This window comes from Rhizobacter sp. P2_D12 (genome assembly GCF_056404395.1).
This window is the reverse complement of record NZ_JBFUEB010000006.1, coordinates 56,959-99,655: the sequence shown is the minus strand read 5'-3', so window position 1 is coordinate 99,655 and position 42,697 is coordinate 56,959. Positions and strand designations below refer to the sequence as shown.

Below are 42,697 nucleotides of genomic sequence, written 5' to 3'. Positions count from 1 at the left end.
GTACGTCGACTACGTGCGGGTCTACACGCAGGGCAGCTCGACCACCACCACGGCCTCGTGGACCAGCAACAACATCGCGGGCAACGTGATCCGCCATGCGTCCAGCCGCGGCCGCATCGACCCGGCGGGCAGCGTCTCGCCGTTCGCGGACGGCAACTGGACGATGGTGCCGGGCCTGGCCGGCGGCGGCGTGTCGTTCCAGTCGCAGAACTTCCCGAACAATTACCTGCGGCACCGCAACGGCGAGGTGTGGCTGGACGCGAACGACGGCTCGACGCTGTTCCGCCAGGACGCGACCTTCAACCAGCGCACGGGCCTGGCGAACGGCGGCGCGACGTCGTTCGAATCGTGGAACTTCCCGGGTCGCTACCTGCGGCACCGCAACTCGCTGCTGTACGTGGAGAGCATCTTCAGCGACCTGGACCGCCAGGACGCGACCTTCGCGCGTTCGCCGCTGCTGTCGGGTGCGGCCAGCGCGATCACGCTGGAGGCCGAGAACTACGCGGTGATGCAGGGCATGACGGCCGAGGCCTGCACCGAGGGCGGCCAGAACCTGGGTTACATCGACGCCAACGACTGGGTGGTGTGGGACCTGAACCTGCCGGCCAGCGGGACCTACACGGTGCAGTACCGCGTGGCCAGCCAGAGCGGCGGCGGATCGCTGCAGCTCGAAAGCGCGGGTGGGGCGCCGGTGTACGGCAGCCTGGGCGTGCCGTCGACCGGCGGCTGGCAGAACTGGACCACGATCTCGCACCAGGTGCAGTTGAGCGCCGGGCAGCAGCAGATCGCCGTGAAGGCGCTGTCGGGCGGGTGGAACCTGAACTGGGTCCGGATCAGCCGCTGATCTGGACGCGCGACCGCGTTCGTTGTAAACAGGCCGGCCCTTGACTTCAGAGGAGACGCAGCATGGACCGGTTCACGGGGGGATGCCTGTGCGGCGACGTCCGCATCGTGGCATCGGGGCGGCCCTACCGGGTCGGCCTTTGCCATTGCCTCGACTGCCGCAAGCACCACGGGGCACTGTTCCATGCGTCCGCGATCTTCCCGCAGGACGCGGTGGCGATCGAGGGCGAGACACGCGACTACGCGGGTCGGTTCTTCTGCCCGCGCTGCGGCTCATCGGTCTTCGCACGCAGCGCCGACGAGGTCGAGGTGAACCTGGGATCGCTGGACGCCCCGGACCAGCTGGTGCCGACCTACGAGAGCTGGATCGTCCGCCGGGAGTCCTGGCTGCCGGCGTTCCCGCTCTCAAGGCGGTATGAGCACGATCGAGACGCCTCGGGTCGGTTCGAGGTGTAGAGGGCGCGTCTGGTCCCGTTGATTTCACGCCTTGTGGCCCTTTGACGGTACCCGAGGCCGTGCCACTCTCGCCTCCCGCTGCATTCATTTTCGACAGGGAGAAAAACTCGCCATGGGCAACGAGAAGATGGTCGATGTCAACGGTGTGCAGATCTGCACCGAAGCGTTCGGGGACCCTGCGCATCCTGCCGTGCTGCTGATTGCCGGCGCCGCCAGTTCGATGGACTGGTGGGAAGACGCCTTCTGCGCGCGGCTCGCGTCGCAGCAGCGCCACGTGGTTCGCTACGACCTGCGCGACACGGGCCGCTCGTCGGCATGCGAGGCAGGCCGGCCCGACTACACCGGCTTCGATCTCGTGAAGGATGCGGTGGGCGTGCTCGACGCACTGGGCCTGCCGCGCGCCCACGTCGCGGGCATCTCGATGGGTGGCGGCCTGGCCCAGCTGCTGGCCCTGGAGTTTCCGGCCCGCGTCGCATCGCTGGCCCTGTTCTCGACCAGCCCCGGCGGCACCTCGCGAAACGGCGACCTGCCGCCGATGCTCGACCGCATGAAGGCGGTGTTCGAGCACCCGGCCGAGCCGCCGGACTGGTCCGATCGCGAAGCCGTGATCCGCTACATCGTCGACAGCACGAAACCGTTTGGCGGCACCTGCACCGCCAGCGACGCGGCACTGCGCGCGGTGGCCGCCCGCGTCGTCGACCGCACGAGCGACATCGCGGCCAGCCTGTCGAACCACTGGCTGCTCGAGCCGGGCCACGGGCCGTGGCGCGCCCGGCTGGGGACGCTTCGCGTGCCCACGCTCGTCATCCACGGCACCGAAGACCCGTTGTTCCCGGTGGAGCACGGCGTGGCCTTGTCGAAGGAGATCCCCGGCGCGACGCTGCTGCTGCTCGAAGGGGTGGGCCACGAGATGCCGCCCGCACCGGTGTGGGACCGTGTCATCTCGGCGCTGGTGCGGCACACCGCCGAACCGACGGACACCCGGGAGCCGCCGCGATGACCGGCACGCCGCGCGCCCGGGCGCTGTGTTTCGCCGACCACTACGATGCCGAGCTGCGCCTGCACAACGAGCGGCTGCGGGCTGCCACGGGCATCGTCCCCACCGACCAGGTGCTGGACATCGGCTGCGGCGGCGGGCAGACCACCTGCGACGCGGCGCGGGCCGCCCACGCGGGCAGTGCGCTCGGGGTCGACATCTCCGATGCGATGCTCGAGCGCGCACGCCGCCGCACGGCGCAGGAAGGCCTGTCCAACGTGGCCTACGAGCTGGGCGACGCGCAGGTCCACCGGTTCCGGCCCGCCCATTTCGACGTCGTCATCAGCCGCTTCGGCACGATGTTCTTCGGCGATCCGGACGCCGCCTTCGCCAACATCGCGCGCGCGGCGCGGCCCGGGGCGCGCCTCGTGATGATGGTGTGGCAGGGCGCCGACCGCAACGAGTGGACGGGCGCGATCCACCGCGCGCTGTCGGGCAGCACGGCCCCGGCGTACCCGCCGGGCGGCGAGCCGCCGGCCTTTTCGCTGGGCGACCCGTCCAGGGTCGAGGCCCTCCTCGGCGCCGCCGGGTTCACCGGGGTCGGCCTGGCCGAGGTGCGGGAACCCGTCTACTACGGCCCGGACGTCGCCAGCGCCTTCGAACTCGTCTGCGACCTCAAGACGGCGAAGGACCTGCTTGCGAAGCACGAGCCCGCCGCGGCGCAGCGTGCGCTGGCGAGGTTGCGCGAGATGCTCGCGGCGCACCTCACGCGCGACGGCGTTCTCTTCGACTCGCGCGCATGGATCGTCAGCGCGCGGCGCGCGGCGGCGTAGCGCGGCCGCTGGCCTTCGCCGGCGACGGCCTGCTCGTTCACGCCGGGTTCATGGCGGCGAAGGTGGCCTCGTAGCGGCCATCGCGCTCGGACCAGCGGCGAGCGAAATCCCGCTCGAGCAGAACCTCGCCGCGCGGGGTGTCGCCGGCCTCCAGCAGCCGGAGCACCTCGGCCACGTAGTCGGGCAGGGGCATGGCACGTGGATCGCAGGCTTGCCGGGCTCCGGTGAGTTCGGTCTGCACGTAGGGCGGAGACAGTTCCAGGACTTCCACCGGAATGGAACGCAGCTGGTGCCTCATCGACTGCAGCCAGGAATGCAGGAAAGCCTTGCTGGCGCAGTAGGTCGGGAAATCAGCGCGCGGCACGAAGGCGAGGGCGGAGCTGGTGGCCAGCAGGGTCGCATGCGGCTTGCCCTTGATCAGCGGAAGCACGGCCGCAGCGATGCGTATCACGCCGAGGATGTTCGTTTGCACGATGGCTTCCGCGTCATCGGCACGCCAGGCATCGCACGCCATGTCTTCGGCGCGCGAAATGCCGGCGTTGGCAAACATCACGTTCAGTGCGGGAAAGCGGTTGTGCAGCTCGAGGGACAGCCGCGACAACGAGGCCGCGTCGTTGACGTCGAGTTGCAGGCCCGCGAGGCCTGGCCTGGCGCTCGTGATGTCGTCGAGCAGGGCTTGGCGGCGGCCGGTGACGATGACGCGGTTGCCCAGGTCGTGCAGGGCCTCGGCCAGTGCGCGGCCGATGCCGCTGGTGCCGCCAGTGACGAGGATGGTGTTGCCGGTGATTTTCATGAAGGGTGCAGGAAGGCGGAAGACAGGACCCTGTGGTCATCGAAGGGTGCGGCTGGCGCTCAGCGTTCTCGTCGTCGAAAGTCCGACACCATCAGCCACAGTGCCGAGACGAGGAAATAGAACGCGCCGAATGCGGCATACGGAGCGATGTCGGCCATGCTGGGCACCTTGGGCTCGTTCGCCTGCTTCAGGAAGAACGCGCCCGCGAGCGCGGACTGCGCCCCGCTCAGGATCATCGCCCACTGCGCTCCGTGGCTCTTCCAGCGTCGCACGCCCGTGGCGAGCTGGAAGATGCCTGAGAGCACCGCCCAGACGCCGAACACGCCGAGCACCGCATTCATGCCCATGCCGAGCGCGATCGCCACGGCCACTGTGGCCAGGCCGCTCACGACCACGTTCAGCAGTTGGGTGGGGTTGTGCCTCAGCCCGCCGTTGCGCTGCGCGTCCACCAGGTTGGCCGCGGCGTCCCAGGCGGGATAGCCGACGAGCAGGACGGCTGCGATCGACGGAACGCTGCGGCCGATCGTGAACGCGGCGATGACCCACGCGACCGAGAACGCCGCTCGCGTGAGGTAGTAAGGCTTCAGCCAATGGTTCCCCTGTGCGGGAATCGGATCGGTCATGTGTTTCTCCTGTGGTGTTCGAATGCCGGCATGCCGATTCACATCGGCGGGACGACGCCGTTCTTCCCGACGATCAGTCGTGCGGCGGAAAGGCTGCCATTCGCGTCCTTCTCGGCGGGGATGAAGACGACGGCTCCGGGCTTGACGTCCCCGGGCGTGGCCGGTGCGAGGGTGACGACCGGCGTGCCCTGCGGGATGGAGATCTTTTTCTCCTGGCCGTGGTAGTTCAGCGTGACGGTGCTGCCATGGACCGACGTGACGGCATCGGCCACGGTGGCGTTGGTCATCGTGCTGTCGGGCTTCAAGTCCCAGCCGAAGCGCCCTTCGCCCATGCCCTTCATCTGGGGCGGCAGGATCAGCACTTCCAATGCGCCATCGCCACCTTCCGATTTCGGCACGGAGGCGATGCCCACGTAGTCCCCGGCCTTGATGTCGCCGATGCCGGCGTTGGCGACGGCCGAGACCATCCAGCCGGTCTTGAGCGTCACCGTCACAGCCTCGCCTTCACGGGACTTCACCTGAAGCTGGTCGCCGGTCAGCGCGACGACCGTGCCGCGCACGCGCACCGGTTCGACCGGACCGGCGGCGCATGCCGACGAGAGCACGTTGGCGGCGAGCAGTGCGCCGGTCGCTCCGATGGCGAGAAGCTTGGAAAACTGGGGAAAGGGCATTGAGATCTCCGATGCGACACGAGGTCGCGAGGTCAGGGCGCATGGGTCATGAGAGGCTCGAAAGCTGCGCCGCCGTGGCTTTCGAGAGGAGGCTATCTACCAGTTGGTAGAACGTTCAGGCAAATGAGGGCCCAAGAGGACGCCGGCTGAGCGCCGACTAGGCGGCAGGAAGCAACAGCGCCACGCCGCGTTGGACGATCGTGGCGAACACCTCGGGATCGCCATGCACGCGGGCGGCCAGCATGCCGCCGTGGACCGTCGCCATCAGGGCCATCGCCTCGGATTCGGCAGCCCCGCGCAGGCGGAAGCTTCCCTTCGCGGCGCCCACCGTGAGAAGCGATGCCAGCCAGGCCGCCAGGTCGCTGAAATGCCCGCGCACCTCGGTTGCCACTTCATCCGGAATGGCCGACAACTCCGAAGCGAGCATCGCGCAGATGCAGAACGGTGCCGCGCCGTCGCGGATGCAGGTTTCCCAGTACCCGGTGTAGGCACGCAGCCGTGCGAGCGGGTCGGCGATGTGCTGCTCGATCGCTGCCAGGCCGCCCCGGCTTTCCTCGCGGTACAGCTTCACGACGGTCCGGACCAGTTCCGCCTTGCTGGGAAAGTGATGGTGGATGCTGGCCTTGCTGATGTGCACGGCCTCCGAGATGTCGGCGTAGCTGAAGCCGTTGTATCCGCCTGCAGCCAACAGGTTTCGGGTGCAGGCAACGATCTCGGCGGCTTTGGGGGAGAGGTCCGTCTGTTCCATGCGAACAGTCTACCATCTAGTTGGATGACGCGTTTGACGGGCAGTTCATCCCGCCGCAGAGTGTTGACGCATCGCATATGCCTGACTAAAGTCAGATATATGGATGCGGATGTGATCGCCCGAGTGCGCAGGTTCAACCGTGCCGTCACCGTCGAGGTGGGCGCGCTCGACACCTCCTTCCTCGGTCGCGGCCGGCCTCTCGGTGCCGCGCGCGTGCTGAATTCGATCGGGCGGGGGATCGCGGACGTGGGCCGCCTGCGCGAGTCGCTGGGCCTCGACTCCGGCCTGACCAGCCGGCTGCTGCGTGGGTTGGAGGAGGAGGGCCTGGTCGAGACCGTCGCCCATCCCGACGATGCGCGACGCCGGGTCGTGCGTCTCACGCGCACGGGCCAGCGGGAGTTCCGGGCCTACGAGAAGCTGTCCGATGACCAGGCCGGCGCGATCCTGGCGCGCCATCCGCATCCTGAAACGCTGCTGGCAGCAATGGACCTGATCGCCTGCGCACTGCTGCGCGACCGCACCGTCGTCGAGGAAGCCCATCCGAAGGGCGAGCCCGCCCGGGCCTGCCTGAAGGCCTATTACGACGAACTCGCGCGGCGCTTCGCATCCGGATTCGACGTCGCGCGCTCGCGCGACCCGGATGCCGCCGACATGATCCCGCCGCGCGGCACCTTCCTGCTCGCCTGGTCGGACGGGCTTCCCGTGGGCTGCGTGGGCCTCAAGGGCGATGGCCGCGACCTGGCGGAGGTCAAGCGGCTGTGGGTGGCCCCGGCAGCGCGTGGCCAAGGGCTGGCGCGCCGCCTCATGGCCGCCATTGAAGACGCCGCGCGCGAACTGGGCATCCGCGTGCTCCGCCTCGACACGAACAGCGCCCTGCCCGAAGCCATCGAGCTCTATCGGAAGACGGGCTGGGTCGACATCCCGCGCTTCAATGACGATCCCTATCCGGACGCCTTCTTCGAGAAGCGGCTGCAGGCCGGTTAACGCTGCACAGCGCCTGGATCCCGGGCGATCTGCCGCGGTGTCTGCCCGAGGAAACGCTTCAGCGAATGCGTCAGGTGGGCCTGGTCGGTGAATTCGAGCTCGGCCGCAACCTGCGACGGCGCCTGGCCCAGGCGCAGCAACCGGGCGGCCTCGTGGGCCCGGGCGATCTGCTGGAACGCCTTGAGGCCGAGGCCGGTGACCTCCGCGAAGTGGCGTTGGATGCTGCGCTCGTCGAGCCGCTGGCGCACGCCCTGCAGCGCTCGCGAGACGACCGGGTCACGCTCCAGCAGGCCCTTGCGCGACAGCGCGGACACGAACTGCTCGACGTTGTCGAAACTGGGCACCTCGAAGCGGTCCGGGCCGATCCAGAAGCTGCGATCGTCTTCGACCGGGCAAGCCACGCCCTGGTTGAACGTCAATCGCCCCGGCAGGCGGGGCATGTAGACCTCGGGCTTGAAGGCGATCGTCAGCATCTCGTCGCCGGCCTGGCTGTCCACCGCGAGAGGCGCCGCGATCTGTCCGGTCTGGATCACCATCAGCCGGCCGCCGCCGCGGCGCACGAACAGCAGGTCCCAGGAGCCGTCGGGCAGGGCCACCTCGCGTGCATCGCCGGCGTAGCGGGCCTGGCGGACCTTCGCCACCAGGGGCGAGTCCGCCGCACGCTCTTCTTCAGCGATCGTTCCTTCCGAAAGGGGCATCTTGCGCTTGCAGTCCGACGAAGAAGCGGCGCAGGTCTTCGATGACGAGTTGCGGATCGGTCTCGTTGGCGAAGTGGCCGCCGCGCGGCATCTCGGACCACTGTAGCACCCGGGTGTGGGAGCGGGCCACGAAGCTGCGGACCGAGCGGAAGTCGTTCGGGAACACGGCCACGGCGGTCGGCGTGGGGTTGGGCAGCTCGCGGTAGCCGGCGCCGCTGGCGGCATTGGCCAGGTAGAACTCGGCGGCCTGGCCGCCGGTGCCGGTGAACCAGTACAGCGACACGTGCGTCAGGAAGCGGTCGCGGTCGACCTCGGCGATGCGCTCGCCTTCGAAGCCGAAGAACAGCTCGGCGTTCCACGAGAGCAGGGCGGCCGGGGAATCGACCAGCCCATAGGCCAGCGTGCCGGGGCGCTTGGACTGGATGTCGACGTAGCCGGCGTACTTGCGGAAGTACTCCAGGCTCTTGAACCCTTCCATCTCGAACGCGGACAGGCCCTCCATCTCGCCGGGGCTGCCTTGGGGGAAGGCGAAGACCTGCTGCACGTGCACGCCGGCCAGGCCCTCGGGCGCGAGGATGCCCAGCTCGCGCGCCACCAGCGCGCCCACGTCGCCGCCTTGCGCGCCATAGCGGGTGTAGCCCAGGCGCTTCATCAACGTGTCCCAGGCCGCTGCGGTGCGGGCCGCATCCCAGCCGGTGGCGGCCAGTGGCGACGACAACCCCATGCCCGGCACCGACGGAATCACCAGGTCGAACGCGACCGAAGCGTCGAGGCCATGGCTGCGCGGATCGGTGAGCGGCCCGATCAGGTCCAGGTACTCGGCCGGGGAACTGGGCCAGCCGTGCGTCAGGATCAAGGGGAAGGCGTTGGGTTCCTTCGACTTGATGTGCATGAAGTGGATGGCCTGGCCGTCGATCTCGGTCATGAACTGCGGATGGCGGTTCAACCGGGCCTCCTGGGCGCGCCAGTCGAACCCATCGGCCCAGTAGGCGGCCAGCTCGCGCACCAGCGCGAGCGACTGCCCATGGCCGAAGCCCGGGTCCACCGGCTGCGGCCAGCGGGTGGCGGCGAGGCGGCGCTGCAGGTCGAGGATCTGTGCTTGTGCGATCTCGATGCGGAACGGGCGGATCGTCGTGTTCATCGTGGCTCCTTGCGGTGATCAGTGGTGAGGGCTCCACTGTCGGGCAAGGGCGCTTTGCGATCTTGTAGAAAACCGACGTCCTGCAAATTGCCATCCTGGTTCAGCGCATCAGCAGCCCGGGTGGTCGGGATCAGCATTCTGCTGATTGAAGTTCCGCGGCCGATGTGGGCTACTGGAGCCATCCGACGATGGAGTTCCAGGTCCACTGACCGGTCATCACATGCAGCACGCAGACAAGACGTCGAAGCCGGTGGCTGACGCACCGAAAGGGCCAGCCGCCGCCCACTCCGGGCTGGACAACGGGCTGCAGGCCGCCATTGACAGGTCGCCGCGCATGTTGGTGCAGCGCCGTGCTCTCGACGCCGCATTCGGCAGTGCGATCCAGCGCGAGACCCGCGGGTTGGAAGACGAGCCACCGCTGCAGGCGCGCGTCAACGAGACCGGCATGCCCGACCCGTTGAAAGCCGGCATCGAGTCCCTCTCAGGCATGGACATGTCCGACGTCCGCGTTCACCGCAACTCCGGCATGCCTGCGCAGTTGAATGCCTTGGCCTATGCCCAGGGCCATCACATCCATCTCGGGCCCGGGCAGGAGCAGCACCTGCCGCATGAGGCCTGGCATGTGGTTCAACAGAAGCAAGGCAGAGTCGGCGCCACGGTCCAGGCCATGGGCGTGTCGCTCAACGATGACGAGGCCCTGGAGCGCGAAGCCGACGTGATGGGCTCGAAATCAGTCCAGATGATGCATGGCGATCACGTTGCGGCGGCGCCGGCGGCGGGCAGGGCGGTGCCGTCGACGGCGGGCCAGGGGCCGATCCAGCGGTACACCACCAAGCCGAACGGGCTGAGCGTCGCGGGTGAACTGCACACCAAGTCGCAGGAACACCGGCAGCTCGAAGCTGCCTTCGCAGGACACGTGAAGAAGGTCGAACCCTCCATGCGCTGCTACTGGGAGGAGCCCCAGAAGCCGGGGACCGGAAGCCTGAAAGGCGAGCCGGCCTCTTCAGAGCATCCCGACCACTTCATTGCCTGGGACATCGACCGGATGAAGCATCATTTCGCCCTCATCCGGTCGGTGCTGCACAGCCTGCCCGTGTCGATCGGGAAACCGGCGATCCTCGACATGGTGCAGGCCGCCCAGGTTGCGCTGTCTGCCAAGAGCATGCTGGAGACCCTCGACTTTCTCGAGGGGGATCTGAAGTCGCGAGACCAGGCCTTCAGCAAGGTGGGCAAGGCCTTCGACGGCATGAAGAAGGAATACGGCGCCATCTTCGGTCGCCTGCTCGCCGGCGCCACGGATCGTTCCCTGGACGCGTCGCTGCTCGAGGCCTTTCACGAGGCCAAGTTCCCCCAGGCCCTGGAGACCATCGACTTCGAGATCTCCCGGTTGCTGCCCGACTTGTCCGAGACACGGAAGACGTCCTACGACTTCACGCGAACCGTCGCCATGAGCAAGTTGGCCAGCGAGATGAAAAACGTCGAGGGCGTCTGGATGATCGGCGAGTACCACGTCCAGGAAATCCAGGAGCACCTCGGCGGCAAGGTCGACTACGACCTCGTCTGCGCGAACGACTTCAACGCCGACGTCAAGGCCTACGCTGAGAGCGTCGGCGCAAGCAATGTCGGGGTCGATCACCTGGGCGAGCTGCTCACCCTGTCGCGCAAGCTCTCGACGAATCTCGACTACTTCGTGCGCGGGCTGGACAAGAAGGGAAGCATGGAGGCACGGCTCGCTCGCTGGGGGCGGTGCATGGACGTGCTGTTCGCCCTCGAAGCGCTGGTTCGGGCAGGCCTCGCCAAGGCGAAGGTGGAGACGCGGTTGCCCAAAGGCGTCCGGCTGCAAGACCTCCTCGAACTGGTGGAGACGATCAAGAAAGGCCTGGACAAGGAGCGGGAAGCAACCCTGGCCTATGACCTCGAGAGTGTCGATGCCGTCCTGCCCGACGATCTCTATGCGCTGGTGCGTGACCCGGAAGTCCTGAAGGCCGCAAGGGATCTCAACGTGCTGAGCGGTCTGGCCGAGTTTTCATCCACCTAGACACCTCATCGCGTGAACCCGAGAGGCGGCGCGCGGCGGCCGATCACCGTGGCCTTGACGATCGATGTGTTGGTCTCGGCCTTGTCGGTGATGAGATCGAGGATCTCATCGAGTTGCGCGATCGAGCGCACGTGCATGCGCGCGATGAAGCAGTCCTCGCCGGTGACCTTGTCGCACTCGCTGATCTCCGGCAGCGCCTGCATCAAAGCCTGGACGTCGCGCAGATGGCCGGGCAACGGTCGAACCCGGACGATGGCCTGGAGCTGGAAGCCGAGGGCCTGCGGGTCGATGTCCACGCTGTAGCCCCGAATCACACCGCGCTCCTCGAGGCGTCGCAGCCGCTCGGACGTGCTCGGCGAGGACATCCCGATGCGCTGGGCGAGATCCTTCAATGAGATGCGCGCGTCGCAGGCGAGGATGCCGAGGATGGAGCGGTCGGTGGCGTCGATCATGGCGGGACGGTCAAAGAGACAAGGTGCCTCGCATTATTAGGTGTCCATTCGATATCACCTAACAAATGGCATTCAATGCTCGAGCCGCCTGTGCAATTCTCCGAGGAACTCGAGAAATTGCCTCATGACAATCAGCAACACAAGCCGCGGTGCGATCGAGATGACGCTGGCGATGGCGATCTCCGGCACGATCGGATGGTTCGTGGTTCGCTCCGGCCGGCCCTTGCTCGAACTGCTCTTCTGGCGCTGCGTGTTCGGGGCCGCGACCCTGGCCGTCGTTTGCGGCATCCGTCGTCATTTTCGACGCGGCCTTTCGCTTCGGATGACCGCCTGGGCGGCGTTCGGCGGGGTGGCGTTGGTGCTCAACTGGCTGCTGATCTTTGCGTCGTTCTCGCACGCGTCGATCTCGGTCGCCACCGTCGTCTACAACACGCAGCCCTTCATGCTGGTCGGCCTGGGTGCGTTGTTGTTCGGCGAACGGCTGACGGCCGACAAGCTCGCATGGCTCGCGCTGTCGTTCACCGGCGTGCTGCTCATCGCGTGGGGGCAGGGCGCCAGCGGTCACCCGGGCGCGCGCTACGTCGTCGGCATCCTGATGGCCCTGGGTGCAGCCTTCTTCTACGCTGTCGCTGCCCTGGTCGCGAAACGGTTGCGAGGGACCTCGCCGGAATTCATCGCGCTGATCCAGGTGGGCGTGGGCATCGCGATGCTCGCGCCGTTCGCGCGCCTCAGCGACCCGCCGGTGGATGCCGGCACCTGGGGGACGCTGGTCACCCTGGGGGTGGTCTATACCGGCCTGGTGTTCGTGCTGCTCTACGGCGCGATTCAAAAGCTGCCGACGTCGACAGTCGGTGCGCTGTCGTTCATCTACCCGCTCGTGGCACTCGTGGTGGACTACGCGGTCTTTGCACAACGCCTCGGATTCTTCCAATGGGTCGGCGCTGCCGCGATCCTGCTGGCGGCCGCAGGCTCGACGCTGGGCTGGTCCCGGCAGAAGGCCGGGACGGTTGTTCGGCGTGCCGCGCAAGGTTGACGCCAGCGCAGATCGGGACAATTCCTCAACCTCGGGAGTCCTCGGCGCCGCATCGGAATTTGGTGAAGGCCGCGTCATGCAACGAACGGCTGACTGCCGCAGCATCCAGTCACCGTTTGTAACCGTCGCGTGCCATGGACACCTGCTTCAAAACATCTTCTCCGCGTGGCTTCACGCTCGTCGAGGTCCTCGTCGTGCTGGGCATGGTCGGCATCATGGCGGGAGGCGCAGTGCCCTCGTATCTCGCCTACATCAAGAAGTGCCGTGCGCGCGCGGCGGCAGAGGATCTGGCCACGCTCGCGATCAAGATGGAGCAGATCGGGCAACGCCGGTTGCAGTACCAACCGTTCGACGAAGGGACCGCTGCCAGCGCCGGCCTGTTCCCGGGGTGGGAGCCCTCCATGGGCCAGTATTTCTCGTACACGGTCGCGAGCAGCGCCACCGCCTACACCCTGAGGGCCGCCGGGCAAGGCAGTTCGGCGGGCTGCAACCTGGTGCTCGACAGCATCGGCAGGGCGACCTCCAGCAGTGCCTGCGGATTCTCGAACTGGTGAGGAGGCGCTCGTCATCCCTCTCACCGTCGTCCGGTGTGCAGCAATCAGCCGTCGATGTGAAGGGTGACCGTGGTGGCGCCGTAGGTCGGGGTCACCTTGAAGCCGTCGACGGTGATGGCGTCGAAGCGTCCGCTGAGCCGGCTGCCGCTGATGAGCGTCAGCGTGTCGCCGATGGCCGGAGTGGATCCCGACCGGAAGCTGAGCTTGAGGCTGCCGCCCGCGAGCGTGACGATGCCGCCCACGGTCAGCCGGCCGGCCCCGGCGCTGCCCAGGGTCAACGACAGCGTGGTGTTCGCGAGCTGGGTGTAGCCGCCGGCGATCACCAGCGCGGAGGCGGCATTGTTGACGAGCGTGCCGCCGGACACGTAGACGTCGCCGTTGCCGAACGCGGTGGCCGATTCGGCTTGCAGCGTGCCTTCCATCACCTCCGTCCCGCCCGCGTAGCTGTTGCGGCCGCCGAGCTTGAGCGTGCCGCTGCCGCGCTTGGTGAGCTTGCCGACGCCGGCGATGTCGTTGCGCCAGCTGTCCAGCGCGTGGAAGCCGCCCTTGCCGGCGTCCATCGTGACCACCACGTCGCCGCCGAATGCGCCATAGCCATCGGCCGCTGCGAACAGGTTCAGGCGGCCCCAACCCTCGGCATCGTCGAGCAGCGGGTAGCCCGAAGGCAGCGCGGTGGTCTTCAGCACCACGCGGCGCTGCGTGGCGTCGAGGTAGGGAAGGCGGGTTTCGAGCAGCGCCTCGGCGCCCTTGGGCACGACGACCGGCCGGGTCGTGTCGCCGACAGGCTTGAAGCCGTAGGTGAGGCGCCGGAGGTAGTCGGCCTTGTTCCGGTCATGGTCGGCGAAGCGGTCGCCGTCCATGCCTTGCGAGTGCGCAAAGTCGTAAAGCGCGGCCGGGCTGCTCGCGCCTGCCGCCGCCATCAGCGCGGTGTGCGCCTGCCGATAGGCGTCGGCCTTGAGCGTGCCGGTGCTGTTGGTGCCGGTGGCGAGCGACGCGGCCGCGACGGCCTGCGCCTGCACCCGGCCGCCCATCACGTCCAGCGGCGAATGCATGCCGGCAAGGATGCGGTTCTCGCCCAGTTCCAGGCCGCGCAGCAGCAGCTCCTGGTAGCGCTCCGGCACCAGGTAGGCCATGGCGAGCACGTCGCGCGTGCCCTCGGCCGCGTGGCCGCTGTTGAAGCCGCCGTCGGTCGCCGGCGTCGGGCTCTTCACGGGTTCGAGCGAGGCCGGCACCTTCACGCTGCTGCTCCAGCGCCACGGACGCGCGTACTTGAAGTAGCGCTTGGCGGGTTCGGTGGAGCCGTTCTCTCCGATGTTCGACACGAAATCGACGACGCTGCCGAAGTTCGCGTTCGCGCTGCCGCCCACGCCGATGTTGTTGCCCTTGTCGTCGTACTTGACGGTGCCGGCATCGGCGGGGATGTCGACGATGGTCGTGGTCTGCTGGGCCGCCGCACGCCAGGCCGCGGTCAGCGGTCCCAGGCCGTCGGTCACGCTGTAGCCCTTGCCGCGGCGGTCGTCGAGGTACGCCTGGAGCTCCTGCGCGGCGGTGCGGCTGCCCGTGGCACCGATCACGTACTGGATGTTGGCCGCATGCACGTCGGCGTTGAGCACCTTGCCGTCGCTTGCGTCGCCGGGGACGCCGCTCCAGTCGGAGGCCGCGACGGCCGGGAAACTGCCGTTCGCCGGGGCCGACTGCCCTGCATCGACGAACAGGCTGCGGGGCTGCCACAGGTCGAGGAAGGGCCGGAGGACGCGCACGCCGGCATTCGTCTCCAGCGTGGCGTAGCGGGCATCGCCGCGCTGGTTGGTGGCGGCGTTGTCGACGAAGGGCGGCGTGCCGGCTTCGTCGGCGGCGGATGCGCTCTCGGCGTGGCCGACGCCTTGCGGGGCGGCGGGGATGGAGAGCGCGGGCGTGCTGCTGTCGTCGCCGCCTCCGCCGCAGGCTGCCAAGGCGACAGCGACGAGAGATGCGAGCAGTGTTCGGTGATGCAGGGCGAGGGTCATGACACTTGAATGATTGCGAGCGATTGAGGAAGCGAGCGAGCCGCATCGTGTCGTCGCCCGGTGACACACGCATGACATCACGGCGCCGTCATGCAATGGTCAAAAGTGCTCCGCCCCCCGCGGCGGTGATTGCTCCTCTGCGTCGGCGCTGCCCTAGAACGCGTACTGAATCCCGAAAGAGACCAGCACCGGCAGCTGGTAGACCTCTTCGCGGGTCGCGTAGTCGGGGCTGTAGCTGTAGCCCGAGACGTTCTTCCGGTTGTACGCGTTGATCAGCTCGACGTAGTGCGTGAGACGGGGCGACACCTTGCGGTCCAGCCGCAGGTCCAGCCGGTGGTAGGGCGGCACGCGCAGCGAATTGATGGCGCCGTAGACCGGCTTCGTGCGCCCGTCAGGGTACACGCCCGTGCCCACCACCGGCGTGTACGGCGAGCCGGTGTGATAGCTCCACCTGGCCCCCCAGGTCCAGGCGTCCGACTGCTTGTACTGGCCCACCAGCGTGGCGATGACGGGCTGGTCGTGGTCGAAGCGGAAGCTCTCGCCGGTCTGGTCGTTTCGACGCCGTGCCTGCGAGACGCTGAGCGCGAAGAATCCGGTCAGCTTCTCGGGGCCGTCCTTCTTCACCAGCAGCTCCAAGCCGCTGGCCGTGCCGCTGCCGCCGTTGCGGTAGTTCAGCGCCGGGTCGTCGACGGCATAGCCCTTGAAGGTCTTGCGATAGACCTCGGCACGCACCGACCAGCCTGCGTCGAGTGCTTGCGTCACGCCCAGCACGTAGTGCGTGCTGCGCAGGTGGGCGAGCTGGGGGTTGCCGATGTCGCGCAGCGCCTGCTCGATCGGCGGCGGCTGGTTGTGCCGGCCCATGCCTGCCGACACCATGGTGCGCGGCAACAGGTTCCACTCCAGTCCCAGGCGCGGTTCGGTGAAGGTCTGGCGCAGGTAGAAGTCGCGGCTGGCACGCAGGCCGCCGGTGGCCGTCCACTCGGGCGACAGCCGCCACCGGTGATTGGCGTAGGCCTCGGCCTGGTTCTGGCGTGTCTCCTGCAGCGAGACCACGCGGCCGGCGGAGCTGATGTCGCAGTTGGGGTCGAACTCGGTACAGCGCGGGTCCTGGATGTCCAGGTCGAGATCGACGAGGCGGCTGTTCACCGCACCGCCCAGCGTCGTGGCGTGCTCGGGCGTCCAGGCCAGGCGCAGTTGCTCGCGCAGGTAGGTCGTGACCACCTTGGCGTCGTAGAAGCCCGCGCTGCCGATGCGCGTGAAATCGCGCGTGGCCATCTGGCCCAGCGCGAGCTGGTTGCTGGTGGACTGGGCGAAGTCGCCGTCCCAGCTGAGTGCGAAGCTGCTGTAGGACTGGCGCATGCTGCTGTTCCCCAGCAGCACCGGGTCGCGCTGGGCGGCCCTGGAGCCTTCTTTCGTGCTGAAGTCGATGCGGTCGTTTGCCGTGCTGAAGTCCAGCCGCAGGCGATGGCCGGGGTTCAGCTCCCACAACAGCCGGCCCTGCGAGTCGTGGTACACGGGCACGGTCAGGCTGACGCCTTCCTTCTCGTCCTCCACCGTCTTGACGGCCAGGTCGAACCAGCTGCGCCGGCCGGCGACGAAGAAGGACAGGCCGTCGCCGAGGGGCCCTTCGGCCAGCACGCTGGCCCCCAGCAGGCTGAAGTCGAGCTTGCCGCCGAGGCGGTCGGTGCGCGGGTTGCGCAGTGAAATGTCGAACACCGCGCCCACCACGTCGCCGTACTCCGGGCTCCAGGCGGCGCTGGCCAGGTCGAAGCGGCGCATCAGGTCGGGGTGGAAGGTGCTGGCGAAGCCGCCCAGGTGGAACAGGTACCCCACGGGCAGGAAGTCGACGTAGTAGGCGTTGTCCTGCGGACGCGCGCCTCGCACGGCGGGGGCGCTGCTGCTGTCGTCGGTGGTGGTCACGCCGGGCAGGGCCATCACGGCCTTCATCGGGTCGCCGCTGCTGCCGGGGATGCGCGCCAGTTCCTCGCGTGTCAGCGCCTGCCTGCCGGCGGCGTTGTGCACGCGCTTGCCCTGGATCTCGACGGTCTCCAGGCGGATGGGCTCGGCAGGTGCTTCCGCATCCTGGGCCCAGGCCGGGGGGACGCAGGCCAGGGTGACGGCGCCGAGGGCGAGGCGGTGGGGGTGGCGCAGCAGCGGCATGAAGCACGAGAAGCAGTGACGATGGGCGAGATGCTCGCCGCAACCACCTTCGTGCTTGCTGAAGACGGGCCCCCTACGTTCGGGGGAGGTGGATGGTGAAGCTGCAGCCGCACCCGCCGTGGCCGACCTGCAGGTCGACGTCGCCGCCCAGCGAGCGCGCTGCTTCGCGCACGATGGCCAGGCCCAGGCCCGCGCCACGCTCGTCCCCGGACTTGCCGCGCCAGAAGCGCTCGAACACCTGTTCACGCTGCGCGACGGGAATGCCCGGCCCGTTGTCGACCACGCGCAGCTGCCAGCGCGCGGGCTGCACGTCGATGCTCACGTCGACCATCACGCCGCGTCCGCCGTAGCGCAGCGCGTTGTCCACCAGGTTGCTCAGCATCGAATGCAACGCACGCGGGTCGGTGGCCAGCACGGCGTTGTCGGGGCCGCTCAGCGACAGCTCGCTGCCCAGTCCGGCGGCCACCTCGGTCATGCCGGCCAGGGTGTCGCGCGCGACGTTCATCACGTCCACCGGTTCGCGCGGCGCGAGCGCCGTGGCGTCGGCCTGGGCCAGGCGAAGCAGCTGGTGCGCCAGGTGCGAGGCGCGCTCCACCGCGCCCTGCAGGCGGCGTGCGGCCTCGTGGCGCGCCGGGCCCTCGCTGGTCTGCAGCACATGGGCCTGGGTGCTGATGACGGCCAGCGGGGTGCGCAACTCGTGCGCAGCGTCGTGCACGAAGGCCTTTTCCCGGGCGAAGGTGGCGGCCACGCGCTCGAAGAGCCGGTTCAACGCCGTCTGCAGCGGCAGCAGCTCGCGGTAGCCCTTGGGCAGCACGATGGGGCTCGTGTCGGCGGGAGCGCGCACGGCCACCTGGTCCGACAGGCTTTGCAGCGGCGCCAGTGCCGCGCGCAGCGCCAGCCACACCGGCAGCAGGATGACGGGCAGCGTCAGCGCCAGGTAGCCCAGCAGCTCGACGCCGGCCTCGCGTGCGGCCCAGCGCGTGCGCCGCATGTCGTCGTCGAGCAGCGTCACGGTCCAGTGCTGGCCGATGGCGGTGTAGCTGCGCAGCGTGGCGCCTTGGTGCACGGTTTCCGACAGGCCGTCGGGCAGTCGCAGCGGGTCGGCGTCGCCGGGCCGCGCCGCCGGCAGGCGCAGGCCGCCGTCGCGGCGGGACACCAGCAGCAGGGGCCGCGGCTCGCCAGTCGGATCGTTGGCCGCGGAATCGGCCCTGAGGTGCAAGAAGACGGTGACGCCGGCGCTGACGCTGGCGTCGTCGGGCATGCGGTCCAGCGTGCGTGCCAGGCTCTGCGCGTTGCGCAGCAGGGCGCGGTCCAGCTCGCCCGAATCGCGCTTGAGCGCCTCCCACAGGATGAAGCCGAAGAAGGCGAGGAACAGCAGCACGATCACGCTCAGCATCGCCAGCAGCACGCGCCGCTGCAGCCGCGGCGGTCGCGCCGCGGCCGCGCTCATGCGCGGTCTCCGGCCAGCAGGTAGCCGATGCCGCGCACGGTTTTCACGCGCTCCGCGCCGACTTTGCGCCGCAGGTTGTGGACGTGGACCTCGATGGCGTTGAAGTCCAGCGGATCGCCCAGGGGGGCCAGGGCCTGCGCCAGGCGGTGCTTGGGCACCACGCTGCCGCCGGCGCGCGCCAGCGCAGCCAGCACGTCGAACTCGCGCGGCGAGAGGCCCGCCGGCTCGCCATCCACCGTGCAAGAGCGCTGGCGCATGTCGATGGCCAGCGTGCCGATGGTCCATACCGAAGCGGCCTGCTGCGCGGCACGCCGCGTGACCGCGCGCACACGCGCGACCAGCTCGACCACGGCAAAGGGCTTGACGATGAAGTCGTCGGCGCCTTCGTCCAGGCCGGCCAGGCGATCGCCCAGCGCGTCGCTCGCGGTGATGACGATCAACGGCACGGCCAGGCCGTCGCGGCGCCATGCGCGCAGCAGGTCGAGCCCGTGGCCGTCGGGCAGGCCCAGGTCGAGCAGGATGCAGTGATGCCCGCCCGCCAGGGCGAAGCGGTGGGCGTCGCACGCGGTGCGAAGCCATTCGCTGCTGAATCCGGCGCCGCGCAGCGCCTGCTGCAGCGACGCGCCCAGGTCGACATCGTCCTCGATCAGGAGCAGGTGCATCCGCGCGATGGTAGGGCTGGCCGGCTTGGCCGATGCTTAAGAACGGGTCGGGCGCGATGCGCGCGGCACGCGGCGCGTCATTCAGCCGAGCGGGGCGGTGGTGCGGTGGTTCCCCGCACCATCAGCTGCAGTTCCAGCGACCCGATCGGTGTGTCGTTCAGCTGTTTCACGCCCAGTAGCCGAAGCAGTTCCCTGGCGGCGGTACAGCCCATCTCGTAGATGGGTTGCCGAACGGTGGTGGTCGGCGGCACGGAATACGCGGAAGGAGGCAAGCCGTCGAACCCCACCAGCGAGACCTTCCCCGGCACCTCGATGCCTCGATTGAACAAGGCCAGTCGCGCGCCATTCAAAGTCGGGTCATTCGCCGCGAAGACTGCCGTCAGGCCGATGCCGGAGTCCAGCAGGGTCTGCATCGCCTGCATGCCACCCAACTCGGAGAAGTCACCGCGCGCGATGAGGCGCTGGTCTACCGACAGACCGGCATCGCGATGCGCATCCATGTAACCCTGCATGCGGGCGATCGCATCAGGCTGGTATTCGATCCCTGCGATGTGAGCGATTCGACGATGCCCCAACTCGATCAAGTGCCGGGTCGCCATATAGCCGCCTTGGCGCTGGTCGACGTCGAGCGAGCGCAGGCGGGGGCCATGGCATTCGCGGCCGATGACGACAATGGGCTGAAGCTCGGAGAGATCCAGCAACTGCGCGTCGCTGAGCCGTCCACCGATGACCACGATGCCGTCGATCTTGCGCGACATCAGCAGGCGAACGCGTTCCGTTTCGTCACCGTCGCGATTCCAGTGGCCCGAGATCAAGATGGGGGTGTAGCCACTGCTCCTCAGTTCGTCTTCCACGCCCGTGGCTGCACGCGAGGTATAGGGGTTGTCGAAATCCTGCATCAACACGCCAACGGTCATGCTCACCCCACTGCGCAGGCTTTTCGCCACAAGGTTCGGCTTGAAGCGCAGCTTCTTGATCGCGGCTTCGACTGCATCGCGCCTGGACGAGTCGACCTGCCCGTTCAGGATGCGCGACACAGTGCTGGCTGAAACACCCGCCAATCGAGCGACATCCTGAAGGGTCGCACTTTGCTCCGGCGCGCCTCGGTTCGCCAAGCCGCCTTGGCGTCCTTTTCTAGGACTGGTCATTGAAATGCTTGCCCGAAAGGGCGCTCCTTCGCGATTCCTGGGAACGATTGCGCCGAGCAAGTTCCGGCAAGCTGCTGCTTCCGTATCGCGCGTTGGCGCCGACATGGCGAAAAGACCGGCCCGCCGTCTAGTAGTTCACGGTCTGCCGATGATAYGGCACTCACCAATTGACACAGCGAGTAACTTCGCTGCAACATCCATCAGGCTTGCAATCGATTGCAGACCATTTCGAATCTCTGGACTGGACGTTGAACGAATGACGAATACGGATGTACGCTCGACTTGCAGCACCTCTGACGGGCTTGTTCCAGGTCTTTTTTCCCCCAACTTGCAATCGATTGCACGGCTCGCTTTGACCGCGGGTCTTCTTTGCGTGGGGCTGGCGGCTTGCGGTGGCGCGGGCGGAGCGACGGCTTCCGACACGGGAACGCTGGCCGACTATCCCGCAGCGGCGGCGGGCAGCCCGCCTGGCGCCTCGGCGCGAGCCAGCGCCGCTGCAGCGGCATTCGGGCGCGGGGTGAACTTCGGCAACATGCTCGAGCCGCCGAGAGAAGGCGACTGGGGCCTGACCGTGGAGCAACGCTTCATCGATCTGCTCGATGGCGGCACCTTCGACAGCGTTCGGCTGCCTGTCCGGTGGAGCAACCACGCCTCGGCCGATGCTGCGGCAGTGATCGACCCTGACTTCTTCGCACGCGTGGACAGCGTGGTCGACCGCCTGCTGGACAAGGGCGTCTACGTGCTGCTCGACATGCACCACTATCGCCAGCTGGACGGCGACGTGCTGGACGCAAACGAGCGCTTGGTGGATCCCGCCGTGGTGGAAGTGCGCTTCCTCGCGATGTGGCGCCAGATCGCGGCTCGCTACAAGAATCGCAGCGACCGGTTGATCCTGGAGGTTTACAACGAGCCGCACGGCAAGCTGACCGATCGCTGGAACGACCTCATGGCGCGGGCTGTCGGCGTGATTCGCCGCGACAACCCGCAACGCCTGATCGTCGTCGGCCCGACCAGTTGGAACAGCGCGGCCGACCTGTCCAAGCTCGTTCTGCCCAACGACGCCAACCTGATCCTCACGGTTCACAACTACGAACCGTTCGACTTCACCCACCAGGGTGCCACGTGGGTCACACCTGCGCTGCCTGTCGGGCAGAGCTGCTGCTCGGCGGACCAGCTGTCGCGAATGACCTGGGGCCTGGACGTCGCGAAAGCCTATGGCACGAAGATGGGCTACCCGGTCTTCGTCGGCGAGTTCGGGGCGTACTCGGCTGCGGACAGCGCCGCGCGGGCGCGCTACTCGCGTGCCATGCGCGACCTGATCGAGGCCCGCGGCATGAGCTGGCACTACTGGGAGCTGGCCTCGGGCTTCGGCGTCTACGACCCCTCGCGTGCCGGCGCGTTCCGCGCCGACCTGAGAGATGCCCTGTACGGCCGATGAGCACCCGCCTGGCCGTCCACGGCCGGCAGGGCCCGGCGCCTTCGTGTCCATCGTCTCCGTGTTGATTCCCCCGCGTTCGCCACGTCGCGGCGCAACGCTGATCCGTCCGCCCGCCACGTGCAGGCCATCGTCTACCACCCCCACAGCAAAGAAGACCCCATGAACATCGACAACTCCCACCGCATGGCCGCCATCTCGACCCTGTTCCTGCTGCTTGCAGCCTGCGGCGGCGGAGGCACACCCGTGCCGGGTCCCGCGCCTGCGCCGGCGCCCTCCGTGCCGGTCACCATCAATGGACAGGTCGTTGCGTCGTTCACCGCGGCCGACGGCAGCACCGACCAGGGGCGAACTGCCTCGGCATTCGCCTATGCCGAAAAGGGGGGCGACTTGCCCGCGCTGCCGGTGCTGGGTGTCGGCGGCAACATCCTCACCGTCACCAGCAGCTTCAGCAACACCGGCGGCAGCACCTTTGGCGGCGTGGGCATCGATATCCCGCTGCGCGATGCCGATCGCAATCAGGTTCAATCCGGCGCGACCAAGGTGCAGTTCTCGCTGGCATCGACCGGCACCAACAAGACGCTCAAGCTCAAGATCAAGGCGGCGAGCTCGACACCCAACGGTTGCGTGCCGGCGGCCAGCGTGACCGTCACCGCCACCCAGACGAACTACGAGCTGGCCCTGACCGAGGCCAACTTCAAGCTTCCCGACTTCTGCGCCGGCGCAACTGCCACCAACCCTGCGCTGGCCGGCACGCTGGCCAACATCGGGGCCATCGAGGTGTCGGACGAGGCCTTCCCGGCCACCGGTTCCGCCACCGTCGGGATCCATGTGGGAAGCATCGCCTTCGCGCCCAAGCCCGCCACGCCGGCAACCTCGGCCGTGTCGATCACGGGCCCGTTCTCGTTCGAGTACGGCACCGGCGCAACGGGGAACGCCCTCGCCGAAAGCGACTCGGCCTACACGCTGACCGGCAATCGGACTTCAGCCACCGAGTCCTGGGCCGCCACCGTGGCCGTGCTGCCGCTGACCGCGACGAGCGACGTTTCCGGCTGGCCCGCGTTGAGCCTCAACCTGGCCTCCACCAGCAACAGCCAGGTCGTGGTCATGCTGCAGTCGGCCGATGCCGTGGATGACGGCTGCTTCCCGAGCTACGTGGTCACCGGCCTGAGCGGCACCGCCGCGACCCGCGTGATTCCCTTCTCGTCGTTCAGCCTGGCCAACAACCCCGATGCCAGCTGCGCGGCTGCGAGCGCCACGCGTCCCGACACCGCACTCGCGCTGACCAGGCTCAAGCAGTTCCAGATCCGCGAGCTCAAGGGCAGCGCGGGCCTGGATGCGGTGTCGGTGGTCATCGGCAAGCCTGTCCTGCTGTCGGGTCAGTGAACGGCGCGGACCCAACCAACAAGGAGATGACATGAAGTTCGGCCCCTTCCTCGCCCTCGCAGCGTGCGCCTTGCTGGGCGCGTGTGCCCAGTCGCCGGCACCCAAGCCCATGGTCGTTCCACTCGCGTCGCAGGCCGCGGCGCCCAACGTGCCGGCCGACCCGGCGGATCGGTCGTGGGCGACGACGTTCAAGAGCCCGTCACGCACGCCGGAGGGAGGGGTGATCACCAGTTTCGCCTTCTCCGAGAAGCAGGGAGATGCGCTGGTAGCGCCGCTGGCCGTGCACGGCGATGTCCTCGCCGTGACCGGGCAATTCTTCGGCAAGGGCGCCAGCCAGTGGGGCGGTCTGGGGGTCAATGTCGGCGCGCCGAGATCGATCCCGGTGAAAGCCGGCGACTACAGGTTCCTGACGATCCGGCTCAGCTCGGCAACCAGCACCCGCCTGCGCGTGCGGCTTGTCGGTCCGGACGAGGCCACTCAGCGGCTCGGCTGCTACCCGATGGTGTGGCAAGCCGTGAAGCCCGAAGTGGCCGAGTACCGGATTGCGCTGGAGCGCTTCGCCCCCGAAGGCTATTGCGGCCCCAAGGGTGTCGCGCTCAAGCCCACGCTGGAGAATCTGACCGGCATCGAAGTGGCCGAAGCCGCGGCGCCGATGCGTGACCGCACCGTGAGCTTCGGCGTGGGTGCCATCGGGCTGGCTCGCTGAGTCGAGGGGGCAAGCCATGCGCCACCTGAATCACACCACCTTGCTCAGCCGCGGGCTGGCCACCGCATTGGCCGCGCTGGCGCTGGAGGCGACGGCACAGGTGCCGGCCAACATGCCGAATCCGGAAAAGGCCGATGACCAGGCCAAGCGGCTGGCTGACAGCCCGTTCCGCCGCATCCTCGAAGCGGGCCGGGTCGAGGTCAAGCTGCGCCGGGAGGCCGAAGCGCCCGCGGCCGCGGCGCCTCGGCGCGTCACCGTCGCGGCGCCGGCAGCAGCGAAGCCACAGGCACCCCGGACGGCGCCGACCGAAGCACCGGGACCGGCGCCTGCCCCGCTGCTGGCCGTGGTCCCGGCGACTGCCGCGGCGGCGGTTTCCCCTCCACCGGTGACGGTGACCGGGGTCGAGCGCCTCTGGACCGCATTCAACGGCACGACGGCCGCAGTGGAGGGCGGTTTCATCGAGGGGTTGATCTATGCCGAAAGGCCGGGCGACGCGACGCTGGGGGACATCACGGTCCGCAACAACGGCGTGCTCAACATCACGGGACAGTTCACCCCTCGTGGCGGGAGCCAGTGGGCCGGCGTCGGGATCGTGCTGGTCTCGCAGCGACCCGTGGTGGCCACCGAGTACAAGGCGTTGAAGGTTCACCTGGCGGGTCATACGGTGAACAAGCTGCGCCTGCGCCTGGTGGGGAACGACCCGGCCGTTCAGCAACGGGGTTGCTACCCGATCCTGATGCTGCCGGTGAAGCCGCAGGTCACGGAATACCGCATCGAGTTCTCTCAATTCGCGGCGCCTGAGTACTGCGGTGCCGACGGCGTCGACGTCAAGTCGACGCTGGAGGCGCTCACCGCCATCGAGATTGCCGACGCGCCTGAACCCGTGGGGGACCGCGCCGTGAGCTTCAACGTGGGCACGCTGTCGCTGTTGAAGTAGGAGGCCAGCGGCACGCGCCAGCCGCGAGCGTCAACGGGCTTGACACATCATGATCGCTACCGACGACATCCCACGCCTCTACGACCCCGCATTGGCTGAACGAGTGCGACATGGCATTGGCCAGCTGCCCGGCTCGGCCGGCGTGCACGGCTGCGTCGGGTTGCTGGCCCAGAAACTTGCGCAAATCCAGGGTTCGGCCCGGCCGCGGCTGGAGAAGCCGCAGCTGGTGGTTTTCGCCGCCGACCACGGCATCGTGGCGCGGACGGCTTCGGTTTATCAGGCGGATGTGGCGACGCTGCGGGTGCGCAACCTCCTGGCCGGCAACACGGTCGCGTCGATGTTTGCTCGGCGGAACGGCCTGGCGCTGACGGTGATCGACTGCGGCTTGCGCGCCGATTTGGAGCCGCACTTGCAGTTGGTCCGGATCAAGTTGGCGCGAGGTACCTTGGACAGCAGCCGTGGTGCCGCCATGACGGTCGGGCAATGCCGTGCCGCCATGGAGCGCGGCACGCGCCTGGTCACCCGGCTGCCGGGCAATGTGTTGCTGCTGGGAGAGACCGGCATGGGCAACGAGGTTGCTGCATTGTTGATGAGCCGACTCACCGGCATGCCGCTTGCCGAATGCGCGGGCTTCGGCAACCTTGGTCGCACGAGGGAGTTGGCGGTGCTGCAGGGCGCACTGGATCTGCATGTCGGCATCTCCAACCCGGTGGCCGCCCTGACGGCATTGGGGGGCCTGGAGATCGCTGCGCTCGTCGGGGCGGTTCTTCAGGCTGCGCGAGAGCGCCGCGCGATCGTTGTCGGTGGTTTCATCACGACGGCGGCCGTGGCTGTTGCCGCCAAGCTGGCACCAGCACTTCTGGAATGTTGTGTTTTCTCGCATGGCTCGCAGGCGAATGGGCACGCGCGATGGCTGCAGGTGTTGGGCGCCGAGCCTCTGCTCGATGCAGCACTGTGCACGAGCGAAAGCTGCAACGCCGTGCTCGCCTGGCCCTTGCTGAAATCAGCTGAACAGCTGCTCGGCGCAGTGGCCCACGTCGAGTAGGCCCGACGTTGCCTCGACGACTTCGGCTCTTCACTTGTCAGGACATCCAGCGCGTCGGTATCGGCGTCATGCTCCGGCTCGCTCGAGCACCACTGCAATGCCTTGACCGACGCCAATGCACATGGTGCACAGCGCGTAGCGGCCGCTGGTACGGTGAAGCTGGTTGATCGCTGTTGTCGCCAAGCGTGCGCCACTGGCACCCAACGGGTGGCCCAGCGCAATCGCGCCGCCATGGGGATTCACGCGGGCGTCGTCATCAGCCAGGCCCAACTCGCGCAGCACTGCGAGGCCTTGCGCCGCGAAAGCCTCGTTCAGTTCGATCACGTCCATCTGCGCAAGGCTGAGGCCAGTCAACTCCAGCACCTTGCGTGTCGCAGGTGCCGGGCCGATGCCCATGACGCGCGGGGGCACACCGGCGGTCGCCATGCCGACCACGCGCGCGCGTGGCGTCAGGCCCTGGCGCGCGGCGGTGGCCTCGTCGGCCAGCAGCAGCGCGCAAGCACCATCGTTGATGCCCGAGGCATTGCCTGCCGTCACCGTGCCGTTGGGCGTCACGACGCCGGCCAGCCTGGCCAGCGCCTCCATCGAGGTCTCGCGGGGATGCTCGTCTTTTGCGACGACGATCGGGGCCCCTTTGCGTTGCTGGATCGTCACCGGCGTGATCTCGGCATCGAAGATGCCGGCCTTCTGCGCGGCGATCGCCTTCGCCTGGGAGGCCAGCGCCATGCGGTCCTGGGCCAGGCGCTCGATGCCGAACTCGGTGGCCACGTTTTCCGCTGTCTCGGGCATCGTCTCGACGCCGTAGCGTTCCTTCATCAGCCTGTTGACGAATCGCCAGCCGATTGTCGTGTCCTCGATCTTCGTGCTGCGCGAGAACGCCGTTTCCGCCTTGCCCATCACGAAGGGCGCGCGCGACATGCTTTCCACGCCGCCGGCGATCACCATCTCCGCCTCGCCGCTCTTGATGGCCCTGGCTGCCGTACCCAGCGCGTCGAGGCCCGAGCCGCACAGGCGATTGACCGTCGAGCCTGGCACCTCGAGCGGCAAGCCTGCCAACAGCGCGCTCATGCGCGCCACGTTGCGGTTGTCTTCGCCCGCTTGATTCGCACACCCGTAGATCACGTCGGTCACGGCCTGCCAGTCGACACGCGGATGGCGGGCCAGCAACGCGGCGATCGGAATCGCGCCAAGGTCGTCGGCGCGCAGTGTCGACAGAGTGCCGCCATAGCGGCCGAAGGGCGTTCTGATGGCGTCACAGACGAAAGCGTTTCGGGTCATGGCAGTCCTCAAGGCAGGCCGGGCTGTTCGTGCAGCGCCCAGATCCGACTCAGCAGCGCGCGTGCCTGCGCCGCGCCGATCGTGGGCTCGGCAAGTTCGAGAAGTTTTCCTTCGAGATCGGCATCGGACAGCGGCAGCTCCGGATCGCCCTTGCGATCGGGCTGCAGGTGGACGAGCCTGCGGCCATCGCGCAACAGGATCTCGACGCGCGCGCCGCGCCGGCCCGGAAAGGCGGCATCGATGTCACGGTCGAGCGCCTTGGCGATGCGTGTCATCAGTGCACGCGTGGCGGGATCGTTCAGCCGAGGGGGTTCGAAGGCGGCAAGACGCACACTGCCGTGCACCAGCGCCGTCGCCACCATGTAGTGCAGGCTGAACCTGGCTTGGTCTGCATTCTGCGGGTCCACGTGCGGTGCGATGTCCAACGTCGATTGGTAAACGCCCAGGTCCAGCCGCTCGATGTCGGCATGCGTGAAGCCGTGCTGCCGCTGTAGCGCGAGCGCCCCGTCTATCGCAGCGAATGTGTGGCCGCAGCCGATGTGGTTCTTGAAGGTCAGCCGCGTGATGTGGAAATCCTGTCCCAGCGTCGCGCCGATCGCGGACCAGTCCGGCCCGGTGCTCATCGCCCGGCCAAGACCGGCTTCGCCGTCGAGCGCGTCCAGCGAGCTGCGCATGCCGGTCGCGGCAAGCTGTGCTGCGAGGACTCCGGCCTCGGCCGCGCGGCCGGCATGCAGCGGCTTGGCCATGCTCTCATGCCGGAAGGCTTGCTGCAGCCCGGCGGTGAAGGTGGCGGCGATCGCCAGGGCCCGCGCGGTCGCGAGTTCGTCCAGCTGCAGCAGGGCTGCTGCTGCGGCAGCGGCCCCGAAGCTGCCGATGGTGCCGGTGTTGTGCCAGAACTCGTAGTGAGGCCGTCCCATCGCGACGCCGATCCGCGTGGAGAGCTCGTAGCCCAGCACGATGGCACGCAGGAAGGCCGGCCCAGGCGCGTTCACCGACTGCGCCATGGCAAGGGCGGCCGCAATCGTCGCGGCGCCGGGGTGGTACATCGCATCGCGGAAACTGTCGTCGATCTCCGCGGCGTGCGCCGCCGTGCCGTTGTAGAGCGCGGCTGCGCGCACCGTCGCGGCCCGCCCGGCGCCTCGACCGACCAGGCGCGCGCGCCCGCGATCCAGGTCGTCGGCGAGCACCCGTTCGAGCACACCAACGGCCTCCAGCGCCAGGCCCGGGTAGATCGACGCGTACCAATCCACGACGGCACGCTGCGCAGCATGCAGCACGTCCGGGGGCAACGGCACTTTCGCGGAGTCGGCAGCGAAGCGTGCGAGGATCTCGATCGCCGTCATGGTCAAGCCTCCCGTTCCCACAGGTGGTGCAGCTCGCCGCGCACGAAGCCGGGGCCACTGATGCATTCCAGATCGTCGAGATCTGCAGCCAGCGCCGCCTCGCCCTGGCAACGCGCCCAGAACACCGGGCCACCTTCCCAGCGCGGGAAGCCGTAGCCGTGGACCAGAACCACGTCGACGTCGGTGGCGCGCTCCGCGATGCCTTCGGCGAGCAGCAGCGCCGTTTCGTTGACCATCGCGAGCATGACGCGGCGCACGATCTCCGCATTCGTGAAGCTGCGTGCATGGATGCCTTTCTCCGCGCGGCAGGCCTCGACGAGTGCGTGCACTGCCGCGTCGACCTGCGGGCCCTTCAAACCGGCCGCGTAGGCGTAGTAGCCGGCACCGCTCTTGCGGCCCAGTCGCCCCGCCTCGCACAAGCGGTCGGCAATGCGCACGTAGCGCGCAGCGGGGTCTCGGGCGGCTGCTTGTGCCTGGCGCATGCGCCAGGCAATGTCGAGCCCCGACAGGTCGGCCACGGCGAACGGACCCATGGCGAAGCCGAAGGCCTGCAGGGCTGCATCCACTTGCTGCGGCCAGGCTCCTTCCTCGAGCATGAACTCGCACTGGCTGCGGTACGCCGAGTAGAGCCGGTTGCCGATGAAGCCGAAGGCATTGCCGGCAAGCACCGGCACCTTCTTCAACGTCCTGCCCACTTCCAGGCCAGTGGCCAGTGCGTCGACGGATGAGGCCTTCCCGCGCACGACCTCCAACAGCTTCATGACGTTCGCGGGACTGAAGAAGTGCATGCCGATCACATCCTGCGGACGGCTGGTCGCCGCGGCAATGGCGTCCAGGTCCAGGTAGGACGTGTTGCTGGCGAGCACAGCGCCCGGGCGAGCGACGCCGTCCATGCGCTTGAACACTTCGCGCTTGACGCCCAGGTCCTCGAACACCGCCTCGATGACGAGATCCGCTTCAGCGAGCAACTCCCAGTTCAGGCTTGCACTCAGCCGTGCCTGGCTGGCGGCCGCAAACGCCGCTTTCATCCTGCCGCCGCGCACGCGCTCGGCGAAATGCTCGTGAATGCGCGCCGATCCGCGCTGCAATGCCGCGGCGTCCTGCTCCAGCAGCAGCACCTCGTAGCCGGCTTCAAGCATGGCGATCGCCATGCCCGAGCCCATCGTGCCGGCACCAATGACTGCCACGTGCCGAACCCGGCGCGGCGCGGCACCGTGCAGCAACGGGTGCTTCGCGCTTTCCCGCTCCGCGAAGAACTGGTGGCGCAGCGCGGAGGCTTCGCGGGTGACGCGAAGCCGCTGGAACACCGCGCGCTCGTCGGCCAGCGCCGCATCGATGGGCGTGGCGGCCGAAGCGATGATGGCCTCGATCGCCGCCTGCACAGCCGGACGCTGCTTGCCCGCTTTCAGGGCTGCCTCGCTCGCCAGCGCGACCGCCACCGCATCGCTCGCGGGCACCGGCAGGTCGCGGATGCGCCGCTTGCGCCCGACGAGGCGCCGCGCATGGGCGACGGCTGCCGCGCGCAGCTCGCCTTCGGCGATCTCCTCGATGATGCCGGCCTCTCGCGCCGCGTCGGCAGGAAGGCGTTCACCGCTGCAGATCATCTGGATGGCGCGCGTGATGCCGACCAGCCGCGGCAAGCGCTGCGTGCCGCCCGCGCCGGGGATCATCCCCAGCGTCACCTCCGGCAGCCCCAGCACGGTGCCGGGCGCAGCGACGCGGGCATCGCAGCCCAGTGCCAGCTCGAAGCCGCCGCCGAGCGCGGCACCGTGCAGCGCAGCGACCACGGGTTTGCCGCAGTTCTCGATCGCGGCGATCACGGCTGGCAGCTGCGGCGCGGCCAGCGGCTGTGCGAACTCGCGCAGGTCGGATCCGGCGATGAAGGTGCGGCCCGCGCCGACAAGCACCGCGCCCTGCAGGGTCGTGTCGACCTGAAGCTCGTGCACCGCCTCCAGCAGGCCCTGCCGAACCGCCGCCGACCCGGCGTTGATCGGCGGGTTGTCGATGATGACGACGGCGATGTCGCCATCGCGCTCCACGCGCACCCGGGTGTCCGTCATGGTCGTCGCCTCTCTCTCAAGCCAGCACGGCCACGCCGTCGGCGGCCCGCACGCCTTGCCCGATCGGCAGCACGAAGACCGGGTTGATCTCGGCCTCGACGAGCCGATCGCCGAGTTGTGCCGCCATGCTGGAGAACGCGACGATGGCATCCACCAGCGCCTCGACATCGGCCTTCGGGCGGCCCCGAAAACCGTCCAGCAGCGGCCACGTCTCGAGCTCCCGGGCCATCGCCAGCGCATCGGCACGGCTCAGGCCCCCGTGGGGAGGCAGCAGTCGCAGCGTGGTGTCCTTGAACAGCTCGGCTGCGACGCCACCCATGCCGAGCATCACCGCGGTACCGAGTGCATCGCGGTGCATGCCGAGAATCAGTTCCACACCGTCGCTGACCATTTCCTGCACCAGGAAACGTGCGGGCCGCACCCCCGACCTGGCCTCGACCTCGGCCGCCATGCGCTCGAGCCGCTCGCCGATGGCCTGCCGCGTGAGGCCTACCGCGACGCCTCCGACATCGCTCTTGTGCGTGATCTGCGACGAGAGAATCTTCAGCACCACCCGATCCCCCAGCGCTTCAGCCGCCGCTTCGGCTTCTGCCGGCGTGATGACGATGCGCTCGGCGGTGCACGGCACTCCGAAGCGGGCGAAGAGCTCCTTGGCCCGGGCTTCGTCGAGCGGGCCGTCGGGCAGGTCGTCGGTGGCGACGGCAACGGCCGGGGGGGAGGGAGGGGACGCCTCCTCGGCTCGACCCTGGAAGTCGTTCACGCGCAGCATGCCCATCAGCGCCGCGGTGCAGCTCTCGGCGACCGGGAAGGCGGGTACGCCGCAGCGCGTGAGCAGCGCACCGACGTCGGGTGCGTGCGGGCTGACGTAGGCGATCACGGGCTTGTCGCTTTCGGGCAGGCAGTCCTGGATCGCACCGGCCATCAGCTCGGGCTGTGCCAGGCTGGAAGAGCCGACGATGATGACCAGTGCGTCATAGCCCGGGCTCGCCAGCAGCGCGCGGATCGCACCGCGCAACAGGTCGGGCCGCAGGCCGGCCAGCGTCACGTCGATCGGATTCCGGTCGAGCACGGCCTCGCTGCCGCTCTGCAGCGCGCGCAAGGCGTCGGCCGTCGCCGCGTCAGGCGCCGGCGTGTCGAACCCTGCCACACCGAGGTCATCGGACACGAGCGTGCCAGCACCGCCGGTGGACGTGAGGATGGCAACACGGTTCCCACGCAGCTTGCGGCCGGTGGCCAGCGCGGCGGGCACGTCCAGCAGGTCGGCGAAGCTTTTGGCGCGGATCACGCCGACCTGCCTGAAGAGGGCGTCGTACATGCGATCGGCGCCGGCCATCGCTCCGGTGTGGGAGACCGCCGCCTGGGCACCCGCCTCGGAACGGCCGATCTTGAACGCCACGACCGGCTTGCCGGCACGCGCCGCCTTGAGACACGCGGTGCGGAACTTGCCCGGGTTGCGGACCGTTTCGATGTACAGGGCGATGACCTGGGTGGCCGGATCGTCGGCCAGGTGATCGATGAAGTCGGCCAGTTCGAGGTCGACCTCGTTGCTGGTCGAGACCAGCTTCGACAGCCCGATGCCGCGCGCAGCGGCGCGCGACAGAAGCGACCCGAGGATGCCGCCGCTCTGCGACACGACGCCGATGCTGCCGCGCGGGAACTCGTCCATCTCCAGCGCGCCAGTGGCCGACAGCACGATGGAGTCGGTGAGGTTCACCAGGCCGATCGTATTGGGGCCGAGGATGCGCATGGACCCGGCAGCCTCCACCAGCTGCTTCTGTCGGCGTGCCCCTTCCTCGCCGGTCTCGGTGTAGCCGCTGGCCAGCACGATGGCAGCCGCACAGCCTCGTGCGGCCAGGTCACGCACCGCGAGGTGGGCCTGCTGCGCCCCCAGCAGCACGATGCCGACGTCCGGCACCTGGGGCAACGTGGCCACGTCGGGGTAGCACGTCAGCCCGCCTATCGTGCCGGCCTTCGGATTGACCGGATAGATGGCGCCGGCAAAGCCGTGCTTCTGCAGGTACGCCACCGGACGGCCGGCGGTCTTCGCGGGGTCGGCCGAGGCGCCGATGACGGCGACGCTGCGGGGTTTGAGCAGGCGGGAGATCGCGTCCACGGGGTTCACTCCTTGGCGGCCGACTTGGCGAGGAAGGCTTCGACCGCGGCGCGGTGCTCGCTGCTCGTGTAGCAGATGCCTTGGGCCTGGCTGCCCTGCGCGAACACCTGGTGCGACGACAGCTCGAAGCTCTGGTTGAGGATGGTCTTGGTCAGCGCCAGCGCCGTCGACGACGCCTGGCTCAGCTCGGCGGCCCAGGCCTGCGCGTCGGCCAGCAGCGTTCCGGCGCCGGTCTTGCGGTCCACGATGCCCAATGCCACCGCCTCGTCCACCTTGACCTGGCGGCCGGTGAAAATCAGCTCCTTGGCCTTGGCCAGGCCGACGCGGCGAGGCAGGAAGTACATGCCGCCGCCGTCCGGAACGATTCCCCGCAGCACGTAGCTCCACGCGAAGCTGGCCCATTCGCTGGCGATGATGAAGTCGCAGGCCAGCGCCGTGTCCGCGCCCAGGCCCGACGCGGCGCCGTTGACCGCCGCGATGACCGGCTTGGGCATGGTGTTCAGCAAGGCCTGCGTGTGGTGCACCCGCTGTTGGCGGTGCCAACCATTGAAGCCGACTTCGCCGGCGGGCGCGTTCATGCGCCTTTCCATGCCGCTGATGTCGCCGCCGGCGCAGAAGCCCTTGCCGGCACCCGTGATCACGAGGGCCTTGATCGCCTTGTCGGCGGCCACCTGCTCCAGCGCGCGGATGAACTCGGTGCGCATGTCGTCGCTCATCGCGTTGCGCTTGTCGGGCCGGTTGAACGTGATGGTCGCGATCGCGTTGTCGTCGACCGCCAGGTCGATGAGGGTGAAATTCATGAGGTTCTCCGTGGCTCAGGCGTCAATCCGCCTTGATGTTGTTTTCCTTGACGATCTTTCGCCAGCGCGCCTCCTCCGCCTTCACGTAGCGGTCGAGCCCCGCCGGGTCGCTGGCGACCACGGTCAGGCCCTCTTGCTCGATCTTCCTGGCGAACTCGGGGCTGTTCGCCGCCTTCTTCGCGGCCGAGTTCAACTTGGCGATCACGTCGGTGGGTGTCCCGGCAGGCGCATACAGGCCATACCAGCTTTCGACCTGGTAGCCGGGGACCGCGTCGGCGATGGGCGGCACGCCTTCGAAGGCCGCCGAACGGCCCGCGGTGGTGACGCCGATCGCCCGCAGCTTGCCGCTGTCGACAAAGGACGACACTGCGGCCGCGGTGCCGAAGATCATGTCGACCTGGCCGCCCAGCAGATCGGTGATGGCCGGGCCCGCACCCCGGTAGGGCACGTGGGTCATCTGCACCTTGCCCAGGTTGGTGAACATCTCGCCCGCCAGGTGAGCGGACGTGCCATTGCCCTGCGAGGCGTAGGTGAGCTTGCCGGGTCGGGCCTTGGCGGCGGCAATCACGTCCTTCGCGGTCTTGTAGGGACTGTCAGCGCGAACCACCAGCACGTTCGGGCCTTTGCCGATCAGCGAGATGGGCGCGAATGCCGCCTCGTAGGAAAACGGCAGCTTCGGCACCATGCTCGGATTGATCGCGTGCGCGAAGGTCGCGATGACGATCGAGTAGCCGTCGGCCGGGCTCTTGGCGACGTTGTCGGTGCCGATGATGGTGCCGGCACCCGGCTTGTTGTCGACGATGACCTGCTGACCCAGCTCCTTGCCCATCCCGGCTGCCAGCGTGCGCGCGATGATGTCCGTCCCGCCACCGGGGGCGAAGGGCACCACCAGGCGCACCGGCTTGTCCGGAAAGGTCCCCGCGAACGCCGGCGACACGGCCATCGTGAGCGACAGGAAGAAGCCGGGTGTCCGCAGTCGCAGCGGAAGAATCGGGCCGAACATATGTCTTGTCTCCGTGATCGTGTTGGTGGACCGAGCATAGGCAGGAGCCCCTGGAACTACACTGGGTCAATTCCATTGCGTGGAATTGAGTCAGGGGTTTACCCGATGCCGAATCCATCACCCACACACGGACGCCGAACCCCCGGAGGCTCACCACCCAACCGTTCGCTGGAGCGCGGCATCGAGATTCTTCGGGCCTTCCGGCCCGGCCTGGAGGTGCTGGGCAATGGCGAGTTGTCCGAACGAACCGGGTTGCCGAAATCGACGGTCAGCCGGCTGACCCAGACACTGGTCGCGATGGGAATGCTGCAGGCGGAATCCGCGCTGCGTGCGTATCGCCTGGCTCCGGCCGTGCTGAGCTTGGCTCATGCGATGCGCTCAGGCTCCCGCATCCTCGGCGTGGCTGCACCGAGGATGCGTGTCCTGGCCGAACGCGAGCGCCTGAACGTGGGCCTCGCAGCCCCCGATCGCGACGAGATGGTCTACCTCGAGTCCATCCGCTACGCCCGCCGCGTCGCCTTTCGCACCGTGGTCTCGGGCCAGCGCATTCCGATGGAGCTGACCTCGCTGGGTCGTGCCTATCTCGCGTCTGCCGCCGAGAACGAGCGCGAGTCGCTGATGGGCATCTTCTCGCGGCGGCGGCGTGGCCAGTGGACGGCCCTGAAGGCGGAGATCGACCTGGCGGTCCGCCAGGTGCGCGACGAAGGCTGGTGCGCCGCCGCCTGGCAGCCCGAGGTGGTCGCCGTCGCCGCGCCGGTGGCGACACGAGACGCCATCCTAGTTCTCAACCTGAGCCTGTCCACCACGGATCCACTGGAAACGGTGGCTCGCCGCCTGGCGCCCAAGCTGCTGGCGTTGCGCGACGAGACGCTGATGGCGCTCGACAGATTGGCAGACGAGCGCGTACCGTGAACGGGCCGTGCCGGGCAGGGCCGGTTGCCTTGCTGCGAAAGGACGGGGCCATCAACGGGCGCTTGCCGGGGCACCGTAGACAATGCCTCTTCCCACCGTGCTCATGTACACCACGCCTTCGGCATTCATGTCGCCCACGACGAATTGGCCGTTGCCGGGGCCGCCGAACTGGTGCGCGTCGTCGTTGATGCGGATCCAGCTCGCACCGGCGTCGGCAGAACGGTAGAGGCCCCGCTTGCCGCCACCGGCAGCGCCCCAGATGAACACCGTGGGATAGCTCGCGCCAGCGAGCGCCTTGCCGAACCCCACCGCACTGCAGAAGGTCACGCCGGACAGCCGGCCGAAGGAGGCACCGGCGTTGGTGGAGCGCGCCAGGCCGCCGTCTTTCAGTGCGACCCACACGTCGCCCTCGCGGCCGGGGGCGACGCCCAGCCTCGCAGAGCCGCCGGCGGCAAGCGTTGCTGCGACCGCGAAGCTGGCGCCGCCGTCATTGCTTGTCAGCACCTCGCCGCTGCCGCCGTCGTACGCGTAGAACCTGCCGGTTTTCACCGGGTCGGCCACCGGCCGCACCGCACGCCGGCCCAGGCCGGATACCGCGTTCCACGTCGGGCTTGCGTTGGCAAAGTCGGTCGAGCGGTAGGTGCTGGCGACGCCGCCGGCGGTCATCGTGTGCAGCAGCGTGCCGCCGTCCGCCGACAGCGCGACTGCGCCGTCGGTGATCGACGCCGCATTGACCATCGGCACCTGCGTCCAGGTGGCGCCGGTGTCGGCAGAGCGGTACATCTTCTCGCCTCCGACGCGAACGACGGCTGAGGTGTTGACCGCCGCGACCGCCAGCCCGGAGGTGGTGCCGATGCGTGGCGTGTGGATCGGCGCATAGGCGGAGATGTCGGTGTGGCGGTAGCCGTCGTAGTCTCCGATCACCGACAGCAGCGGTCCCCCGGGGACACTCACCAGCCCGAGGGCCACCGTCTCCTCCAGTCCCTTGACGGCAAAGGTCCAGGTCGTCGGCACCGCATCCAGGTCGGCCGTGCGGAAGACGCCGTTGCCCGAGGTGACCCATGCGACCTTGCTGTCGAACGGATCGAGCTCGATGCTGTTCGCCCAGTGGATGGTGTTGCCGCCCACCCAGCTCACCCCGCCGGCGTCGAGGGCGAAGCCGCGGGAGACCACATCGGTCCACGCGCTGCCGCCGTTGGTCGTGACGAAGAAATGATCGCCCCAGCCGCTGCCCTGCTGCATCCAGTTGTTGATGGTGGATACCAGCACCCGCTGCGGGTTCTTGGCGTCGATGGAGACACCGGAGAACGCACCGGCGATGCCGGCTGGCGTGACGTTGGTCCAGGTGCCGCTGGCGACGGCGTATTTCCACACCTGGCCGGCATCCATCGGTTCAGGCGGAGTCAGGTTCCTCGAGTCTCCGTGCGGGCCGGATCCATTGGCGTAGGTGATGTAGAGGTTTCCATCGCCGGCCAGTGCGGCGCGTTGGGGGATGAGTCCGGACGGCGCGTTGACCACGGCGCTGAAGGTGGCGCCGGCGTCGTTGCTGCGATAGAGGTTCGGGGCCACCGACCCGTAGCGCGACACGCCCACGAAGATGCGCTGCGCGATGCCGTTGGCCACGCTGGAGGGATCCAGGAGGACGAAGCTGACACCGGCTTCGTTGGGGGTGCCGGTCACGGGCAACGCATTCACGCGGGCAAAACTTGCGCCGGCATCGACGCTCTTGAACAAGCCGTTGTTGCGGGAGCCGACATAGAGCACGTTGCTGCTGGCCGGATCGACCTGGATCTTCTCGCCGTTGCCGCGCCCCATGCCATTGCCATTGACACGGAATTGCGCGCTGACGTCGGTGATGCGCGAGAAGGTTGCGCCGTAGTCGGCAGATCGCATCACCACCGTCTTTCCGTTGCTGAAATACGAGGTTCCGGCGAGCACGTAGAGCACGGCCGGGTCCTTGGCGTCCAGGGTCATCGATTCCACGCCCATCAGGCCGACGTCGTCCTCCGACAGGCCGTCGAGCAACGGCACCCACCGTCCGGCGGCGTTGTCCCAGCGGTACGCGCCGCCGACGTCGGTGCGCGCGTAGAACAAGTTCCGCTGCGTCTTGCTCGGGATCACGGCCGTCACGAACCCTCCGCCCCCGATCGCAACATTGCCCCAGCGGTAGGACTGGGTCGACGGCGCAGGTGCGGGCGCCGGTGCGGGCGCAGGCGCCGGTGCCGGTGCTGGTGCTGGTGCGGGAGCGGGAGCGGGAGCGGGTGCCGGTGCGGGGGCCGGCGCAGGCGCAGGCGCAGGCGCCGGTGCCGGTGCCGGTGCCGGTGCGGGTGCGGGTGCGGGTGCGGGTGTCGGGGCCGGCGTGTCGCCACCATCGCCGCCACAGGCAGCCACCAGGGTCGCGGTGACGATGGAGAGAACGGTGACTCGTTTGCTGTACTTGTTCATGGGGGCGAACAGGGGCTGGTTTGTTGATGGATTGGTGCTGCGGGGCAGATCACGGGACAGGTGAGGCAACGGCTCCAGCACCACGGCAGCGCGTGGCGCGCCAGTTGCCGGGCGGCAGCAAGCCAGCCAGAGGGGCCTCACCCCGCGGGTCGCCGAGCGGCCCACGCTGCCTACCGCGCCCGGATCAATCCGAGGCGATACGGAAGACGCTCGTAGCCCGCAGTCGAACTTGGGTCGACCCCTTGATACAGGAACTGCATGTTGCAGGCGTTGATGGTGAGCGTTTCGTCGTAGCCGGCGCGAATCATTTCGCCGTGGCTGATGTCATTCGTCCATTTCGGGCCGTCGAACGAGACGTTTGCGGCGCCCGCGAAGGGGGCGGACTGCTTGTCTGCCAAGGCAGTCCAGGGGCCATCCAGGCTGGTCGACGTCCAGGACCTGAAATAGCGCGGCCCGTAGGCCTCGACCAGCAAGAGGTACTTGTTCGTGCCTTCGACCTTGTACACGTTGCTGGCTTCGAACAGGTTGCCCACCACCGGGTCAGCCATCACCACTTCGTAGCCGGAAAAATTGGGGAAGTTGCCGATGGCCGTCTTGGAGCGATAGAGCTTCCCGTCGTCGCCGGAGAAGAACAGATGGCAATTGGCACTGTCGCAGATGACCCAGTAGTCGAGTCCGTTGCCGGGACCGCCGCTCAGCAGGGACTTGGGCGCGCTCCATCCGTCGGGATTGGCAATGTCGGTATTGGTGGAGTACTTGGCGCCCCATTGCGAAATCAGGTACCACTTGTTGTGCGGCCGGAAGTAGAAAACCTGCGGCGCAACTGAGTCGCCCGAGGGCTTGTTGGCCAGCGGCACCTGTACCGCGCTTGCGGCCTTCGAGAAGTCGCTGAAATTCATGTAGACCGCGCTCCACGCGTCCCTCGACGTATCGAAGACCGTCGCAAAGACGTGGTAGAGATTGTTGTAGCGAACGATCGTTGGATCCTTGATCGACACGAAGTTGGCCGATTGCGGCGCAATCAGGGCCTGCGTAGAGACCCATTCAAAAGTAGAAGGCAGATCGCAGGGCGCAGGTGCGGGTGCGGGCGCAGGCGCAGGGGCAGGYGCGGGCGCAGGGGCAGGCGCTGGCGCAGGGGCAGGCGCTGGCGCAGGGGCAGGCGCTGGCGCAGGGGCAGGCGCTGGCGCAGGGGCAGGCGCTGGCGCAGGGGCGGGTGCTGCCCCAACTGCCGCCGTGGTGTCCGAGTCGTGGCCTCCGCCGCAGGCAGACAGCACCATGGCGCACAGCAGTGCGCTTGTTGCGGTGGCGCGTTTGGGGCGCTTGGGGCGTTGGCCTGGCATGCTCATCGTGAAGATCCTGTTGCGTCAAAGTTGGCGCGGCACGCCCATGTCAGTCGACATGCCGTGCCCTCGATTTCGGCGCTAGTGTCTGAGTCGCGATGCCAGGAAAACTGACGAAACTTGCGGACTCGCCGGAGGCCACGCGGGGTGTTGGCACAGCGAGACGTCATGCAACAGGATGCAAATCACCCTCGGATCGGATGCCGTCGAATCCAGTCGGCAAGTAGCGTAAATGGAGCCAGAGCGACGAAATTCGACAGCGTCGCGCTCCGTCAGCCACCGACCCAGCGTTCCTCTGAGTGCTTGAGGTGCGTGTGCATCGCGGATTGGGCGGCCAGTGGGTCACGCGCTTCGATGGCACGAAGAATGGCCTCGTGCTCCTTCAGCGCGAGGTTCCAGGTGCGGGCGTTCTCGTAGCGTGAACTGATCTTGGCCGAGATGGGGCTGTGACGTTCGTCGAACAGCTCCGCCACGATCCGCACCATCACCGAGTTGCCGCTCATCTCGGCGATCGTCAGGTGGAACTGCCGGTCGTGGTCGATCGGAATGCGGCGCTTGGCAACCTCGCTGCGCATGCCCGCGACGATTTCGCGCAGGCGCAGCAGCGCCGACTCGGTCCCGTGTGCGCAGGCGAGCATGACCACCGAACCCTCGAACGCTGCCCGCGCCTGCATGAGCTCGCTCGGGCTTTCGCCCAACGCGGCCGTCGTCTCGGTCGCTCGTTCCGCTCGGGGGCACACATACACGCCGGATCCGCTTCGAATCTCCACGCTGCCTTCGACGTCGAGGGCGATCAAGGCTTCGCGCAGCGAGGGCCGCGACACACCCAATTGCTGCGCCAGATCACGCTCCGGCGGCAGCCGCGTGCCGGTGTCGAAACCGCCTTGCTGGATGAGCTCGCGGATCTGGTCGGCGATCTGCTGGTAGAGCCGGCGGGGCTCGACCTGCTTCAACTGAAGGGTCATGGCGTGTCCGGGAAATTGGCCTGACCATGATAGCGACATCGTTTGCCCGATGCCGCCTCCGACGCAGCAACGCACGGGCAGATTCAGGGAATGTCCCAGGTTCCCCGCCAAGTCTTGGTCAGGCCAAATCGCAAATGGTTGGTAAGGTGGTTTGACCAACCAATGATCTTTTTGAACCCGAAACCCGACGGGAGACACGACTTGCAGCTTCACGCAGAGCCAGCCGGCACGGTGGATTCGCCACACCGCGCATCGCCCGAACCCTTGCTGAGCCTGCACGGCATCGGCAAGCGATTCCTCGCGGTGACCGCGCTGCACGGCGTGAGCTTCGAACTGCGCCGCGGCGAAGTGCATGCCGTGTGCGGCGAGAACGGCGCAGGCAAATCGACGCTCATGAAGATCGTCAGCGGACAGCTGCAGCCCGACGAGGGACACATCGCGTTCAAGGGCACGCGAATCCGCTTTGCCTCGACCCGCGAGGCTGAAGCAGTCGGCATCGCGATGATTCACCAGGAGCTCAATCTCGTACCCCACCTGTCGGTGGCCGAGAACATCTTCCTGGCCCGCGAGCCGAGCCGGGGCGGGTGGATCGACCGGGCGAAACTTCATGCCGGCGCCACGGCCTGCCTGCAGCGGCTGGGCGTGGACATCGCCCCGACTCGCCTGGTGCGCACGCTGTCGGTGGCGCAGCGACAGATGGTCGAGATCGCCAAGGCGCTGTCGCTGAATGCGGAAGTTCTCATCATGGACGAGCCCACCTCGTCGCTCACCGAGACGGAAACCGAACAGCTCTTCAAGGTCATCCACGAGCTCAAGCGCGCCGGCGTCGGCGTGGTCTACATCTCTCACCGGCTCGACGAAATGGCGTACATCGTCGACCGCGTGACGGTGTTGCGCGACGGCCGCCACGTGAGCACCGATGACTTCGCCGCGACGACGGTCGACAGCATCGTCGAGAGAATGGTCGGCCGCCCGCTGGAGGACAAGTTCCCGCCCGCCACGCGAGTGCCGACCACCGAGGTCCTGATGTCGGTGCGCGACCTGACGCGCAAGCAGGCGTTCGAAGGCATCGGCTTTGAACTGCGGCGCGGAGAAATCCTCGGCTTTGCAGGACTCCTGGGGGCCGGCCGCACCGAGGCCGCGCGAGCGGTCTTTGGCGCGGACCCCCCGGACGCCGGCATCGTGCAGCTGGGCGACAAGGTGCTGCGCATCCGGTCACCGCGTGATGCGATCCGCCATGGCATTGCCTACCTGTCGGAAGACCGCAAGCACGACGGCCTGGCGATCGACATGCCGCTGGCGCACAACGTCAGCATGGCCAACATGGCGGCAGTGTCGGGTCGTGCGGGCTTCATCCGTTTCAGGGAGGAAGAGGCGTGCGCCCGGCGCTTCGTCGACACGCTGGCCATTCGCACGCCGTCCGCGCGCCAGTTGGTGCGACTGCTGTCGGGCGGCAACCAGCAGAAGGTCGTGATCGCCAAGTGGCTGTTCCGCGACTCGCGCGTGCTGTTCTTCGACGAACCCACGCGCGGCATCGACGTGGGCGCGAAGTACGCCATCTACCAACTGCTCGACGAACTCGCCGCGCAAGGCATCGGCGTGGTGCTCATCAGCTCGGAGCTGCCCGAAATCCTGGGCATGACCGATCGCGTGGTCGTTTTCCATGCCGGGCGCATCACCGGCACGCTCGACACGCGCAGGACTTCGCAGGAAGAGATCATGCATTTCGCCTCGGGCCGGCCGGCGCGCGCGGCCGCATGACAAGGCCAGGCACCCCATGACCGACAAGCAGAAGGACCTGTTCCAGAAGTTCGCAGCGCTCGCGAGCCTGATCGCGCTCACTGCGGTGTTCTCGTTCGTGAGCGACTCGTTCTTCTCCGTCGGCAACGGCATGACGGTCGCGCTGCAGGTGACATCCATCGCCTACCTCGGCATCGGCGCAACCTGCGTGATCATCACCGGCGGGATCGACCTGTCGGTGGGCGCCATTCTCGCGTTGTCGGGCGTCGTCGCCGCGCTGGCCGTGAAGGCGGGCATGCCGGTGCCGCTGGGCATGCTGTGCGGGCTCGCGGTGGGGGCCTTGTGCGGGCTCGTCAACGGCCTGTGCGTGACCCTGCTCAAGCTGCCGCCGTTCATCGCGACGCTGGGAATGATGATGGTCGCGCGCGGCGTGGCGCTGCAGATCACCGATGCCAAGGCCATCGGCGGACTCGGCGAGGGATTCGCGACACTCGGCAACGGCTCGCTGGCACGCATCGTCAAGGTCGGCACCGACGGATTTCCGGACGTCGTGTTTCCGGGCATTCCCTACCCGGTGCTGCTGATGATCGCCCTGGCCATCGCGGTGGCGGTGCTGCTCAACCGCACCACGCTCGGCCGTTTCATCTATGCCATCGGTTCGAACACCGAGGCGGCGCGCCTGTCGGGCGTGGACGTGCGCGGCGTCACCGTCTTTGCCTACGTGCTGTCGGGAACGCTCGCGGGCCTGACGGGCTGCGTTCTCATGTCGCGCCTGGTCACGGCCCAACCGAGCGAAGGCCTGATGTACGAGCTCGATGCGATCGCCGCCGCGGTGATCGGCGGAACCTCGCTGTCGGGCGGCGTCGGGACGATATCGGGCACCGTCATCGGCGCCTTCGTGATCGGCATCCTGCGCAACG

At 68.1% G+C, this 42,697-nt stretch carries 39 protein-coding genes (1 of these 39 cut by a window edge); 17 read left to right on the top strand and 22 right to left on the bottom strand.

Going from position 1 to position 42,697, the window contains the following annotated elements:
- From AC1DYN_RS03475 to AC1DYN_RS03460, 4 genes are all read left to right on the top strand, one after another.
- Positions 1-844, top strand: an 844-nt coding sequence (locus tag AC1DYN_RS03475; protein ID WP_477957706.1) for an AbfB domain-containing protein, incomplete at its 5' end; no start/stop codon positions are given.
- A 62-nt stretch (positions 845-906) separates the two neighbouring features.
- Positions 907-1,299 (top strand): GFA family protein, encoded by a 393-nt coding sequence (locus AC1DYN_RS03470; RefSeq protein WP_477957705.1) that lies wholly within the window; start codon positions 907-909, stop codon positions 1,297-1,299.
- A gap of 112 nt (positions 1,300-1,411) precedes the next feature.
- The gene (locus AC1DYN_RS03465; protein ID WP_477957704.1) at positions 1,412-2,299 is read left to right on the top strand and encodes an alpha/beta fold hydrolase; all 888 of its coding nucleotides are present in this window, start codon (positions 1,412-1,414) and stop codon (positions 2,297-2,299) included.
- On the top strand, positions 2,296-3,108 hold the full coding sequence (locus AC1DYN_RS03460; protein WP_477957703.1) for a class I SAM-dependent methyltransferase: 813 nt from the start codon (positions 2,296-2,298) through the stop codon (positions 3,106-3,108). Before AC1DYN_RS03465 ends, AC1DYN_RS03460 begins: the two co-directional genes overlap by 4 nt.
- 37 nt (positions 3,109-3,145) lie before the next feature.
- On the opposite strand, the gene AC1DYN_RS03455 is transcribed toward AC1DYN_RS03460, so the two are convergent.
- From AC1DYN_RS03455 to AC1DYN_RS03440, 4 genes are all read right to left on the bottom strand, one after another.
- Positions 3,146-3,901, bottom strand: a complete 756-nt coding sequence (locus tag AC1DYN_RS03455; RefSeq protein WP_477957702.1) for an SDR family oxidoreductase — start codon at positions 3,899-3,901, stop codon at positions 3,146-3,148.
- 59 nt (positions 3,902-3,960) lie between these two features.
- A complete protein-coding gene (locus AC1DYN_RS03450) occupies positions 3,961-4,524 on the bottom strand; it encodes a DUF308 domain-containing protein (protein ID WP_477957701.1) in 564 nt (187 codons plus the stop codon).
- Positions 4,525-4,562: 38 nt separating this feature from the next.
- Entirely contained in the window at positions 4,563-5,195 is a 633-nt protein-coding gene (locus AC1DYN_RS03445; protein WP_477957700.1) for a hypothetical protein, read from the bottom strand.
- Positions 5,196-5,352: 157 nt separating this feature from the next.
- Positions 5,353-5,943, bottom strand: a complete 591-nt coding sequence (locus AC1DYN_RS03440) for a TetR/AcrR family transcriptional regulator (protein WP_477957699.1) — start codon at positions 5,941-5,943, stop codon at positions 5,353-5,355.
- Positions 5,944-6,042: 99 nt separating this feature from the next.
- Between AC1DYN_RS03440 and AC1DYN_RS03435 the strand changes: the two genes are divergently transcribed.
- Positions 6,043-6,927 (top strand): GNAT family N-acetyltransferase, encoded by an 885-nt coding sequence (locus AC1DYN_RS03435; protein ID WP_477957698.1) that lies wholly within the window; start codon positions 6,043-6,045, stop codon positions 6,925-6,927.
- Here AC1DYN_RS03435 and AC1DYN_RS03430 read toward each other — a convergent pair.
- Genes AC1DYN_RS03430 through AC1DYN_RS03420 form a run of 3 tightly spaced genes read right to left on the bottom strand, consistent with a single transcriptional unit; the run spans position 6,924 to position 8,903 of the window.
- A complete protein-coding gene (locus AC1DYN_RS03430) occupies positions 6,924-7,568 on the bottom strand; it encodes a helix-turn-helix domain-containing protein (RefSeq protein ID WP_477957697.1) in 645 nt (214 codons plus the stop codon). The two genes, AC1DYN_RS03435 and AC1DYN_RS03430, sit on opposite strands and share 4 nt — an antisense overlap.
- Before the next feature lie 28 nt (positions 7,569-7,596).
- Positions 7,597-8,766: an epoxide hydrolase family protein gene (locus AC1DYN_RS03425; RefSeq protein WP_477957696.1), complete on the bottom strand. Its 1,170-nt coding sequence runs from the start codon at positions 8,764-8,766 to the stop codon at positions 7,597-7,599.
- On the bottom strand, positions 8,763-8,903 hold the full coding sequence (locus AC1DYN_RS03420) for a hypothetical protein (protein ID WP_477957695.1): 141 nt from the start codon (positions 8,901-8,903) through the stop codon (positions 8,763-8,765). Before AC1DYN_RS03420 ends, AC1DYN_RS03425 begins: the two co-directional genes overlap by 4 nt.
- An 83-nt stretch (positions 8,904-8,986) precedes the next feature.
- On the opposite strand from AC1DYN_RS03420, the gene AC1DYN_RS03415 reads away from it, so the two are divergent.
- Positions 8,987-10,804 carry an eCIS core domain-containing protein gene (locus AC1DYN_RS03415; RefSeq protein ID WP_477957694.1) on the top strand — a complete coding sequence of 606 codons (1,818 nt, stop codon included), beginning with the start codon at positions 8,987-8,989 and terminating at the stop codon, positions 10,802-10,804.
- A gap of 5 nt (positions 10,805-10,809) precedes the next feature.
- Here AC1DYN_RS03415 and AC1DYN_RS03410 read toward each other — a convergent pair whose 3' ends face one another.
- The gene (locus tag AC1DYN_RS03410) at positions 10,810-11,256 is read right to left on the bottom strand and encodes an Lrp/AsnC family transcriptional regulator (RefSeq protein WP_477957693.1); all 447 of its coding nucleotides are present in this window, start codon (positions 11,254-11,256) and stop codon (positions 10,810-10,812) included.
- 124 nt (positions 11,257-11,380) lie between these two features.
- Between AC1DYN_RS03410 and AC1DYN_RS03405 the strand changes: the two genes are divergently transcribed.
- Positions 11,381-12,289 carry a DMT family transporter gene (locus AC1DYN_RS03405; protein WP_477957692.1) on the top strand — a complete coding sequence of 303 codons (909 nt, stop codon included), beginning with the start codon at positions 11,381-11,383 and terminating at the stop codon, positions 12,287-12,289.
- A gap of 134 nt (positions 12,290-12,423) precedes the next feature.
- Positions 12,424-12,843 (top strand): type IV pilin protein, encoded by a 420-nt coding sequence (locus AC1DYN_RS03400; RefSeq protein ID WP_477957691.1) that lies wholly within the window; start codon positions 12,424-12,426, stop codon positions 12,841-12,843.
- Between the two features lie 44 nt (positions 12,844-12,887).
- On the opposite strand, the gene AC1DYN_RS03395 is transcribed toward AC1DYN_RS03400, so the two are convergent.
- The 5 genes from AC1DYN_RS03395 to AC1DYN_RS03375 all read right to left on the bottom strand — a co-directional run bounded on the left by AC1DYN_RS03395 (position 12,888) and on the right by AC1DYN_RS03375 (position 20,269).
- Positions 12,888-14,849, bottom strand: a complete 1,962-nt coding sequence (locus tag AC1DYN_RS03395) for an autotransporter-associated beta strand repeat-containing protein (RefSeq protein WP_477957690.1) — start codon at positions 14,847-14,849, stop codon at positions 12,888-12,890.
- Between the two features lie 153 nt (positions 14,850-15,002).
- Positions 15,003-17,009 (bottom strand): TonB-dependent receptor plug domain-containing protein, encoded by a 2,007-nt coding sequence (locus AC1DYN_RS03390; protein WP_477957689.1) that lies wholly within the window; start codon positions 17,007-17,009, stop codon positions 15,003-15,005.
- 73 nt (positions 17,010-17,082) lie between these two features.
- Positions 17,083-18,459, bottom strand: coding sequence for a sensor histidine kinase (locus tag AC1DYN_RS03385; protein WP_477957688.1), 1,377 nt, complete (start codon positions 18,457-18,459; stop codon positions 17,083-17,085).
- Positions 18,456-19,121: a response regulator gene (locus AC1DYN_RS03380; protein ID WP_477957687.1), complete on the bottom strand. Its 666-nt coding sequence runs from the start codon at positions 19,119-19,121 to the stop codon at positions 18,456-18,458. The genes AC1DYN_RS03385 and AC1DYN_RS03380 overlap by 4 nt, the downstream gene beginning before the upstream one ends.
- Before the next feature lie 77 nt (positions 19,122-19,198).
- Positions 19,199-20,269, bottom strand: a complete 1,071-nt coding sequence (locus tag AC1DYN_RS03375) for a substrate-binding domain-containing protein (RefSeq protein ID WP_477957686.1) — start codon at positions 20,267-20,269, stop codon at positions 19,199-19,201.
- 328 nt (positions 20,270-20,597) lie between these two features.
- On the opposite strand from AC1DYN_RS03375, the gene AC1DYN_RS03370 reads away from it, so the two are divergent.
- The 5 genes from AC1DYN_RS03370 to AC1DYN_RS03350 all read left to right on the top strand — a co-directional run bounded on the left by AC1DYN_RS03370 (position 20,598) and on the right by AC1DYN_RS03350 (position 25,778).
- Positions 20,598-21,707 carry a glycoside hydrolase family 5 protein gene (locus AC1DYN_RS03370; RefSeq protein WP_477957685.1) on the top strand — a complete coding sequence of 370 codons (1,110 nt, stop codon included), beginning with the start codon at positions 20,598-20,600 and terminating at the stop codon, positions 21,705-21,707.
- A gap of 159 nt (positions 21,708-21,866) precedes the next feature.
- A complete protein-coding gene (locus AC1DYN_RS03365) occupies positions 21,867-23,090 on the top strand; it encodes a hypothetical protein (RefSeq protein ID WP_477957684.1) in 1,224 nt (407 codons plus the stop codon).
- A gap of 31 nt (positions 23,091-23,121) precedes the next feature.
- Positions 23,122-23,796, top strand: coding sequence for a hypothetical protein (locus AC1DYN_RS03360; protein ID WP_477957683.1), 675 nt, complete (start codon positions 23,122-23,124; stop codon positions 23,794-23,796).
- A gap of 16 nt (positions 23,797-23,812) precedes the next feature.
- Positions 23,813-24,733, top strand: coding sequence for a hypothetical protein (locus AC1DYN_RS03355; RefSeq protein ID WP_477957682.1), 921 nt, complete (start codon positions 23,813-23,815; stop codon positions 24,731-24,733).
- Positions 24,734-24,782: 49 nt separating this feature from the next.
- The gene (locus tag AC1DYN_RS03350) at positions 24,783-25,778 is read left to right on the top strand and encodes a nicotinate-nucleotide--dimethylbenzimidazole phosphoribosyltransferase (protein ID WP_477957681.1); all 996 of its coding nucleotides are present in this window, start codon (positions 24,783-24,785) and stop codon (positions 25,776-25,778) included.
- 66 nt (positions 25,779-25,844) lie between these two features.
- Here the strand turns inward: AC1DYN_RS03350 and pcaF are convergent, their stop codons facing one another.
- From pcaF to AC1DYN_RS03320, 6 genes are read right to left on the bottom strand one after another with little or no spacing between them, the layout of a single operon-like run.
- A complete protein-coding gene (gene pcaF, locus AC1DYN_RS03345; protein ID WP_477957680.1) occupies positions 25,845-27,056 on the bottom strand; it encodes a 3-oxoadipyl-CoA thiolase in 1,212 nt (403 codons plus the stop codon).
- An 8-nt stretch (positions 27,057-27,064) separates the two neighbouring features.
- Positions 27,065-28,399, bottom strand: a complete 1,335-nt coding sequence (locus AC1DYN_RS03340) for an MmgE/PrpD family protein (RefSeq protein WP_477957679.1) — start codon at positions 28,397-28,399, stop codon at positions 27,065-27,067.
- 2 nt (positions 28,400-28,401) lie between these two features.
- Complete coding sequence (locus AC1DYN_RS03335) at positions 28,402-30,459, bottom strand: 3-hydroxyacyl-CoA dehydrogenase NAD-binding domain-containing protein (protein ID WP_477957678.1); 2,058 nt, start codon at positions 30,457-30,459, stop codon at positions 28,402-28,404.
- Positions 30,460-30,475: 16 nt separating this feature from the next.
- Positions 30,476-32,572, bottom strand: a complete 2,097-nt coding sequence (locus AC1DYN_RS03330) for an acetate--CoA ligase family protein (RefSeq protein ID WP_477957677.1) — start codon at positions 32,570-32,572, stop codon at positions 30,476-30,478.
- A gap of 5 nt (positions 32,573-32,577) precedes the next feature.
- Positions 32,578-33,372, bottom strand: coding sequence for an enoyl-CoA hydratase/isomerase family protein (locus tag AC1DYN_RS03325; RefSeq protein WP_477957676.1), 795 nt, complete (start codon positions 33,370-33,372; stop codon positions 32,578-32,580).
- Positions 33,373-33,394: 22 nt separating this feature from the next.
- Positions 33,395-34,315 carry a tripartite tricarboxylate transporter substrate binding protein gene (locus AC1DYN_RS03320; RefSeq protein ID WP_477957712.1) on the bottom strand — a complete coding sequence of 307 codons (921 nt, stop codon included), beginning with the start codon at positions 34,313-34,315 and terminating at the stop codon, positions 33,395-33,397.
- A gap of 165 nt (positions 34,316-34,480) precedes the next feature.
- Between AC1DYN_RS03320 and AC1DYN_RS03315 the strand changes: the two genes are divergently transcribed.
- Positions 34,481-35,287: an IclR family transcriptional regulator gene (locus AC1DYN_RS03315; RefSeq protein WP_477957675.1), complete on the top strand. Its 807-nt coding sequence runs from the start codon at positions 34,481-34,483 to the stop codon at positions 35,285-35,287.
- Positions 35,288-35,338: 51 nt separating this feature from the next.
- On the opposite strand, the gene AC1DYN_RS03310 is transcribed toward AC1DYN_RS03315, so the two are convergent.
- Positions 35,339-37,417: a beta propeller repeat protein gene (locus AC1DYN_RS03310; protein ID WP_477957674.1), complete on the bottom strand. Its 2,079-nt coding sequence runs from the start codon at positions 37,415-37,417 to the stop codon at positions 35,339-35,341.
- 59 nt (positions 37,418-37,476) lie between these two features.
- On the opposite strand from AC1DYN_RS03310, the gene AC1DYN_RS03305 reads away from it, so the two are divergent.
- A complete protein-coding gene (locus tag AC1DYN_RS03305) occupies positions 37,477-37,692 on the top strand; it encodes a hypothetical protein (RefSeq protein ID WP_477957673.1) in 216 nt (71 codons plus the stop codon).
- 210 nt (positions 37,693-37,902) lie between these two features.
- Here the strand turns inward: AC1DYN_RS03305 and AC1DYN_RS03300 are convergent, their stop codons facing one another.
- Positions 37,903-39,009 (bottom strand): glycoside hydrolase family 62 protein, encoded by a 1,107-nt coding sequence (locus AC1DYN_RS03300; RefSeq protein WP_477957711.1) that lies wholly within the window; start codon positions 39,007-39,009, stop codon positions 37,903-37,905.
- A gap of 335 nt (positions 39,010-39,344) precedes the next feature.
- Positions 39,345-40,037 (bottom strand): FadR/GntR family transcriptional regulator, encoded by a 693-nt coding sequence (locus AC1DYN_RS03295; RefSeq protein WP_477957672.1) that lies wholly within the window; start codon positions 40,035-40,037, stop codon positions 39,345-39,347.
- A 162-nt stretch (positions 40,038-40,199) separates the two neighbouring features.
- Between AC1DYN_RS03295 and AC1DYN_RS03290 the strand changes: the two genes are divergently transcribed.
- Together AC1DYN_RS03290 and AC1DYN_RS03285 are read left to right on the top strand one after the other, a co-directional pair.
- Positions 40,200-41,798, top strand: coding sequence for a sugar ABC transporter ATP-binding protein (locus tag AC1DYN_RS03290; protein ID WP_477957671.1), 1,599 nt, complete (start codon positions 40,200-40,202; stop codon positions 41,796-41,798).
- Positions 41,799-41,814: 16 nt separating this feature from the next.
- On the top strand, positions 41,815-42,697 hold the 5' portion of the coding sequence (locus AC1DYN_RS03285) for an ABC transporter permease (RefSeq protein WP_477957710.1). 101 nt of this gene lie beyond the right edge of the window; only the first 883 of its 984 coding nucleotides appear in the window; it begins with the start codon at positions 41,815-41,817; its stop codon lies beyond the right edge, outside the window.

What these genes read in the sequence shown, in the direction of transcription:
- AC1DYN_RS03365 (WP_477957684.1), top strand. Translation starts at nt 21,867, where the DNA reads ATGAACATCGACAACTCCCACCGCATGGCCGCCATCTCGACCCTGTTC.
- AC1DYN_RS03465 (WP_477957704.1), top strand. Translation starts at nt 1,412, where the DNA reads ATGGGCAACGAGAAGATGGTCGATGTCAACGGTGTGCAGATCTGCACC.
- AC1DYN_RS03385 (WP_477957688.1), bottom strand. Translation starts at nt 18,459, where the DNA reads ATGAGCGCGGCCGCGGCGCGACCGCCGCGGCTGCAGCGGCGCGTGCTG.
- AC1DYN_RS03415 (WP_477957694.1), top strand. Translation starts at nt 8,987, where the DNA reads ATGCAGCACGCAGACAAGACGTCGAAGCCGGTGGCTGACGCACCGAAA.
- AC1DYN_RS03450 (WP_477957701.1), bottom strand. Translation starts at nt 4,524, where the DNA reads ATGACCGATCCGATTCCCGCACAGGGGAACCATTGGCTGAAGCCTTAC.
- AC1DYN_RS03390 (WP_477957689.1), bottom strand. Translation starts at nt 17,009, where the DNA reads ATGCCGCTGCTGCGCCACCCCCACCGCCTCGCCCTCGGCGCCGTCACC.
- AC1DYN_RS03455 (WP_477957702.1), bottom strand. Translation starts at nt 3,901, where the DNA reads ATGAAAATCACCGGCAACACCATCCTCGTCACTGGCGGCACCAGCGGC.
- AC1DYN_RS03340 (WP_477957679.1), bottom strand. Translation starts at nt 28,399, where the DNA reads ATGACGGCGATCGAGATCCTCGCACGCTTCGCTGCCGACTCCGCGAAA.
- AC1DYN_RS03420 (WP_477957695.1), bottom strand. Translation starts at nt 8,903, where the DNA reads ATGCTGATCCCGACCACCCGGGCTGCTGATGCGCTGAACCAGGATGGC.
- AC1DYN_RS03440 (WP_477957699.1), bottom strand. Translation starts at nt 5,943, where the DNA reads ATGGAACAGACGGACCTCTCCCCCAAAGCCGCCGAGATCGTTGCCTGC.
- AC1DYN_RS03320 (WP_477957712.1), bottom strand. Translation starts at nt 34,315, where the DNA reads ATGGCCGTGTCGCCGGCGTTCGCGGGGACCTTTCCGGACAAGCCGGTG.
- AC1DYN_RS03410 (WP_477957693.1), bottom strand. Translation starts at nt 11,256, where the DNA reads ATGATCGACGCCACCGACCGCTCCATCCTCGGCATCCTCGCCTGCGAC.
- AC1DYN_RS03395 (WP_477957690.1), bottom strand. Translation starts at nt 14,849, where the DNA reads ATGACCCTCGCCCTGCATCACCGAACACTGCTCGCATCTCTCGTCGCT.
- AC1DYN_RS03435 (WP_477957698.1), top strand. Translation starts at nt 6,043, where the DNA reads ATGGATGCGGATGTGATCGCCCGAGTGCGCAGGTTCAACCGTGCCGTC.
- AC1DYN_RS03315 (WP_477957675.1), top strand. Translation starts at nt 34,481, where the DNA reads ATGCCGAATCCATCACCCACACACGGACGCCGAACCCCCGGAGGCTCA.
- AC1DYN_RS03460 (WP_477957703.1), top strand. Translation starts at nt 2,296, where the DNA reads ATGACCGGCACGCCGCGCGCCCGGGCGCTGTGTTTCGCCGACCACTAC.
- AC1DYN_RS03470 (WP_477957705.1), top strand. Translation starts at nt 907, where the DNA reads ATGGACCGGTTCACGGGGGGATGCCTGTGCGGCGACGTCCGCATCGTG.
- AC1DYN_RS03405 (WP_477957692.1), top strand. Translation starts at nt 11,381, where the DNA reads ATGACAATCAGCAACACAAGCCGCGGTGCGATCGAGATGACGCTGGCG.
- AC1DYN_RS03360 (WP_477957683.1), top strand. Translation starts at nt 23,122, where the DNA reads ATGAAGTTCGGCCCCTTCCTCGCCCTCGCAGCGTGCGCCTTGCTGGGC.
- AC1DYN_RS03350 (WP_477957681.1), top strand. Translation starts at nt 24,783, where the DNA reads ATGATCGCTACCGACGACATCCCACGCCTCTACGACCCCGCATTGGCT.
- AC1DYN_RS03295 (WP_477957672.1), bottom strand. Translation starts at nt 40,037, where the DNA reads ATGACCCTTCAGTTGAAGCAGGTCGAGCCCCGCCGGCTCTACCAGCAG.
- pcaF (WP_477957680.1), bottom strand. Translation starts at nt 27,056, where the DNA reads ATGACCCGAAACGCTTTCGTCTGTGACGCCATCAGAACGCCCTTCGGC.
- AC1DYN_RS03445 (WP_477957700.1), bottom strand. Translation starts at nt 5,195, where the DNA reads ATGCCCTTTCCCCAGTTTTCCAAGCTTCTCGCCATCGGAGCGACCGGC.
- AC1DYN_RS03335 (WP_477957678.1), bottom strand. Translation starts at nt 30,459, where the DNA reads ATGACGGACACCCGGGTGCGCGTGGAGCGCGATGGCGACATCGCCGTC.
- AC1DYN_RS03355 (WP_477957682.1), top strand. Translation starts at nt 23,813, where the DNA reads ATGCGCCACCTGAATCACACCACCTTGCTCAGCCGCGGGCTGGCCACC.
- AC1DYN_RS03290 (WP_477957671.1), top strand. Translation starts at nt 40,200, where the DNA reads ATGATCTTTTTGAACCCGAAACCCGACGGGAGACACGACTTGCAGCTT.
- AC1DYN_RS03325 (WP_477957676.1), bottom strand. Translation starts at nt 33,372, where the DNA reads ATGAATTTCACCCTCATCGACCTGGCGGTCGACGACAACGCGATCGCG.
- AC1DYN_RS03425 (WP_477957696.1), bottom strand. Translation starts at nt 8,766, where the DNA reads ATGAACACGACGATCCGCCCGTTCCGCATCGAGATCGCACAAGCACAG.
- AC1DYN_RS03375 (WP_477957686.1), bottom strand. Translation starts at nt 20,269, where the DNA reads ATGACCAGTCCTAGAAAAGGACGCCAAGGCGGCTTGGCGAACCGAGGC.
- AC1DYN_RS03380 (WP_477957687.1), bottom strand. Translation starts at nt 19,121, where the DNA reads ATGCACCTGCTCCTGATCGAGGACGATGTCGACCTGGGCGCGTCGCTG.
- AC1DYN_RS03400 (WP_477957691.1), top strand. Translation starts at nt 12,424, where the DNA reads ATGGACACCTGCTTCAAAACATCTTCTCCGCGTGGCTTCACGCTCGTC.